The organism is Mesorhizobium sp. P3_A2, assembly GCF_056403115.1.
In genome coordinates, this window is record NZ_JBFUGC010000001.1 from 508,517 (window position 1) to 566,187 (window position 57,671).

A 57,671-nucleotide genomic window follows, 5' to 3' on the forward strand; every position below is an offset into this window, starting at 1 on the left:
TGCAGGTCGGAAAAATTCTCGGCGTACTGGTCGGCGGCAAGCCGGCCGCCGGCGATACCGTCTTTGAACTGGCCTTCTGGCATCGTCAGTTCCCCATGTTTTTGTTTTGGGGAAGGCTAGCACGTTTTATTTTTTTATCAATTGGTCAATTTTCGCCGCAAGCCTATGAAAAGGCTGGACAAAAACATGATTTTTTTACTCATGTTATAGGCTTTCGCTCTGTGCTGCCGGCGAAAGGCCAGAGGCTGGAGCGCCACCATGGATTGACCGGATCTCGTCGGCGACCAGCTGCTGCAGCCGCCACAGATTGCGGTCGCGAATGCCGAATTCCTCGAGGTGGCTGACGGTGTTGTAGAGATATTCCGCACCCGAGCCGACATGGCCGCAGGCCCGGGCCAGCACCCGCGCCACTCGATCCAGCGGCTGCCCGAGTGACGTCCCCCTGCCCGTCACCCCGACCCAGAAGCCAAGCGCCCGCACCACCCCTTGCGCCGTACGCACCGGAACCCATCGGACCGAGCTGACACTCTCATGGTCGTCGATCTCGCGCCGCAACAGTCTTTCGATCTGCTGTGGCTTGTCGCCGTCGGGCAGGCGGTAGATGACGCCGTCGCATCGGCCGCCGCGTTCGAGCGCCATCATCAGCCCCGGCTGCGCCGCCGTGCCGCGCCAGCGCACCATGTCGAGGCAAAAGGAGCGGTGCCAGCCGAACGCGGTGGCGCGCTGGCGTTCGACGGATTCGAAGGCCGGCTTCCAGATCAGCGAGCCATAGGCGAACACCCATAGCGGCCCCGCATCCGCTTCGTCGGACAGCTGCGCGGAAAGGGCCCGGAAATCCTCGTCGGTGAGCTGCGTCCAGCTGCCGTCGGGGCCGGGATCGACCTCCTCGCGATGGCACAGTGACACAAGCTCAGGCGTGAGCGACATCCGGCGCATGAAACGACTACCCCTCATTCCCTAAAGGAAAGTCGAAAACCGCCGCACGTGCAAGCCGTCGGGTGGGACGAAGTGCGGAACGATGTGTCAACGCAACCGTTGAATTTTCTCAGGCTCGCTGTCGGATTCGCGTCGCTGAAATCGTCCTCTGATGGATCGGACGACGATCGATGCATGAAGGTGAGGAGACCGAAAGATGCCGAAAACTCCAATGCCCTTCTTCTGGTACGAGTTGATGACCACCGACCTCGATGCGGCGGAAGCGTTCTACACCGCCGTCGTCGGCTGGCGGGCTGAGCTTTTCGACAAGGCGCCCGGCATGCCGCGCTACATCGTGGTGAACTCCGCCGAGCGTGGCGTCGGCGGGTTGATGACCGTGCCCGAGGACGCCGCCAAGATGGGCATGAAGCCGACCTGGCTAGGCTATATCCACACCAAAGATACGGACGCCTCGACCAAGGCGCTGAGGGCCGCCGGCGGGGCTGTTCATCGCGAACCGGACGACATCCCCGGCGTCGGCCGCTTTTCCGTCGTCGCCGACCCACAGGGCGCCACCTTCATGTTCCTGCAGCCCAATGGTCCCGACCAGCCCGTCCTTCCGGCAACGACGCCCGGCCATGTCGGCTGGCATGAGCTCTATGCATCGGACCGGCAGGCGGCCTTCGATTTCTATTCAAGCCAGTTCGGCTGGACCGATGCCGGCAGCATGGACATCGGCGAGATGGGCATCTACCAGACCTTCTCGGCCGGCCCTGAATCCGGCGGCGGCATCATGAACAAGCCGCAGCAGCTTCCGGTGCCGGTGTGGCTGTTCTATTTCAATGTCGATGCCATCGACGCCGCCGCCAAACGCGTCACCGACAATGGCGGCAAGATCGTCATGGGTCCGATGCCGGTACCGACCGGCCAATGGATCGCCCAGTTCACCGATCCGCAGGGCGCTTATTTCGCGCTGATCGCGCCAGCGCGCTGATCCGGCCAGAGGCGCAACGAAACTGCCCTCATCGCACCGCCGGTGCGATGAGGATGCACATCATTCCGGCGCCAGCACCGCGACCTTGATGCTCTCGTCCTTGGCGCCACTGAGCTGGATGGTGGCTGCACCCGGCGTCAGCTTGAAGCGCACGCTCTTGCGAATGCCGGGACAGGTCTTCACACCGCTGAACGCTGCCGACTTCGTGGCATGGCCGTCTTGAATCACATCGATCCAAGCCTCGCCTGACAGGCTGATCTGGAGTTCACCCTCCGGTGGGACGGTCGCGCTCGCCGTCGCGCCAAACGTTCCGGCTGCCGGCGCACGTTCCGGCGGCACGGTGAAGCTGACCGCGTCGACCGGCTCGAGCGCCAGATCCGCGGCCTCGCCAGCCTCGAGAGCGGCGCCGGACTGCGCGGCGGGAGCTGCCGGAAACAATGCCTGCTCGCGCGCCACCGGCCATTTGAAGGTATCACAGCCGCCGTCTGCGGCCATGGCGAAGCTGGTGCCTGCAAGGATTGCAAACAGGCAGATGACGACTTTTTTCATGGCTAGGGGACCCATTTGGTTTGGAGCGTCTACGCGCAGATATACAACCACAGCGATATTTATGCAACCATAACGAGAACAAATATCGAAGGCGAGACTGGAAGCAATTTCCAGTCACCGATTGTTGATGGCGGGCCCCGGGAAGTGAATGGTCCAACGCAAAATGATCATCTATGGCCGGGCCGAAGGGTTGGGAAAATGGAGTTTAGATGAAGCTTTTTGACGGTCTCGCCAGGTTTCAGCCGCAGGCCCTCGGCGTCCTGCGCATCATCACGGCCCTGCAGTTCATCGAGCATGGCTCGCAAAAACTGTTCAATTTCCCGGTAAGCAGCGGTGAGCCGCACGCCCTCACCGGCCTGACGCTGACGGCAGGCATTCTCGAATTCGCTGGCGGCATCCTGCTGGCGCTCGGTCTCCTCACGCGCCCCGTCGCCTTCCTGCTGGCCGGCGAAATGGCCATCGCCTATTTCATGGCGCACTACCCGCGCGACTTCTTCCCGATCAACAACAACGGCGATGCGGCCATCTCCTTCTGCTTCATCTTCCTCTATCTGGTGTTTGCAGGCGCCGGCGCCTTCGCGCTCGACAACCGCCGCAACGGCTGACCCGCTTCAAGGGCGAGACAAAGGGGGTGAGCCCTCATCCCCGCATCCGTTCGAAATTGGCATCGAACAGCGGCGCCGCTTGCATGCGCGCCGCGTGACGCTTGCCCAAAAGTTCGATCTCAAAGCCGTCGCTCTCGTCGGCGATCTCCTTCGGCACATAGCCGAGGGCGACGGATTTTTTCGGATGATGCGCATAGCCGCCTGATGTCACCCAGCCGCGCACCACGCCGCCGAACCAGATCGGCTCGTCGCCGATGACATCGGCGTCGTCGGCGTCGAGGATGAAGGTGCGCAGCCGGAGCTTGCCGCCTTGCTTGCGCTCGGCGAGAGCGCCGGCCTTGCCGATGAAATCGGTATCCTTGCCATAGGCGACGAAACGGTCGAGCCCGGCCTCCAGCGGCCCGTAGATCGGCCGGTATTCGCGCGCCCATGAGCCGTAGTTTTTCTCCAGCCGAAGCGCGTTGAGCGCGCGCGAGCCGAACAGGCCGACGTCGAACTCTTCTCCCGCCACCATCAGCGCCTGGAAGGCGGCGCGCTGGTATTCCGGCGCCACCCAGATCTCGTAGCCGAGATCACCGGTGTAGCTGACACGGCCGACCAGGCACGGCGCCATGCCGATATCCATTTTCGCCACCGCCATGAACGGAAGCCCCGCATTGGACACATCGGCACGACTGACTTTCGCCAGCACCTCCCTTGCCTTCGGCCCGGCGATCGCCAGGCCGGTCAGCTTCTGGCCGAGCGCCTCGACGCGCACCGAACCGTCTTGCGGCAAATGCGCCTCGAACCAGCGCATATGATACTGCTCGGCGACGCCGGAGCCGGCGATGAACCACTCGCCGTCACCGATGTTGGCCAACGTAAAATCGCCGATCAGTCTGCCGTCATCCTTCAGCATCGGCGCCAGCGTCATGCGGCCAGGCTTGGGCAGCTTGCAGGCAAAAATCCGGTCGAGCCAAGCGGCTGCCCCCTCGCCTGTCACCTTGTATTTGGCAAAGTTCGAAATCTCCGCCAGGCCGACGCCTTCACGAACCGTCGCGACTTCCTTCGCGACATGGGTGAAATCGCTCGAGCGCCGCCACGAAAACTCGTCCCTGACGCCTTCCGGCGCATACCAGAGCGGCACCTCGAGCCCGTAGGACACGCCCCATTGCGCGCCCTTGGCCGACAGCAGATCGTAGATCGGCGTGGTCTTCAGCCCTCGTCCGGCGGGCAGTTCCTCATTGGGGAAACGGATCGAGAAGCGCCGCGAATAATTCTCGCGCACCTTGGCGTTGGTGTAGGCCATCGTTGCCCAGTCGCCATAGCGCGCGACATCCATGGCCCAGATGTCGGCGCCGGGATCGCCATCGATCATCCAGTTGGACAGCGCCAGCCCGACGCCGCCGCCCTGGCTGAAGCCTGCCATGACGCCGCAGGCCACCCAGAACCCCGGCAGCCCACGCACCGGCCCGACCAGTGGATTGCCGTCCGGCGCGAAGGTGAAAGGGCCGTTGATGATCTGCTTGATGCCGGTTCTCTCGAAGGCCGGGAAATGGCGGAATCCGACTTCGAGTGACGGCGCGATGCGGTCGATGTCGGGCTCCAGCAATTCATGACCGAAGTTCCACGGTGTGGAGAACTCGGACCACACTTTGTTGGCCTTCTCATAAGTACCCATCAGCATGCCGCCGCGCTCCTGGCGCAGATAGAGCTCGCCGTCGAAGTCGACGGCATGGATGATCTCCGTCCCTGTCTTGGCGTTCCACGCGGCGACCTCCGGCATATCCTCGGTGATCAGGTACATGTGCTCCATCGCCAGCACCGGCAGTTCGAGCCCGACCATGCGGCCGACCTCGCGCGCCCACAGGCCGCCGGCATTGACGACATGCTCGGTCACCACCTCGCCCTTGTTGGTGAAGACGCGCCATAGCCCGTCGGGCCGCCGCACAATGTCCTCCACCTTGGTGAAGCGTTCGACCTCGGCGCCGAGCTTGCGCGCGGCCTTGGCGTAGGCGTGGGTCACGCCGGAGGGATCGAGATGGCCATCCTCCTTGTTGCGGACAGCGCCGACGAACTGTTTCGGGTCGAGCAGCGGCATCAGTTCGGCCGCCTCGTTGGCCGAGATTTCTTCAAGGTCGATGCCGAGATAGCGCCCCTTGGCGACGACGCCGCGCAGCCAGTCGAGCCGCGCCTCGGTCGCCGCCAGAAGCACGCCGCCGGTCAGATGCACGCCCGTCGCCTGTCCCGAAAGCTCCTCGATCTCCTTGTAGAGCGAGATCGTGTATTTCTGCAACTTGGCGACGTTCGGATCGCCATTGATGGTGTGCATGCCGCCGGCCGCATGCCAGGTCGAGCCGGACGTCAGTTCGTCGCGCTCCAGAAGCACGACATCGGTCCAGCCATGGCGCGCCAGATGGAACAGAACCGAGCATCCGACGACGCCACCGCCAATGACCACCACCTTTGCATGCGATTTCATGGATTCTTCTCTGATATCAGGGAGTTGGATAGGTATGATAAACCAGGATGGGAAGCATCACGGCTCGCCCTGCCCGATCGCTTCCTTGCGCCTGGCCACATATGCCTCCAGCGCCTCGCGCACGGCGATGTCCATCACCGGCTCGACATAATCCTCCAGCGCCTTCTTCCACAGCCGCGTCGCCCGCGCCGTTGCGTCGAGGCCGCCGGCTTCCTGCCATGCCTCGTAATTCTGCCAGTTGGACAGCATCGGCTGGTAGAAGGCGGTGGCATAGCGCTCCAGCGTGTGCGGCTCGCCAAAGAAGTGACCCCCGGTCGGCACCGCGCCCAGCGCTTCGACCGCCAGTTCCGCCTCGTCGACGACGATTGGGCGCAGAAACTCCATCATGTGCTGGATCATCTCGACATCGATGATGAGCTTCTCGAACGATGCCGTCAGCCCGCCCTCTTGCCAGCCGGCGGCGTGGTAAACGAGGTTGCCGTGGCCGAGCACCGCACCCCACAGCGCCATCAGCGTCTCATAGGCGCCCTGCGCATCGGCGGCATTGGAGGCCGAACCCGGCGTCGTTCGGTAGGGGAGATTGTAGCGCCGCGCCAACTGCCCGGAGGCGATGTTCGCCTTGGTGTTCTCCGGCGTACCGAAGGCCGGCGCACCCGACTTCATGTCGACATTGGAGGTGAAGGCGCCGTACATGACCGGCGCGCCGGGGCGCACCAGTTGCGTCAGCACCACGCCGAACAGTGCCTCGGCATTCTGCTGCGCCAATGCGCCGGCGAGCGTCACCGGGCTCATCGCGCCCATCAGCGTGAACGGCGTCACCGCCACAGACTGGCCGAATTCGGCCATGGTCATCAGCCCCTCGGCCATCATCTCGTCGAAGCGGCGCGGCGAGTTTACCGAGATGATGGTGGCGATACCGGGGTCGTGGCACATCTCGTCCAGCGTCAGCCCGCGCGCGATCGCCATCATCTCGATGCCGTCCAGTGCCCGGCCCCTGCCGATCGCCGAGACATGAAAGGATTTGTCGGTCAGCGTCAGATTGGTGAAATAGGTGTCCATATGCCTGGTATTGGCCGGCAGCTCGACCGGCGCACAGACCTGGTTGCCAAGCATGTGGATGCAATTGAAATGCTGCGCCAGCCGGGTGAGATCGGCATAGTCGCGCAAATTGCCGGCGCGGCGGCCGCGCTCCATGTCGTGCACATTGGGTGGCCCGGCGACCAAGGTGAAATTGATCGTGTTGCCACCGAGATGGATGGCGTTGGCCGGATTGCGCGGTGTCAGCCGGTAGCTGGACTGCGTGGTCTTCAGCGCCTCGGCAACCAGGCCCCTGTCGATGCGGACATTCGCCGTCGCATGATCGACCGTGGCGCCGGCCTTCTCGAACAGCGACAGCGCCCGCGGGCTCATCACCTCGATCCCGAAATTCTCCAGAATGTGCATCGAGGCCTGATGGATCGCCTCTATCTGGTCGGCCGACAGCATTGCCATCGGCGGATAGGGATTGGTTACACGCCGCAGCGGCAGTTGCGGGATGGCCGACGGCCCCCTGTTGCTGGTCCGCTCGGCGCCGCGCTTGCGTCTTGGTTCATTCATGCCGGCATCAGAGCGCCGGTATCCGAATATGGCTGTCAGAAATCCGCCCTTCGCGGGCGTGATTTTAGCCAAGGCGGCATTTTTGAATTTGAATGAAGACAAAAACGACGCAAGAGGTCGAAATAATGGCACCAGCTCTCACCAGCGCAGCCGAGCCGGCAACCGTTAAGAAACGCCGCAAGATTCCCTTTATGATTTCGGCCTATTCGTCTTCCCATGCGTAGGTCGAGTTTTAGTAAAATTGTAGCGGTTGGTGTGCTGCTGGCGTTGTCGGCCTGCGCGACGCCGCCAAACCATATCAACAATGTCTGTGCCGTCTTCGACCAGAATGACGGCTGGTTCGACAACTGGCAGGCGGCGGCCGAGCGGGCATCGCAGAAATACAGCATCCCCGTCCCCGTGCTGATGGCGACGGTGCGCAAGGAGTCCGGCTTCAAGAGCAATGCCCGGCCGCCGCGCACCAAGCTGCTCGGCTTCATTCCGTGGAAGCATGTCTCCTCGGCCACCGGTTTCTCGCAGGCGCTCGACGGCACCTGGTCGCAATACCAGAGCGAAACCGGCAGCTGGGGGGCGCGGCGGACAAAGTTTGCCGATGCCGTCGATTTCGTCGGTTGGTATCACTCAAAAACCGCCGACACGTTCGGTGTCGCCCGCAACGACACCTACAATCTCTATCTCGCCTACTATCTCGGCTGGACCGCCTATGGCCGCGGCAACCGCGGCGATGCCGGCGTGCAGGGCTATGCGCGGGCGACAGACAAGATGGCCCGCGACTATGATGCGCAGCTACGGCAATGCGAAAACTAGCACCTTCCTGGTCTAGTGCCGCCTTGTCGTATCTTTCGGCTTTTTAACACCGGTTTCGGACGCCTCGTCGACTACTTTGAGGCGACGAGTTCGCATCCCAGCCTGGCCCTGCTCCACGGCCTCGCCGATCTCGTCCGCTGCCGCGGTCGACGATTTGCCACGCGGCCGTTTGGGCTCTGTTCCTGTCGAACCCGGCCCAGCGATATGCGGTGCGTCTTCCGGCACACCCTCATGCGCGGCGTGCTCCTTGTCGAACTTGATCACCGGCTCCATCTTGGCCAGCACATCGTCCGACAGCCAGCACAGGCTCATATGGCCGTCGCCGAGATGCTTCACCGGCGGCACCTTGGTCTCGCACAGATTGTCCGGCACCAGTTTCTTGTAGCCGCAGCGCGTCTGGAACGGACAGCCCGATGGCGGGTTCATCGCCGACGGGATGTCGCCTTCCAGCACGATGTGCTTCTTGACCACACTGGTATCGGCGATCGGGATCGCCGACAGCAGCGCCTCGGTATAGGGGTGGTAGGGCGGCGCGAAGATCTGGTCGGTCGTGCCTTGCTCGACGATATAGCCGAGATACATGACGACGACGCGGTCGGCGATGTAGCGCACGACGGACAGGTCGTGGCTGATGAACAGCATCGTCGTCTTGTTCTTGCGCTGGATGTCCATCAGCAGCTCGGTCACCGCCGCCTGCACCGAGACGTCGAGCGCCGAGACCGGCTCATCGGCCACCACCACCTTGGCGTCGCCGGCAAAGGCGCGCGCCACGCCGATGCGCTGCTTCTGGCCGCCTGACAGCTGACGCGGCTTGCGGGTCTCGAAGGCGCGCGGCAGCTTCACCAGGTCGAGCAGTTCCAGCATGCGCTTGCGCCGCTCGGCGACGTTGTTGCCGACATTGAATTTTTCCAGCGTGCGGATGATCTGCGAGCCGACGGAGTGGCTGGGATTGAGCGTATCGAACGGGTTCTGGAACACCATCTGGATCGACGACACAGTATCGACGCTACGCTTCTCGATGCTGGTTGACTGGATCTCCTTGTTGCCGAGCGTCACCGTGCCGGAACTTGCCGTTTCCAGGCCGAGCAGCACCTTGGCCAGCGTCGACTTTCCGCAGCCGGACTCGCCGACAATGGCGACAGTCTCGGATTCGCGCGCCACGAACGAGATCGTCTCATTGGCCTTGACGACGCGGCCTTCGCTGGAGCCGAACACTTCGCTGCCGCCGACCTTGTAGTATTTCCTGAGGTCCTCGATCTTGAGCACCGGGGCACCGGGAACGACCTTCTCATTGACCTTCTTGGCGCCGGGCGGCAGTGCTTCCCAGTCGATCTCGTTGAAGCGCACGCAGCGCGAGAAATGGCCTTCATGGCCGGCGACTTCGATCATAGGGATTTCGGCGGCGTTGCAGACGCCCTCGACGAAATGGTGGCAGCGCGGACCGAAGTTGCAGCCCTTCGGCCGCTCATGCGGCAGCGGCAATTGCCCGGGAATGGAGATCAGCGGCCGCGAATTCTTGTCGGCGCCCGGCAGCGGGATCGAGCGGAACAGCCCTTGCGTATAGGGATGACGCATCCGGTCGAACACGTCCTTGATCTTGCCGGTCTCCACCGCTTCGCCCGAATACATCACAGTGATGCGGTCGCAGGTTTCCAGGATCAGGCCGAGATTGTGCGACACGAAGATCATCGACGTGCCGAACTTTTCGCCCAGTCCCTTGACCAGGTCGACAATGCCGGCCTCCACCGTCACATCGAGCGCCGTCGTCGGCTCGTCGAGAAGAAGCAGCGCCGGCTTCGACAACAGCGCCATGGCGATGACGATGCGCTGCTGCTGGCCGCCGGAGAGCTGGTGCGGATAGGAGCGCATCATGCGCTCGGGATCGGGCAGCTTCACCGCCCGCACCATGTCCAGCGCGCGGGTATAGGCCTCTTCCTTCGACACCTTGTCGTGGATTAGCGGCACTTCCATCAATTGCTGGCCGACCTTCATCGCCGGATTGAGGCTGGCCATCGGCTCCTGGTAGATCATGGCGATCTTGTTGCCGCGGATGGCGCGCAACTCCTCGTCGGAGAGCTCGCCCATGTCCTTGCCCTGGAACTTGATCTTGCCGCCGACGATCTTACCGATGTTGGAGAGGTCGCGCATGATACCGAGCGACACCGTCGACTTGCCGCAGCCGGATTCGCCGACGATGCCCATCGCTTCGCCGGGCATCACCGTGCAGGAGAAATCCATGACGGCAGGGATCTCGCCCTTGCGGGTGAAGAAGGAGATCGACAGGTTCTCGATCTCGATGATCGGTTCTCCGGGATTTCGAACTGCCTCATTCATGGGTCGCTCCAATCCTATTTTCATGCGTCGGGCCGAACCCGCAGATCAGTCTTTCATCGATTGTTCGCGCAGCGAGTCGGCGAGCAGGTTCAGCCCCAGCACGAACGACATCAGCGCGATCGTCGGCGGCAACGCCGGGTGGATGAAGGAGCGCAGCAGGCGGCTGGCGTCCTTGATCGCGGTGCCCCAGTCTGGGCTCTCCGGCGCCAGGCCAAGGCCGAAGTACCCCAGCGTGCCGAGCAGGATCGTGGTGTAGCCGATGCGCAGGCAGGCATCGACGATCAGCGGTCCGCGCGCATTGGGCAGGATTTCCCACAGCATGATGTACCAGGGCGATTCACCGCGCGTCTGCGCTGCCGCCACATAGTCGCGCGTCTTGATGTCCATCACCAGGCCGCGCACGATGCGGAACACGCCGGGGCTGGAGGCGAACACTACCGCCACGAAGATGTTGAGCTGGTTGGGATCGATGTGGATGACCTTGAACGGATCGGCATCGAACACCAGACCGGCATAGACCCAGCCGCCGATGACCAGGGTCAGTCCCATGAGAATGTAAAGTCGATCCGGCCGGTTCTTGTAGCGGGTCCAGAACAGCACGGAAAAGAAGATGATCGGGAACAGGAAGAACAGCCCGGCCATGGCGTAGGGGATGGGCGTGTCCATGATGCCCGGCGTCACCAGCAGGTAGAACAGGAGGATCACCGGGAAAGCCAGCACCAGATTGGCCAGGAACGACAGCACGGTGTCGATCCTGCCGCCGTAATAGCCGGCGGGCAGGCCGAGCGTGATGCCGACCATCAGCGCGAACCCGGTCGCCGCCGGTGCGATGATCAGCACGATCTGGCTGCCATAGACCATGCGCGAGAAGACATCGCGGGCGAGCTTGTCGCCGCCGAAATAGTAGATGAGCTTGGATACCGGCTCGATCCCGCCCGGCAGCGCGTCCTTCATGATCGGCACCTGGGAAAGCGGATCGAAGGGCGCGACGGTCGCCGCGAAGATCGCGGTGAACAGCCAGAACAGGCAGATGCCGACACCGACAATGCCGACGCCGCTGTCGAACAGCTGGCCGTAAAGGCCGAGCCTTTTCTTGTAGGTGAAGCTCGCCCCCATCACCAAGGCCAGCCCCAGCCAGACCGGCCAGAAGCGCGCAATCACGCCGAGCACGATGTTGAAGGCGCCGATATATTCGACCTGCATCTGCCCAGACCCCTATTGAACTCTGATACGCGGATTGAGGAACGCGTAGCCGACATCCGAGATGAGCTGCGTGATCAGCACGATGAACACCGAGACCAGCGAGCAGCCGAGCAAAAGGTCGATGTCATTGTTGCCGGCAGCCTCGACGAGCGTGTAGCCAAAGCCCTGATAGCGGAACATCACCTCGACGATGACGACGCCGGTGAGCAGCCAGGGGAATTGCAGCATGATGACGGTGAAGGGCGCAATCAGCGCATTGCGCAGCGCGTGCTTGACCACCACGCTGCCGAAGGAGAGGCCTTTCAGGCGAGCGGTGCGGATATATTGCTGCGTCATCACCTCGACCATCGAGGCGCGCGTCATGCGGGCGATATAGCCGATGCCGTAGATCGCCAGCGTCATCACCGGCAGGGTGAAATTGTAGAAGGTGATGCCTTGGCTGGCCGAGGCGGCCGACCCGTTCAGCCAGCCGAGCCAGGAGGCGAAGATGACGGTGAAGATGACGCCCGACACATATTCGGGCGTCGCCGTCGAGGCGATCGAGGCGACGGACAGCGTCCGGTCGGTTCGCGATCCCTCGCGCATGCCGGCCAAAATGCCGATCAAAAGCGAAATCGGCACCATCACCGCCAGCACGCAGAGCATCAGTATGCCGGTGGCGCCGAGGGCCGGGAAAAGCTTTGACGCAACATTGGTCTTGAACTTGGTCGAGCAGCCGAAATCGCCCTCCAGGACGCCGGAGAATTTCGGCTCCAGCGGGTCATTGCAGAAGGAAAAACGCTGCGCCGGCTTGCCGGTCGCCGGATCGGTCACCGGCTGCTTGGGCAGGATGCCCAGCCACTGGCCGTAGCGCGCGAAGAAGTTCTGCCGGTAGCCGTGCTCGACAAGCCAGCTTTCGAGCTGCTCGGCCGAAGTGTGCATTTCAGTCTGGCTGATCGCCAGCTTCTTCAAATTCGGCTCGAGATTGATCAGGAAGAAGACGATCATCGTCAGGCACAGCATCGTCAATGCCATGGTGCCCAGGCGCCTGATTACGAAAGAAAGCATGGCGGTCCCCTGCCGGTCTGGTTGGGGTTGGAGCCAGCTTGGAAAACCAGCTTTGCCGTTGCCGGCAGAGTTGGCCCTCAAACCGGCCCTCGAATTCGATCAACCCTGTTTTATTGCATGGTCCTTGCTGAAGAGTCCGCAACTTTTTGCTGCGCCGGCTTCAGGTCCTGGACCCATGCGAGGAGTGATGGGAGGAGGCGAACCGCCCCCTCCCGATCGGTCCGATCAGGCCTCGTCGAGCCAAATCTTGCCGTAGTCGCGCTCGTAGGTCGGGTGCATCTTGTAGTTCTGCACCGCCTTGACCGAGTGACTGTAGAGCTTGCGCCAGTAGGGCTGGATGATGATGCCGGAATCCTGCAGGATCTGCTCGATATCCTTCATCATTTCCTTGCGCTTGGTGGCGTCAGCGACCGAAAGCGCGGCGTTGAGCTTGGCATCCCAATCCGGATTGGAATAGGCGCACTCGTTCCATGCTTCGCCGGTACGGTAGGCGATGGCCAGCACCTGGACGCCGAGGGGCCGCATGTTCCAGTTGGTCATGGACAGCGGATACTTGGTCCAGTCGTTCCAGAACGTCGAGCCCGGCAGCACCGTGCGCTTCACCTTGATGCCGGCGTCGCGAAGCTGGGCGGCGATGGCGTCACCCGTGTTCTTGTGCCAGTCCTCGTCGACGGTGATCAGCTCATGCTCGAAATCGGCCTGGCCGGCTTCGGCCATCAAAGCCTTCGCCTTGGCCGGATCGCGGGCGATCTTCGGCAGTTCGAAATATTCCGGATGGATCGTGCAGACATGGTGGTTCTCGGCGACGGTGCCGGCATTGCCGTAACCGAGCTGGAGGACCACTGCGTTGTCGACGCCGAGCTGCAGGGCCTGACGAACCTTCTGGTTGTCGTATGGCTTGTTGCTGACGTTGGTGCGGCACACGATGGTTGCCGCGGTCACGACTTCCGATTTTACCAGGTCAAGGCCGTCGAGGATCGACACATAGTCCGCCGAAGTCTCGAAATTGGTGTGAACTTCGCCAGCCTCGAAGGCGCTGACCATGGCCGCCGGATCGGTGCCGTAGTCGATGAATTCGATGCCGTCGAGGAACACCTCGCCGTCCCACCACTTGTTGTCTTCACGGCGCTTGTAGACCACCTTCTGGCCGACATCGTAGGACACCAGCTCGAATGGGCCGGTGCCGATCGGGCAGGCTTTGAAGTCGCCACCCTTTTCGTCGAAGCTCTTGTGAACGATCAGGCCGGGATAGTCGCACATGTTGGGGATCAGCGCGATGTCGGGCTTGGTGAGCTTCAGCTTGACGGTCATGTCGTCGACCTTCGTCACTGCGCTTTCGTCAAGCTTGTCGTCCTTGACCAGCGTGCCGAGACGGCCGGGCATGGAATTGCCTTCGGCCTTCTTGTCGGCCCAACGACGAATGTTGAAGATCACGTCATCGGCGGTAAAGGCATCGCCGTTGTTCCAGGTCACGCCCTTGCGCACATGCAGCGTGTATTCGGTGGCATCGTCGTTGACGTCCCAGCTCTCCAGCAGATAGGGGCGGAACGTGTATTCGGTGGTGTACTTGACCAGCGGCTCGAGCGCCTGGCGTTCGGCATTGGCGATTTCCGACCAGTCGGACTTGCGCGGATCCTTGGGATCCTTGATCCATTGGGCGACCTTCAGGATGCCGCCTTTCTTGCCCTGCACTTCTTCTGCCTTGGCGGGCGTCGGGTCTACCAGGCCGAGCATGCCATAGGCCATCGCCGTGGACGCGCCGAAGACGCTGGCCAGAGCGAGGAACTCGCGGCGATCGACCCTACCTGCCTTGGCTTCTTCGGCCATGGCCAGGATGTGGTCGGGAACGCGATCACCATTACTCTTGTAAATTGTCATGACTTAACTCCCATTGTTGGCTTTCCGCCTTTTAACATTCCGCATCCGGGCCGTGATGTCAAAGACGGCATGGATTGGGAACATGTTAGCGAATGTGCAACTTTGAAAGGGGAGCGGTTCGCGCGATAACGACAGTCTTGACGCAAATTTGCTACTGCCCAACGGATTCCTCAGGAATCTCGTTTCGTCGATTAAACTGAGACAGTTACTCGAGCTTCGCCAATGCCAGCGGTGGGCCAAAGTCCGGCCGAAGGATCAATATTCCTTCTCGTAGAAGATGCCGCCCTTGGCTTCGCCGCCATCGTTGGCCTCGCCGCGCAGCTTGACGCCGCGCCCGACATTGAGGTCGATTGTCGCCTTGCCCGATCCGGGCTTGTCGCCCTTCTGGATCGTCACATAGGTACGGTCGTTGAGGTATTTGCCCGCCGAGACGGCGGTGCCGCCCTGATCGTCGGTGGTTACGTCCAGATCGTCGACACCGATTGCACTGCGCAGATTTTCGAGCAGCGAGGTCGAACCGCCGACGCCAGCCAGTTGTCCGGCCGCCTCGGCGAGCTGGGCGATCTGCAGCGGCGACAGGTTCGACATCGAGCGGCCGAAAATCAATTGCGCCAGCACCTCATCCTCGGGCAGTACCGGCACCGAGGAGAAGGTGAATTTCGGATTGGTCGCCTCGCCCGACACCACGATGGTGACGGTGGCGCTGGTCGTCGTCGATGTCGCGGTCAGATTGAGGTAGGGCACCAGCGAGCCGGAAAAGCCGACCGTGCCCTCGGTGAAGGTCAGCCGCTTGCCGAGGATCGACAGCCGCCCGCGCTGCAGAGTGAAGGTGCCGACGGCTTGCGGCGACGCCGCAGGGCCGGTCAACCTCAGCGACCCGCCGAGCTCGGCGTCGACGCCCCTGCCCTGGATGAAGATCTGGTTCGGCGCGTTGACGGTGACGTCGAGGACAAGCCCGCTGCCGCCCCCGCCACTGGCAGTGGCCGGGCGCAAGGCCTTGTCTTGCGCCCGCACGCTGGCGGGCGCGTTCTTGTGCTTGACACCGAGTGCCGTCAGCGAGCCCGGCAGTTTCTCCGGAACCGTGATGACGGTCTTGGCGAGGTTGACGGTGCCCGAAATCACCGGCGCCGAGGTGAGCGGCCCCTTGATGGTGAGATCGCCGCCGAGATTGGCGGTGACCACCCTGCCGTCGGTGTAGCGGCCGTCGACCAGCTTGATCGACAGATCTGCCGGGAAACCTTGCGCCGGATTGATGCCGACCGTGCCACTGGCCGACAGGCTGCCGCGCGTCGACAGCGTGCCGGTCAGACGATTGATCCGGGCGACGCCATTGCCGATCGAAACGTCGGCGGCGATGTCATTGACGGCAAGGCCCGAGCGCGCGTCGACCAGGCGGGCGCCGGACGTACTGACCGTGCCGCCGATTACGGGCGACGTCGCCGGGCCGCGCACCTGGACATTGACGTTGGCCGTGCCGCTCAGCGACAGGCCTTGCGCGGCAAGCTTGGCGGCAAGGAAGGAAAACGGCACCTTGCCGTTGAAGTCGAGCACCAGCGCCGGCGTGCCCACTGTGGTGACAGTGCCACCGCCCTTGAGGCCGAGCCCGGCGCCATCGCTGATGTCGGCGTTGAAGGTGAGTTTCTTGCCGGCGAAGGTGCCCGACGAAGAGATGTTCATGCCGCCAAGGCCGGCACTGCGCGTCTGCGACGTCTGCACCCCGCCGGCGTTGATGTCGAAGGCAACGGCCGGATTGGCCGGCGCGCCCGTCACCTTCACGGTCCCTGAGATCGACCCGGCGGCATCGAGGCCCGGCGAAAAACTGTTGGCCAGCGATGCTGGCACCTTGGCCAGTGCTGCATTGATGTCGAGTGCCTGCCCGACCTTGCCGGTCACCGTCGCCGTGCCGCCGCCGAGATTGAGCACCAGCCTGTCCAATGTCGTCGTGCCATTGGCGATGCTGACGGTCGAGGCCTGCGCGATGGCGGCCTTGATACCCTGCACCGTGGCCTGCCCCGAAGCGAGTTCGATGGTTGTGATGCCGCCAGCGACCTTCACCCGGCCCGCGGCTTTCGCCGGGATACCCTTGACGGTAGCGCCGCCGGAAAAGCCGGTCCAGTCGCCGTCGCGCTTGAGGTCGACATCGATACCACTGATAGCGGTGCCTCCCGAGATGACGCTGTCGGCGCGGATTTTGCCGGAAATGACCGGCGTGGCGAGATAGTTGGCGACCAGCGCATCGATCGACACCGTCTTTGCCTGCAGGTCGCCGCGCGTGATCGACGCCGTCGACGCCTTGACGGCGACGTTGGCGCCGTCGCCGCTCTTGGAGAAGGCGATGGTGCCGTGCACGTCGCCTTCGGCCTTTTCCAGCGCCAGCGCTGCCAGCGGCCCGATGTCGGGCAGGTCGAGCGCGATGGTGCCGACCGGCACGAAAGCCTCGTCGAGCGCTAGGTCGCCGGAAATCCTGTTCTTGCCGAGCGACAGCAGCAAGCCATTGATGGCGCTCTTGCCGTCGGCTGTCGCCAGCACCGCGCTGCCTTGCAGCGCTTGTCCGGCGACATTGCCGGTCAGTTGCACATTGGCCGCCGGATTGGCGGCATCGGCCTTGCCGGTGGCGGTCAACTTCAGCCCGGTGATTTCACGCTCCGCAACCAGCAGCCGGCCGCTGTTGACCGTCAGCGACAGGTCCGGCGCCATGACAGGCCCTTGCGCGTTGAGCGCAAAGCCAACCGCGCCCTTGGCATCCTTCGACAGCAGCGAGATGTCCGATAGAGCACCCTTGATGTCGGCGCCGAGCTTGTTGTCGGCGAGGCTGGCCTGGCCGTCGGCGGTCAGCGCGCCCGATACCAGCTTGATCGGACTGGCGCTGACATTGCCTTGCGTATCGCGCTTGAGTGTAGCGCTGAACTGCGTCCGCTCGGCCAGCACGCCGCGCGCCGCTGCCGGCAATGCCGCCGACAGGGCGTCAGCCTTGAGGTTGAGGTCGATGGCGCCGTCGGCCAGCGAGACGCGGCCATTGAAGGCGCTTTCCAGCGCTGCGCCCTGCACCGAACCGCTGTCGATGGTGATGGCATCCGCCGCCAGGCTGCCGGCAACCTTGGCGGTGATCTTGCCGGCAATCAGCGGTGCGATGGTTGGATTGTCCAGACCGATCTTTTCCGCCGTCACCGTGCCCGAGATCGGACCGGTTCGGCTTTTCACATCGAACGCATCGGAATGCAGCGCCAGCGCGATGCCTTCAACCTTGGTGAAATTCGTCGCCACCGACGGCAACACCGCCGAGATGTCGAGCTTTGCTTGCGCAGCCTGCCCCGCCGCCTTCACCGACAGCGCCTGCAGTTCGAGCTTGATTGGGCTCTCAGTGCTGCCAAGCGTCAGCGGCAGGCTCGGACCGGACGAAGTCAGGTCGAGCGCAAAATCGCTGGCGCCGTTCGGGTTGATGGTCCCGGCCGCCTTGCCGGAGATTTTCTCGCCAGACAGCGTTGCCTGATCCAGTACGACGCCACCTGCCGTGGAATAACTGCCGGCCGCATCGAGATCGAGCGGCCCGAGCCCGGCCTGGCGGGTCTGGTTGGTCTCGGCACCAGCCAGCCTTGCATTGAAGCGGATATCCGGATTGGCCGACGCTCCGGTGATTTTCGCCGTGCCGTCCAGCGTGCCCGCAGCATCGAGGCCTGGCGAAAAATCATTGGCAAGTGTAGCCGGCAGTGCCGAGAAGGTCGCCGCCAGATCGAGCGTCTGGCCTGCCGTGCCGGAGAGCGTCACCGAGCCACCGCCGAGATCGACCACCAGCCTTTGAATGCTGGTGACGCCGTCGGCAATCGTCAGGCTGGACGGCTCAGCGATCGCCGCCTTGATGCCGCGCACCGTTGCTTCGCCGGACGCGATCTCGACGCTTGTCGTGCCGCCGGCGATCTTCGCCCGCCCCGCCGCTGTCGCCGGGATGCCAGCGATGGTCGCGCCACCGGTAAAATTGGTCCAGTCGCCGTCGCGCTTCAGCTCGACGCCGATGGCGCTGACGAAGGTCGTTCCCGACGTCACGCTGTCGGCCTTGATCGTACCGGAGATCGCCGGGCTGTCGAGATAGTTGGCGATCAGCGCGCTGACGGTGATCGCCTTGGCCGCCACATCACCGCGCGCAACCGACACGCTGGCCGCATTGATGGTGACGGTGGGCGCCCCGCCGTCCTTGGCGAAGACCACGGTGCCGCCGATGTCGCCGGCCGCATTCTGCCCGGCCAGCGACGCCAGCGGCGCGATGTCGGGCGCGGCGATGGTCAGCGTGCCCAGCGGAAGGAAATGATCGTCCAGCGCGAGGTCGCCCGACACCTTGTTGTCGCCCAGCGCCACGCTGAGCCCGTTGATGGAGCGCTTGCCTTCGCTGGTCACCAGCGCCGCCTTGATGGCGAGCGGCTGCTCGTCGACCGAGCCGGTCAGCGAGACTTGCGCCGCCGGGCTTGCGATATCCGCCTTGCCCGAGGCGGTCAGCTTGATGTCTTTGACTGTACGCCCCGACGCCGTCAGGCTGGCGCTGTCAGCAGAAACCGAAAAATCCGGCGCGTTGCGCGCGCCGCTTGCCGTCAGCGCGAAATCGACGCCGCCAGCGACCGGCACGCCAACCAGTGGCGACAACACCGAGACGTCGCCGAGCTTGCCCTTGATGTCGGCCTGGATGTCGCTGCCTTGCGCGCTGGCGGTACCGCTGGCGCTGAGCGAGCCGGAGGTGAGTTCGATCGAATTGGCGGCGAAAGACCCCTGCGGATCGCGGGTGGCGGTCGCCGAGAACTTGACCCGTTCGCCGAGCAGTGAGCTGATCTGCGGCGGCAGCGCCGTCGATACCGCATCGGCATTCATCTTGAGCGTCATGGCGAGATCGGCCAGCGAAACCTTGGCCGTCAGCCCGGCATTGAGGGCGTCGCTGCGCAGCGTGCCCTCATCGAGCGAGATTTCCTCCTTGCTGATCGTGCCGGCCAGAGAGGCCGTCAGCTTGCCGGTGATCAGCGGCGCCAGCGTCGCCACGTCGGTCTTCAGCCCGGCCGCCGTCAGCGACACGCTGACCGGGCCGCTGCGGTTCTCGATGTCGAAGCCATCGGAATGGATCTGCGCATCCAGATTGTTCACCTGGGAGCCGCCCGCCACCACCGAGACGAGTGAAGCGCCGGCGTCGATCATCGGCGCCTTGCCGTCGCCCAACGCGCGCGCCGTGACATTGTTTATGGCCACCATGATCGGTTGCGCCGGGGTGCCGACATTGACCGTGACAGGCTCGCCCTTGGAAGCGAGTTCGACCGAAAGGTCGCTGGCGCCCTTCGGGTCGACCATGCCTGAGGCGGTGCCGTGGACAGCGCCGCTCTCGATCGTGGCGCGCTCGATGTCGACGCCGCCGGCCGTGGTCGCGGTGCCGGCGAGGTCGAAACTGGTCTTGCCGGCAAACAGCGATCTGAACTGTTCCGGCAGAAAACCTTCGAACGAACCGTCGCCCTTGGCCTCGATCCGGTTGCCCTTGTCGGTGAGTTGATGACGGCCGGTAAGCTGGGTGACGATCTGGCCGTCGACCATGAAAGTGCCGACGCCGCTCCAGTTGGCCAGCGGCCCGGTGCCGGAGACAACGATGTTGACTGGCGGCGCGCCCGGCAGCTTGAGCAGATTGGCAATGATGCCGCCGGCCGGTTCGGATGCCTTGAGATCGAGGTCGAGCTTGTTGTCGGCGGGCGCGAAGTGGATGTTGGCGTCGACATTACCCTGCTTGCCGTCATGGCGGGTGACATTGAGTACCGTCTCAACCGCAAGCGGCGATGCATCGACTTTGGCCGATCCCTTGGCCGCGAGTTCGGCAATGCCGCTGCCGGCAAGTTGCTGGCCAAGCGCGATCTCGGGCAGATCGATCGCTCTGATATCGAGCGAAACCGGCAGGCCGGTCGACCCGTTCTTGGCAGGCTCGGTGCTGGCCACCGGCAGCCGCGCCAGTTCGATGCGCTCGGCAGCGATACGGTCGGCGCTGAAGTTCTTCGACAGCAGCGCCAGCGGGGACCAGTCGACGGCCACCTTGCGCGCCACCAGCCATGCGCCCTCGCGGTCTTCCAGCACGACGTGGTCCACCGTCAGCGCGCCCGACCAGACGCCGTCAATGCCGCTGACGGTGACCTTGCTGTCCCCTGATGAGGCAATGTTCGAGATGATGCCGGCAAGGTTTTCGCGGCCACGCTCGGTCTTGGTCAGCACGACAAGCGCGCCGACGGCCGCCGCCAGCACGATCAGCAGCGTGTAGGAAAAGAGGCGAAGGATGCGTCTCAAAATCTTCATCGTCAGAACGCCTGTCCGATGCCGGCATAGATGCCGAAACGCGGGTCACCACGGTCGCGGTTGAGCGGCAGGGCGGCGTCGATGCGCAGCGGCCCGAACGGCGTAATGTAGCGCAGGCCGACGCCGGCGCCGACCTTGACGTCGGAAAAGTCGGGCGTCGATTTGGTCGAGACGGTGCCGGCATCGACGAACGGCACGATGCCGATCGTGTCGGTGAGCGCGATGCGCATCTCGACCGATGTCTCGAAGAAGGACAGTCCGCCGATCGGTTGATTGTCGATGTCCCTCGGACCGATGCCCTGATAGGAATAGCCGCGCACCGAACCGCCGCCGCCGGAATAGAAGCGCCGGTCGGCCGGAACGTGTTCGAGACTGGTGCCGACAATCGAACCCAGCGCAACACGTTCGGCGAGCACGAATTTCGAAGCCGTATCGAGCGACTGATAGGCCGACCCCTCGCCCTTCAGCTTGAGGAAGGCAGCGCCGCTCATAATGTCGTAGCTCGGCTCGGCGTAGGCCAGCACCCTGAAGCCGCTGGTCGGGTTGAGGCGGTTGTCCCTGTTATCATAGACATATTGCAACGGGATGCTTGCAATCAGGTATTTGTGCTTGCCGAAGGTGTCGGTGACCCTGGAATAGTCGAGCGCGATTTCGGCCGAAACCGTCTGCTTCTTGTCGATGTCATAGGACAGGCCGGTGCTGCCCTTGATCGAAAAATGGTCATAGGCGTCGGGATGTTCGAGCACGGTCTTGACGCTGGCGATGAATTTCGAGGCCGGCCCGACCACGCCCGGCTTCTCGAACATGATGCCGGCATTGTAGTTGAGTTCGCTGAGATCATTGCTGCCGATGCCGCTGATCTTGCCGTCGATGCGCAGCTTTTCGGCCCGGCCGAAAAGGTTGCGATGGCCCCAATAGCCTTCGAGACCGAGCCCTTCAGTGTTGGAGACGGTGCCGCCGACGCCGAAATAGCGCGGCTTGCGCTCACTTACCTGGACGCCGATCGGGATGTTGCCGTCGGCGTCTAGCTTCTCGGCTTCCTTCAGCGTGACGCTGTTGAACACTTCGAGCCCGAGCAAACGGTCGCGGGCATCGTCGATCTCGTCAGGCGAATATTGCCGGCCGCGTTTCAGGCCGGTCATGTATTCGGTGAACTCGCGATCGACCTTCTCGGTGCCCTCGACGGTGGTGTCGCCATAGCCGGCTACCGGTCCGGCTGCCACCGTCAGCGTCACGTCGAGCGTCGAGGTGTTATGCTCGGCAACGATCTGCCGATCGGTGATCCGGGCCAGCGGCCGGCCCTCCTGCTTCAGGGCCCGCACGATCAGCGCCTCGGCCTTGAGCACGGCGCCCGAACCGGCATCGCCGCCGGCGATCAAGCCGAAATCGGCGCTCGCCAGCCCGGCGGCATCGCCTTCCAGCCGGATGTTGCCGAGCGTGAATTTAGGCCCGCTGGCGATGCTGATCACGACCGGAATCGGCTGCGGACCCGTAAATTCGGCATCCGGCGGCAAATCGTCGAGCGCCTTGCCCTGGATGGTGATGGTCACGACACCTTCATAGCGGGCATCTGAATACAGGGCGGCGACCAGCTGCTCGCGGTCGCTGCGCGCCTTGGCCAGCAAGCCGAGTGAGCCGGATACCGGACGCTCCTCGTCGGCTTTCAGTGTCGAGGCGTTTTCGAGCTTCTTGACCAGGTCCTGGTCGGCATCTAGCGCCTCGATGCTGACGGAATAGCGCAGCGGGTCCACGATATCGGCGTCCTCGTTATCAGACGAGCCCCACAATTTGATGCCGAAGATCTCGAAGGCCGCCGCCGACCCTGATTCGGCGGCGAGCACGGTCGAGCATGCCAACGCGAAAAGCAGCGCGCGCGAAAGCGCACGCCGTGGCGTGCGTCCCTTCGACATCTGCGCTTCATACGCCGGCATTAAGACAACCTAGGTTACAAAACTAAAATTGGAATGAAGTTCTGAAGTGCTCGTAAAGGGGCCACAATCCAATTGTCTGAAATAGGCAGGGCTTGGAATTCACACCTTTTGCGTTTTCGCAAGAAAGCGTGATCCCCTGTCCTGTTGAGCTACTACCGGTCATTGACCGGAAAGGAAACCGTTGGCAGGCGGCACCTGCCGCGTCCTCGTGTTGACAAGCCCGACTGAAGCTTGAACATGCCTTGGACGTAAGCAGTGTCTGGAGGGTGTTATGGCAATGCGCGCGGCTCGTGGCCTGTCTATCCTGATCCTTCTCTTTTTCGCCTGGGGGGCTGTCGCGCAAGCGGCCGAAGCCCGCCGGGTGGTGACCTCAAACAATTCCGATTACTTCGGTTTCGATCTCAGATCGGACCAGAATGTCAGCCTCGATCAGTGCAAGACCACATGCCTCGGCGACCCCGCCTGCCGCGCCTTCACCTACAACAACAAGGCCAAGTGGTGCTTTCTCAAATCCGACTATAACCAGCTGAAACCGTTCAGCGGCGCGGTCGCGGGCAAGGTCGTCAATGTCGATGGCGACCCCGATATCGGCGCTCCGCCGGAACTCACCTTCTTCCCCAATTGGATGGCCGATCAAGCCCAGCAATACCGCAACAAGCTGACCGATCCGGCCTATGACAAGCCGACCGACGGGCTGGAAGCGCTGCGCGCCGCGGCAGAACAGGCGGCGTTGACCGGCGACCATGGCCAGGCCATGAACAAATACGAGGCCGCGGTTTCGGTCCTGCCTGATGACGGTCAGCTCTGGCTCGGTCTGGCGCGCGAAACGCTTGCCATACAGCCGGCTAGCGGCAGCTCGGAATCCTATAATCTGCCCGTCAAAGGCACCTCCGCCGCCATCAACGCCTACAAATTGCTGCGCACCACCAAGACCCGCGCCGAAGTGCTGGCACTGCTGGGCAACGGCCTCGATCGCCGCGATCTCTACCGTCCGGCCCTGCAGGCCTATGAGGCGAGCCTCGCGCTGGTCAGTTCGCCGGCCGTCAAGGCCGAATATGAGGACCTCAAGGCCCGCAAGGGCTTCCGCGTCATCGATCACTCGGTCGACGCCGACACCAGCGCGCCGCGCATTTGCGCCCAGTTTTCCGAGGGACTGGTCAAGACCGGCGTCGATTACGCCCAGTTCGTCACCGTGGACAACCAGCCGCCCAAGGGCGTCGAAGCCAAGGATAAGCAGATCTGCGTCGAAGGCCTGGAACATGGCCAGCATTACGAAGTGACCTTCCGCGCCGGCCTGCCGGCGGCGATCGGCGAAGTCACCGCCGCCCCGGTCGTGCTGTCGATCTATGTCCAGGATCGCGCGCCGTCCGCCCGCTTCACCGGCGACAGCTTCGTGCTGCCGGCCGGCGCCCGCCGCGGCATCCCGGTCGTCACCGTCAACATGACTGCCGCGCAGATGAAGCTCTACCGCATCGGCGATCGTTCGCTGGCGCAGCTTCTGTCCGGCTACCAGTTCCTGAAGCAGCTCGACGGCTACGACATCTCCAGCATTTCCGACCAGATGGGCGAGCCGGTCTGGCAGGGCCAGCTCGACATCGCCAACGACCTCAACAAGGACGTCACGACCTCGTTCCCGGTCGACGAGGCCTTGCCGCAGCGCAAGCCCGGCGTCTACGTGCTGACCGCGCAACCGGTCAACGGAAATGGCGACGACGACGATTACAATTCGCTTGCCACGCAGTGGTTCGTCGTCTCCGACATCGGTCTGTCGACCTATACCGGCCAGGACGGGTTGAATGTATTTGCCCGCTCGCTCGGCACCGCCAAGCCGATCGCCGGCGCCGAACTGACGCTCCTGGCCAGGAACAATGAAATCCTCGGCACCGCGACGTCGGACGCCGAAGGCCACGCTGTCTTCAACCCCGGCCTGACCCGCGGCGACGGCGGCATGGTGCCGGCCGTGCTGATGGCCAAGCAGGGCGACAACGACTTCGTCTTTCTCGATATGGGCCGCGCCGGCTTTGATCTTTCCGATCGCGGCGTCTCCGGACGTGCCGCACCTGGCGCGCTCGATGTCTATGCCTGGACCGAACGCGGCATCTACCGCGCCGGCGAGGATGTGCATGTCGCAGCCCTTGCCCGCGATGGCGCCTCCAAGGCGGTCGAGAACCTGCCGCTGACCTTCATCTTCACCCGTCCCGACGGCGTCGAGAACCGCCGCATTGTCGCCGACGGCGTCTCCGCCGGCGGCTATGCCGTCGACCTGCCGCTCGAAGCCAACGCCATGCGCGGCACGTGGACGGTGTCGATCTACACCGATCCCAAGCAGGCCGCCGTCTCCAGCCAGATGTTCCTGGTCGAAGACTTCGTGCCAGATCGCATCGAGTTCGACATGAAGTCCGACAAGCAGGAGATCGCTCAAGGCGAAACAGCCAACATCAACATTGACGGCCGCTTCCTCTATGGCGCACCGGCTGCTGGCCTCGCGCTCGAAGGCGAACTAACGCTGTCGACGGCGCGCGATTGGGACCGTTTCGCCGGCTATTCGTTCGGCCTCGCCGACGAGCAGTCGGCCGAGCCTTCGGTCACCCCGTTCACCGGTCTTCCGGTGGTCGGCGACGACGGCAAGGCGACCTTCCCGGTCACGGTCGATCAGTTGCCCGCCACGACCAAGCTGGTCGACGCCAAGATTACGGTGCGCATGCGCGAAACCGGCGGTCGCGCCATCGAGCGCTCGCTCAACATCGGCATCCGCCCGCAAGGCCACATGATCGGCATCCGTCCGGATTTCGAGGACAATGAAGTGCCGCAGGGTGGCACCGCCAAATTCAGCCTGATCGCGGTCGATCCCGACGGCAAGCGCGAAACGCTGAAAGGCGCGCAGTGGTCGCTGGTCAAGGTCGAACGCAATTACCAGTGGTACCGCAGCAACAACTCCTGGAACTACGAGCCGGTCACCTTCACCAAATCGATCGCCAACGGCCAGGTCGATCTCAACGCCGATGCCGAGGCGACCGTGACGATGCCGGTCGACTGGGGCCAGTACCGGCTCGAGATCGAGACCGCCGATCCCGAGGGCCCGGCGACCAGCTATGAGTTCGACGCCGGCTGGTATGTCAGCTCGACCTCCACCGAAACGCCCGATGGGCTCGAAATTGCCCTCGACAAGCACAGTTATGCCGCCGGCGAAGTGGCCAAGCTGAAAGTGTCGCCGCATTTTGCCGGCGAACTGCTGGTCACCATCGGCGCCGACAAGCTGCTCAAGACCGTCACGGCAACCGTGCCGGCCGGCGGCAGTACGGTTGACATCCCGGTCGGCGACGATTGGGGCGCCGGCGCCTACATCACCGCAACCCTGTTCCGGCCAGGCGATGCGCAGGAAACGCGCATGCCGGCCCGCGCCATCGGCGTGAAATGGCTGACGGTCGATCCGGGCTCGAAAAAGCTCGCCGTCACCTTGACGCCGCCCAACAAGACCATGCCGCGCCAGCAGCTGTCGATCCCGGTCGCGGTGGCCGGCGTTGCACCCGGCAGCAATGCCTATGTCACGGTCGCGGCTGTCGATGTCGGCATTTTGAACCTTACCAACTACAAGGCGCCGGATCCGGAGGACTGGTATTTTGGCCAGCGCATGCTGGGGCTTGAAGTCAGAGACATCTATGGCCGTCTCATCGACGGTTCGCTCGGCACCACCGGCAAGCTCAGGACCGGCGGCGACGGCGCCGCCATGCAGACGCAAGGCAGCCCGCCGACCGAAAAGCTGGTCGCCTTCTTCTCCGGCCCGGTCCAGCTCGATGCCGACGGCAAGGCAAGGATCGACTTCGACATCCCGCAGTTCAACGGCACCGTGCGCGTCATGGCTGTCGCCTGGACCAAGGACGCCGTCGGCCATGCCTCGACCGACGTCATTGTCCGCGATCCGGTGGTGATCACCGCCGGCCTGCCGCGCTTCCTGGCGCCGGGCGATGCCGCCGTCCTGCGGCTCGACGTTGCCGACACGGACGGCCCGGAAGGAGACTATGCCCTGTCGATCGACACCACAGGCGACCTCTCGACCGGCGACAAGCCGCTGCCTGAAAAGCTGACGCTGGCCAAAGGCAAGCGCCAGACGCTGACCGTGCCGCTGATTGCACAGACGGCGGGCAACGCCTCGATCACCATCAAGCTCGCCCATGGCGATGGAACCGCCGTGGAACAGACGCTCTACGTCCCGGTACGCCCGGCGCAATTGCCGGTCACCACCCGGCTGGTCGTCGACCTCAAGAGCAATGGCGGTTCGCTGCGCGTCGATAAGGAACTGCTCGCGGCAAGCCTGCTCGACGGTGCCTCGGTCAGCGTTGGCGTTTCGCAGGCAGCTGCCTTCGACGTGCCGTCGCTGCTGATGACGCTCGACCGCTACCCCTATGGTTGCGCCGAGCAGACCACCAGCCGCGCTATGCCCCTGCTCTACGTCAACGATCTGGCGTCCTCCATCGGCATGGCAAGCGACCCCGATCTGCACGACCGCGTCCAGGCCGCCATCTACAAGGTGCTGAGCTACCAGGCTTCGGCCGGCAGCTTCGGCCTGTGGGGTCCGGGCTCCGGCGACCTGTGGCTCGACTCCTATGTCACCGACTTCCTGACCCGGGCGCGCGAGCAGAACTACGACGTTCCGGCCCTGGCGATGAGCCAGGCGCTGAGCAATCTGCAGAACTCGGTCGGCTATGACCAGGACGTCCAGGACCGCGGCAGCGAGATCGCCTACGCGCTCTACGTTCTGGCCCGCAACAAGAAGGCCTCGGTCGGCGATCTGCGCTACTACGCCGACACCAAGCTCGAAGCCTTCTTGAGCCCGATGGCCGTCGCCCAGCTGGCAGCGAGCCTGGCGCTCTACGGCGACGCGCAACGTTCGGAAGCGACCTTCCAGACGGCGCTGCAGCTGGCCAAGTCGACCACCGACTACGACTACTACCGGTCCGACTATGGCTCGCGGTTGCGTGACGGTGCCGCGATCCTGGCGCTCGCCGCCGAATCGAAGCCGGTGCCGACCATTGTGCCGGAGCTGATCAAGCTGGTGGCAAGGGAACGCGCCGATGCCCGCTGGACGAGCACGCAGGACGAGTCCTGGATGCTTCTGGCGGCTCGTGCGCTGAAGTCGGGCAACGACTCGATCAAGCTGTCGGTCAACGGCGCACCACATGCCGGCGGTTATTCCACGCAAGTCAGCGGCAGCGATATCGCCGACAGCCCGCTGACCATCGCCAACACCGGCTCGACGCCGTTGCAGGCGGTCGTCACCACGGTCGCCTCGCCGGTCGAGCCCTTGCCGGCGGGCGGTGACGGCTTCACAATCGACCGCACCTACTACAAGCTCGATGGCACCGAGGCCAACGTCACCGAGGCAACGCAGAACGAACGCTATGTGGTCGTGCTCAAGATCTACGAGCAGAACCGCTGGCCGTCGCGGCTACTGATCACCGATTTGTTGCCGGCCGGCTTCGAAATCGACAATCCGGGCCTGGTCTCCAGCGCCCAGCTGTCGAACTTCACCTGGCTGGCGCAGACCGACGCCGCCCATCTCGAATTCCGCGACGACCGTTTCGTCGCGGCGTTCAACCCCAATGACGGCGACGGCGACCGCAACATCATGCTGGCCTATGTCGTGCGTGCGGTGACGCCGGGCACCTATGCCCATCCGGCAGCCACGGTGGAGGACATGTACCGGCCGCAATATTCGGCCCGCACCGCCACCGGCATGATGGAGATCAAGGCGCCGTAAGGCGCCTTGGCGGACGTAGCGATGGCGCTGCCCCTCATTCGCCTTCCGGCACCTTCTCCCCGTAGAGTGACGGGGAGAAGGGGACTACTGCGATCGTCGGCACCCCTTCTGCAACGTTGGAAACTGGCGAAAACCTTTGCGCAGGCCCCTTTCTCCCCGTCTCTACACGGGGAGAAATGTCCGGCAGGACAATGAGGGGCGGCGCCATGCTTTCGAGAAAATTTCTCCGCCGCACCGCAATAACCGCAGCTACCTGCGCCGGGATCCTTTCGGTTGCAGCCGCCACCCTTTGGCAGGTCGACCGCGCCTACCCACCACCTCTGCCCGAAAAACTCACCGTCTCCACCGAAGTCCAGGACCGCGACGGCCAGCTGTTGCGCGCCTTTGCCACCCCGGACGGCTACTGGCGGCTCGACACACACCTCGACCAGGTCGACAAGCAGTTCGTCGACATGCTGGTCACCTATGAAGACAAACGCTTCTGGGACCATGACGGCGTCGACGTGCTGGCGTTGGCCCGCGCCGCCGGCCAGCTTGTCACCAACGGCCATATCGTCTCGGGCGGCTCGACGCTGTCGATGCAACTCGCCAGGCTGATCGAGCCACGCGAAAGCCGCAGCCTCGGCTCTAAGCTCAAGCAGATGCTGCGCGCCATCCAGATCGAGCGGCGGCTGTCCAAGCAAGAGATCCTCGAACGCTACCTGACCTTGGCGCCCTACGGCGGCAATCTCGAAGGCGTGCGCGCGGCCTCGCTCGCCTATTTCGGCAAGGAGCCGAAGCGGCTGACCGTCTCGGAAGCAGCCCTGCTGGTCGCGCTGCCGCAATTGCCGGAAAAGCGCCGCCCCGACCGCAATCTCGATATCGCGCATGCCGCCCGTGACCGCGTGCTGACCCGCATGGTTTCCTCCGGCCTGCTCGGCGAGCGCGAGGCAGCGCGTGCGGCACTTGACGATGTCTCGGGCCTGCGCCGCAAATTGCCGGCGCTGGCGCCGCATGCCGCCTATGCGATGCTGCCCAAGGCCGTCCCCGGCAAGCCGCTGCAGCTGACGATCCGCAAGAGCGTCCAGCAAGGGCTGGAACAGGTGGCGCGCGATGCCGCCATCAAGCTCGGCCCTCGCCTCTCCGTCGCCATGGTGATGGCGGACGCCCGCACCGGCGACATTCTGGGAGAAGTCGGCTCGGCCGATTTCTTCGAGGCCAGCCGTTCTGGCTGGATCGACATGACCAAGATCGTGCGCTCGCCCGGTTCGACGCTGAAGCCGTTCATCTATGGCCTCGCCTTCGAGCAGGGGCTGGTGGCGCAGGAAATGCTGATCGAGGACAGCCCGGTCGATTTCGGCGGCTACCGGCCGAAGAATTTCGACATGGGCTACCAGGGCGATGTCTCGATCCGCCAGGCGCTGCAGCTGTCGCTCAACGTGCCGGCGATCCGTGTGCTCGACTCTGTCGGCCCGGCACGGCTGATGGCGCGCTTCCGCCAGGCCGGCGTCAGCCCGGTGCTGCCGGTCAACGAGGCGCCGGGCCTGGCCATCGGCCTTGGCGGTGTCGGCGTGACGCTGCGCGATCTCGTCCAGCTCTATACCGGGCTCGCCAATGGCGGCAAGGCGAACACGCTGCATGACGGCACCGAGCCGGCCAATGCCGAACGCACCACCGCCACCATTCTCGACGCCCAGGCGAACTGGCAGATCACGGACATATTGTCGGGCGTAAAACCGCCCGAGGGCGCCTTGCAGCGCGGCATCGCCTACAAGACCGGCACGTCCTACGGCTATCGCGATGCCTGGTCGGTCGGCTTCGACGGCCGCTACGTGCTGGGCGTCTGGGTCGGCCGCGCCGATGCGGGTGCTGTGCCCGGCCTCTCCGGCTATGTCTCGGCCGCCCCCATCCTGTTCGAAGGCTTTGTCCGCTCGGGCCTCGCCGCCGTGCCGCTGCCCAGCCAACCGGCCGGCGTCGTCAAGGCCAAACGCGAAGATCTGCCGGTGACACTGGCCCGTTTCGGCGCCGGCGCCGACGGGCTGGTGCAGGCAGGCCCGACCGAGCCGGCGCCGACCATCATCTTTCCGCCCAACGGCGCCCGCGTCGATCTCGCCACCAATTCCGCCGAGGCCTCGCCGCTGGTGCTGAAGCTGCAAGGCGGCCGCGCGCCATTCCGCTGGCTTGCCAACGGCAAGCCGCTGGTCGGCATCGACCGCCGCCGCACCGCGACCTGGCTGCCCGACGGCGCCGGCTATTCGACCCTCACCGTCATCGATGCCGTGGGCCGCGCGGCCAGCGTGAAGGTGTTCGTTGAATAGATGGCGCCAGGCGATTCAAAGGATTGGACTTTGCGTCCTCATGCCTTTCGTCTTCGCTCTCCCCGCCGCCGCCGATCCCCTGCCCGCCGGCTTTGTCCGCCTGGTCGATGTCGACCCCTCGATCCGCCAGGACATCCGCTACGCCGGCCTGGAAAACTTCCTGCATCGCAAGGCCGACGGCTATGACGCGCCGGTCTGCATCCTCACAAGGCAGGCGGCGCAAGCGCTGTCTGGCGTGCAGAAAGCGCTCGCCACCGATGGCCTGACGCTGGTCGTCTTCGACTGCTACCGCCCGGCCCGCGCCGTCGCCGACATGGGCAATTGGACAAGAGAAGGTGGCCCGTCCGACCCGCAATGGTATCCCAAGGTCAAGCGCGGCGACCTCATCGCCAAGGGCTATATCGGCGAACTGTCCACCCATTCACGCGGCTCGACCGTCGATGTCGCCATTGCCCGCAGCGATGGCAAAAGCACATCATCCGCTGCCTGCGGTGCTACGGGTGCCGGCACACTGGATTTCGGCACCAGCTTCGACTGTTTCGATCCGGCGAGCGAAACCGCCCATCGCCCGCTCGCGGCCGATGCGGCGGCCAACCGCAAAAAGCTACTCGATGCCATGCGCTCCGGCGGCTTCAAGAATTATACGCGCGAATGGTGGCACTACACGCTGGCAAACGAGCCGTTTCCGAAGCAGCGCTTCGACTTCCCCGTCACTGCGAATTGAAACCACCCGGTGCTACGGCGAATCTCAGCCGCGGCGGCCTTGCTCCAGCGCGGCCCGCCTCTAAATACCGCCGGACCGGCCTGGAGTCAGCCTAGGCTAATATGAGGAAAATGTTTCCTCTCAGCGCGCAATATCGGCGAAAAATTGCTTCGAAGGGCCAAAAAAGGCAACGTTGAATGCATCTAATTTCTATCAATTCGATAGAGTTCAGCCGTCATCAACGGAGGCGGAAATGACCAAACCTCATTTCAGGAAACTGCTCGGCGCACTGGTCGCCACATCGATCCAGTTCGGCACGCTCGGTTTCGCGTTTGCCGATACCACCATTCTCAACGTGTCCTACGATCCGACACGCGAACTCTACAAGGCCTATGACGAGGCCTTCGCCGCCCATTGGAAGGCCGAGACCGGCGAAACGGTCACTATCCAGCAATCGCATGGCGGCTCCGGCGCCCAGGCCCGCGCCGTTATCGACGGCCTCGACGCCGATGTGGTGACGCTGGCGCTCGAAGGCGACATCAATGCCATCGTCACCAAGTCGAAGAAGATCAATCCCGACTGGCGCAAGAAGTTCGAGAACAATTCGGCGCCCTACACCTCGACCATCATCTTTCTGGTCCGCAAGGGCAACCCAAAGGGCATTCATGACTGGAGCGATCTGGTCAAGGACGGCGTCCAGGTGATCACGCCCAACCCGAAGACGTCGGGCGGCGCACGCTGGAACTACCTCGCCGCCTGGGCCTACGCCAATGCCAATGATGGCGGCGACGAGGCCAAGAACAAGGAATTCGTCGGCAAGCTCTACGCCAATGCTCCGGTGCTCGACACCGGCGCGCGCGGCTCGACCGTCACCTTCGCGCAAAAGGGCATTGGCGACGTGCTGATCGGCTGGGAAAACGACGCCTATCTGGCACTCAATGAATTCGGCGCCGACAATTTCGAGATTGTCTATCCGCCGACCTCGATCCTGGCCGAGCCGCCGGTGGCGATCGTCGACGCCAATGTCGACGCCAAGGGCACCCGCAAGGTTGCCGAAGCCTATCTCGGCTGGCTCTATTCCAAGGAAGCCCAGACGATCATTGCCAAGAACCACTATCGTCCGGCCAAGCCCGAGCTGGTGGATCCGGCGGATATTCCGAAGACGCCTGAAATCAAGCTGATCTCCATCGACGATCCGCTTTTCGGCGGCTGGAAGAAGGCACAGCCTTATCATTTTGGCGACGGTGGTATATTCGACCAGATCTACAAGCCGGCCCAGTGAGCTAAAATCTAGATCAGGACGACATGACCATAGCACCCGCCAAGGCGGGGTGGCGGTTCAGACAGCCGAGCGTCATTCCGGGTTTCGGACTGACGCTTGGCTTCTCGCTTGCCTACCTCACGCTTATCATCCTCATTCCCCTGTCGGGCCTCATCTGGCGTTCGGCAGCCCTCGGCTGGACCGATTTCTGGGCGATCGCCACGGACCGCCGCACCCTCAACGCGCTCGAAATCAGCTTCGGCGCCGCCTTCATCGCGGCGGCTGTCAACGTCGTCTTCGGCACGCTCGTCGCCTGGGTTCTGGTGCGCTACCGCTTCCCCGGCCGCCGCATCGTCGATGCGATGGTCGACCTGCCCTTCGCGCTGCCGACAGCAGTGGCCGGTATCGCGCTGACCACGCTCTATGCGCCCAATGGCTGGATCGGCCATCTCCTGGGGCCGCTTGGCATCAAGGTCGCCTATACCCCGCTCGGCATCGTCGTGGCATTGGTCTTCATCGGCCTGCCCTTCGTCGTGCGCACGGTGCAGCCGATCATGGAGGAGATCGACAAGGAAGTGGAGGAGGCAGCCGCCACGCTTGGCGCCAACCGCTTCCAGATCATCACCCGCATCCTGTTTCCGGGACTGGCGCCGGCAATCATCACCGGCTTTTCACTGGCCTTCGCCCGCGGCGTTGGCGAATACGGCTCGGTCATCTTTATCGCCGGCAACCTGCCCTACAAGTCGGAGATCGCGCCGCTTCTGATCGTCATCCGGCTGGAGGAGTACAACTATCCGGCGGCGACCGCGATCGCCGCGATCATGCTGTTGCTGTCGTTCCTGATGCTGCTGGTCATCAACCTGGCGCAGTCATGGAGTCGTAAGCGCTATGGCTGATCCCGAAATCAAATCCTACGAGCCGCATCACGAGAGCCAGTCAGCTGCAGTGACCGAAAGCCTGCCGGTGCGGCTGCTGCTGATGGCGGTGGCCTTCGCCTTCCTCGTCATCTTCGTGCTCCTGCCGCTGATCATCGTCTTTCACGAGGCGCTGGCCAAAGGCCTCGGCGCCTATACGGAATCGCTGTCCAATCCCGATACGCGTTCGGCGATCCGACTGACCCTGCTGGTGGCGGCGATCGCCGTGCCGCTCAACGTCGTCTTCGGCATCTCCGCCGCCTGGGCGATCGCCAAGTTCGAGTTCAAGGGCAAGGCGTTCCTGACCACGCTGATCGACCTGCCCTTCTCCGTCTCGCCCGTCATCTCAGGCCTGGTCTACGTGCTTTTGTTCGGCGCTCAGGGGCTGCTCGGCGAATGGCTGAAGGCGCATGGCATCCAGATCCTGTTCGCCGTGCCCGGCATCGTGTTGGCCACCGTCTTCGTCACCTTCCCTTTCGTCGCACGCGAACTGATCCCGCTGATGCAGGAACAGGGCAATGGCGATGAGGAGGCGGCGCTCTCGCTCGGCGCCAATGGCTGGCAGACTTTCTGGTATGTGACGCTGCCCAACGTCAAATGGGGATTGCTCTACGGCGTGCTTCTGTGCAACGCCCGCTCGATGGGCGAATTCGGCGCGGTCTCGGTCGTCTCCGGTCACATACGCGGGCTGACCAACACCATGCCGCTGCATGTCGAAATCCTCTACAACGAGTACAACGCCGTCGGCGCCTTTGCCGTCGCTTCGCTGCTTGCCGGCCTGGCTTTGGTGACGCTGGTCTTGAAAACACTTCTCGAGATGCGCTACGGCGCCGAGATCGCCGCGACGCGCGGACACTGACTAATGGATGTCGCCCAAAAGTGGGAACCGGTTTTGGGATAACGACATGCATCAAATTATTGAGGGATTTTCATGGAAGTTCGCGTTGCCAACGTGCGCAAGGAGTTTGACCGGTTCCCGGCCCTCCATGACGTATCGCTTGACATCAAGTCAGGTGAGCTGATCGCGCTGCTGGGGCCGTCGGGTTCCGGCAAGACGACACTGCTCAGATTGATTGCCGGGCTTGAACGGCCGACGCTCGGAAAGATCTTCTTCGGCGACGACGACGCCTCGCAGAAGTCGATCCAGGAGCGCAATGTCGGCTTCGTCTTCCAGCACTATGCGCTGTTCCGGCACATGACGGTCGCCGACAATATCGGCTTTGGCTTGAAGGTCCGGCATGGGCCGTCGCGGCCGCCGGCGGCGGAAATCCGCCGCCGCGCCTCAGAATTGCTCGACCTCGTCCAGCTTTCCGGGCTGGAAAAGCGCTATCCCGCTCAGCTCTCCGGCGGCCAGCGCCAGCGCGTGGCGCTTGCCCGCGCCATGGCGATCGAGCCCAAGGTGCTGTTGCTCGACGAGCCGTTCGGAGCACTTGACGCGCAGGTGCGCAGGGAACTGCGCCGCTGGCTGCGCGAGATCCACGACCGTACCGGCCACACTACCGTCTTCGTCACCCACGACCAGGAAGAGGCGCTCGAGCTTGCCGACCGCGTCGTGGTGATGAGCCAGGGCCGCATCGAGCAGGTCGGCTCCGCCGACGAGATCTACGACACGCCGAACTCACCCTTCGTCTACTCCTTCATCGGTGAATCAAGCACGCTTCCCGTAAAGGTCGAGGACGGCCAGGTCTGGATCGCCGACCGACCGATCGGGCTGTCCGCGCCGCATGCGCCGAGTGGCGAGGCAGTCCTCTACTTCCGCCCGCACGATGTCGAACTGCTCGACGGCTGCAGCGGCTGCATTGCCGGCACCGTCGCCGCCAGCCGCCGCGTCGCCGGCACCAGGCGCGTCGAACTCGAAATTGGCGGCGAACGCCAGCGGGTCGAAATCGAACTCCCGGTCGACCATCCGGCGGCGCAGAAGAGCCGGGTGGCGTTCAGACCGCGGCGCTGGAAGCTTTTCCCGGCGGCATAGTCCTCGACGTCTAATCCTCGATCAGTTGCTACCCCAGCCAGTTCTCGACCTTAAGGCCCTTAATCCGGCTGAACTCGCCGGTATTGGCTGTTACCAGCGTGATCCCCAGCGCACAGGCGTGGGAAGCAATGAAAAGGTCATTGTGGCCGATCGGCTGGCCCCGGGCCTCCAGTTCGGCCCGAAGTGCGCCGTATTCGCTATCCACCGGCACATCGAGCGGCAGCACAGGTAACTCGGCCAGCAATTCCTCGACCTTGGCGAGCAGCTTGGCCGATCCCTTGCGGGCGCAACCATAACGCAGCTCCGAGGCAACGACGATGCTGGTGCACAGGGCGCCGTCTCCCTCGCGAGCCGCCGCACCGGCGGCTTTGCCAGCCGGATTTCGGATCATGTCGCTGATGATGTTGGTGTCGAGCATGAACCGCATCAGAAGATGTCCTCGGGCCTGACGGGCACATCATGGATCTCGGGAAAGTCGTCTTCAGGACCAAGCGGCGGCTCTTTCGCCCATTGGGCGAGCAGTGCCGTGAGGCCGAGTTTGCGGACCGGCTCGATGATCAGACGGTCGCCGTCGCGGCTGATCAGGACTTTTTCGCCGGGAAGCTCGAACTCGACGGGAATGCGCACCGCCTGGCTGCGGTTGTTGCGAAAGAGCTTCGCTTCCCTCGGCGGCGTTGAATGGCGGTGTTGCGGCATGGCTGCGCGTCCTTGTATATGCCATATGTATATGCCAAAACGGCAAGATGCAATCATTCTGCGACGCATTGGAAGGAAATCCTACCAACCGGCTGTTTCAGCAATACTTTTTCTCACCGCTGGATGGCAGGCAGCGTCCCCGTGTCTGGTCGCGCTGGACATGGTCCCATTATGTTGGCGCGTTATATCGGTGCATTCGAACCGGCATTCCCAAGGAGCCCCTTTTTCATGAAGCGATTTTTCCTCAGCGTCGCCACTGCCACCGGTCTGTTCCTCGCCGCCTCGCAGGCCTGGTCGGCCGACAAATTGCTCAACGCTTCCTATGATGTCGGGCGCGAGCTGTTCGTTCAGGTGAACAAGGCTTTCATCGCCGGTCATCCCGGCGTCACCGTCGACCAGTCGCATGCCGGTACTTCTGCCCAGGCGCGCGCCATTGCCGAAGGTCTTGGCGCTGACGTCGTCACCTTCAACCAGGTCACCGACATCGACTTCCTGGTCAAGAAGGGCCTCGTCTCCGCCGACTGGCAGAAGGATTTCCCCGACAACGCCTCGCCTTTCTATTCGCTGCCTTCGTTTCTCGTCCGCGCGGGCAACCCCAAGCACATCAAGGACTGGAACGACCTCGTGCGCGACGACGTGCAGGTGATCTTCCCCAACCCGAAAACCTCGGGCAATGCGCGCTACACCTATCTGGCGGCGACCGCCTACGCCAAGGAGGCGTTCAAGGGCGACGACGCCAAGGTGAAGGAGTTCGTCACCAAGCTGTTCAACAATGTGCCGATTTTCGATACGGGCGGCCGCGCCGCCACCACGACCTTCGTCCAGCGCGAGATCGGCGACGTGCTGATCACCTTCGAGTCGGAAACGCGCGGCATCCGCAAGGAGTATGGCGACGACAAGTTCGAGCAGGTCACGCCAACTGTCAGCCTGCTCGCCGAATTCCCGGTGGCCATCGTTGACAAGGTCGCCGACGAGCACGGCACGCGCGATCTGGCTAAATCCTATCTCGACTTCCTCTACACGCCGGAGGGCCAGAATATTGCGGCTGAAAATGGCCTGAGGATCCGCAATGCTGAAGTCGCGGCCAAATACAAGGCTGACTTCCCCGATGTCCGCCTGCTGACGGTGGAAGACGTCTTCGGCGGCTGGGACAAGGTGCAGAAGGAACACTTCGCCGCCGGCGGCCTGCTCGACCAGACCTATGGCAGCCGCTGACATCGGCAGCATCCGACCGAAAAACTGAACAGAAAAAGCCGGCTCTTTGCCGGCTTTTTCTTTTTCGCGCGCCTAGAGACTGCTACCCGGCAGAATCCGGCGGCATATGTGAAAAACGTTACAAAGAATCAACGCCTATGTGCCTAACCTCTCAACCGGGCGGCTTGTTCTACGCGAAACCGGGTTGTTCAGGCGAAACGTCATGATTTGCACACAAACAACCGCCAGATGCGGGTGGTTGGGGTTTTCATGAACTGAATCGGGCATGCTTACCAAAAAAGGCAAATACGGCCTCAAGGCCCTCGTGCATCTTTCCGGCCTGCCGGTCGGCCAGCTTGCATTCGTCAACGACATTGCGGTCGCCAACAACATCCCGAAGAAATTCCTGGATGCCATTCTGGGCGAGTTGCGCAATGCCGGTTTCGTCCTCAGCCGCAAGGGCAAGGAAGGCGGCTATCGCCTCGCCCGGCCTGCCTCCGAGATCAAGATCGGCCACGTCGTACGCGTGCTTGACGGGCCGCTGGCGCCCATCCCTTGCGCCAGCCGCACCCAGTACCAGCGCTGCGAGGATTGCGACGAGGCGACCTGCCAGGTCCGGCACATGATGCTGGAGGTGCGGCAGGCAATCGCCGAGGTGCTGGACAACAGAAGCCTCGCCGCCATGCGCGATGCCGACAATGACGATTTTCCGGTCGAACTGACGTCGCAGATATAGATAAGTTCGAACCCTGAATGGTGATCACCGTGTCCTGCCGGCGCCGATTGCGCGCCTGTGGCAGACGCAGTAAAGCGATTTTCGGACGCGCAAGAACAGGTGGACACCGATCGGATGAGGCTGCCGTGGTTGGGAAAATCCCGGAAAGCCGACCGGACACCGTCGTCCGCCGTCATTTACCATACTGAAATCATCGCCGATCTCCTGGTGCCCGAGCGGGCCGAGCATGTGCGCTTCTTCAGCCGCAAGCTGGTTCGCCCCGGCAAGTTGCGTACCTTCAACAACAGGGATTTTCGCGAGCTGGTGCTGGCCGCCTTCTATCTCGGCGTCGCGGCATTGCTGCCGGTCAGCTGGTGGGCAGCGATCTGCAGCCGCGTATCGGGGCTGCGCCTCAAGCGCCATATCCGCAAGGACTTCGTGCGCTACGCCGCCGCGACGCGCGCGGTGCTCGGCAACGGCATCGATGCGCAAAAGCAGTTCAGGGCCTTGCTCTACGCCAACCACCGCAGGCGATTGCTGCTTGCCGCGCATCTCGTCGGCCGCCGCTGGTCACCCGATATCCGGCTTGAGGGCCTGGAGGGCCTGCAAGCGGCGCTTAAGCGCGGCCACGGCGCCATCATCTGGTGCGATCAATTCACTGCCCAGACCATCATCGGCAAGCGCGCTCTCTATGAAGCCGGCATCGAGGCGCACCAGCTCAGCGTCAGCGCTCACGGCATCTCCGACTCGACCTTCGGCCTGCGCTTCCTGAATCCACCGATGGTCCGGGTCGAGAATCGTTTCCTGAAAAGCCGGATCGTCTTCGATCGCAGCGACGCCTACCAGGTCACCGGCCGGATCCAGAAGATCCTTGGCAACAACGGCGTCGTGCTGGTGACCAACACCGTGCATGCCGGTTCGACATTCACCGAAGTCGGGATCGGCGAGAGCGGCTGGACCCACCTCGCCTCGGCACCGACGAATTTCGCCGCCAGAGGCAAGGCGGCGCTGTTTTCCATGTCGACCTTCGAGACCGATCCGTTCCGCCAGTACCGCGCCGTCCTGAGTCCCGAACTGGTGCCGACCCCGGCGGGAACCGCTGAGCCCACGACAAGGACCGGCGGCGCCAAGAACATGGCATTGCAGGCCGAGTACGTCCTGCTCAAGCGCGACCGCTTGCTGGAGGCGCTGAAACTCTACCCCGAGCAAATGATGATCTGGTCCGGCGCCGACCGGTTCACCGAACGGCCGGAAAACGCCTTGCCCGATGAGGGTGGTTCATGATTTTGCGCCGGCCAGCAGGCTGCCAACGGCGCTAACGATGTCGGCCACCGGAAGCGTGGCGTCGACCGTTTGTGCCTGCTCGTCGGCGCCAGGCGGCTCAAGGATGGCGAACTGGCTATCGACCAGGCTTGCCGGCATGAAATGCCCCTTGCGGGTGGCGACGCGCCGCTTGGCGGTGGCTCGATCGATCTCCAGATAGACGAACACGATATCCCGGCAGAAGCCGCGCAGGCGATCGCGATAGCTGCGCTTCAGCGCCGAGCAGGTGGCGACCACGCCCTGGCCGCTGCCGGCAAGGTCCGCGATCCGCTCGCCAATGGCATCGAGCCAACCTTCGCGAAGCTGATCGGTGAGCGGCTCGCCGCTCGCCATGCGCGCGACGTTTTCGGGTGGGTGCAGCCTGTCGCCTTCGACAAAGACGGCCCCTTCCGCTGCTGCCAGCGCCTTGCCGACGGCCGACTTGCCGCAGCCGGCGACGCCCATCACCACGATGGCCCGAGGCACCGGGTCGGGAGCGCCCGTTGGCGCCTGTGCCGTCTTTTCGTCCACGGTCAGCGGCTTGCCGGCGCGCGGCCGTAGAGCAGGAGCATGGCGACGATGACGACGCCATAGATGATCTGCCGGCCGGCCTCGGGCATCTGCATGACCGACAGGATGGACTGCAGGAGCGTGATCAGGATCACGCCGGCGACGGTGCCGAGATAGGAGCCGCGACCACCGAGGATCGAGGTGCCGCCAAGCACCACGGCGGCGATCGACGGCAGCAGATAGGCGTCACCCATCGACTGCGCCGCCTTGGAGGCATAGCCCGCCAGAAGCACGCCGCCGAAGGCGGACAGCCCGCCCGATATGGCGAAGGCGATCATCACCACGCGCCTTGTGTCGATGCCGGAGAGATAGGCGGCACGCTCGCGGTTGCCGATGCCGTAGACGCTGCGGCCGAAGCTGGTGCGGGTCAGCACGAGCACCATCGCAGCGCCGATCAGCGCCCAGATGATGACGGCGTTGGGCACGCCCGGAATGGCAAAACCTGTCGCAAGATAACGCATGGCGCCGGTGGCCGAATCCTGTGGCGAGAAGCCACCGGTATAGACGACCATCAGTCCTTGCGCGACGGCGTTGGTGGCGAGTGTGATGATCATCGAGGGGATGCGCAGATAGGCGACGCCGATGCCGTTGACGATGCCGATCAGCACGCCGCAAAAGATGCCGAACGGAATGGCCAGCGCCACACCGATCGGGCCATAGGCCGCGGCCGCGGCCGCCATCATGGCGCCGACGGCCACCGACCACGGCACCGACAGATCGATCTGGCCGAGCAGGATGACCAGCATCATGCCGGTGGCGATAACACCAAGGAACGACGCCACCTTGAGCTGCTGCAACAGATATTCCGGTGACAGGAAGCTTCTGGAATAGAGGCTGCCGAGAAACAGCAACAGCACGATGCAGGCAAAGGCGGTGAGCACCGCCGGATCGGCGCGGCGGATGAATTTCGGCATGCGCCCGGCGATGCCGCCGATAGTCGTCTCGCTCACAGGAACCACTCCAGCCGGTTGCGGACCCGAAACAGGGCGAAGGCGCCGACGCTGACCGCGATCAGCAGGATAACGCCCTGGAACAGCGGCTGCCAGAGCGGGTCGAAATCGAAGACGAACAGCAGGTCGCCGATGGTGCGGAAGGCGAGCGCGCCGAAGATGGCGCCGATGGCGCTGCCCTTGCCGCCGAACAGCGAAACGCCGCCCAGCACGACGGCGGCGATCGAGAACAGCGTGTAGGCGTTGCCGCTGGCATAGGCCGCGTCGCCCGTATAGGTGAAGAAGGTCAGGAACAGCCCGCCGATCGCCGCCAGCAGGCCGGCAAGCGCGTAGGCGGCGAACTTGCCGCGCCGGATCGGCACACCTGACATGTAGGCCGCCGTCTCAGATGAGCCTGCGGCGTAAGCGGCACGGCCAAGCACCGAACGGCTGAACGGCACCCAGACGATCAGCACCACGGCGAAGAGCGCGACCAGGCTTGCCGGCACCACGCCGAAGAGGCGCCCGGTGAGCGCGTCGGCCAGATCCTCATTGACCGATCCGCCCGGGAACGGCCTGAGCAGCAGTGCGATGCCGAAATAGACGGCACCCGTGGCGATGGTGGCCACGATCGGCTGCAGTCGGCCGTAGATGACGATGGCGCCATTGATCGCGCCGCACAACAGCCCGGTGCCGAGCACGGCGATGACGCCGAAGGCGGTCTCGAGGCCGGTGCCGATGACCAGCCAGGAGGCGAGGCAATTGGTCAGCGTGAAGATCATGCCGACGGAAAGGTCGATGCCGGCGGTGATCACCACCAGCGTCTGCGCCATGGCGACGAAGGCGAGCAACACGCCCTTGTTGGAGGCCGTCTGCACGACATTGGCGGTAAATCCCGCCGGATGGTTCGCGGTGTAGATCGCGAACATGAGGATGAAGATGGCGAACGCCAGCAGCGTTCCGCGTTGTTCGGCAAGCCAGTAGCGCCAATCCTTCACGCGTCCGCTCCGTGCCTGGGGGTGGCGTCGCCGCCATGGATGTTGAGCGCGCTGGCGATCAGCGCCCGTTCGGTGAGCTCGGCGCCGACCAGCTCTCGCTTGACCGCGCCGTCATAGAGCACCAGCACCCGGTCGCAGCAGCCGATCAGCTCGTCATAGTCGGTCGAGTAGAACAGGATCGCGGCACCCGCGTCTGCAAGCTTGCGCATCAGTTGATACAGCTCCTGCTTGGTGCCGACATCGATGCCGCGCGTCGGGTCGTTGAGCAGGATGATGCGCGGCTGGCGCATCAGCCATTTGGCGATGACGACCTTCTGCTGGTTGCCGCCCGACAGCGCGCCGACCGGAATGTCGAGGCCCGCCGTCTTGATCGCCAGCAGCCCCACCATGTCGTCGATCAGCCGCTGCTCGGCGGCGCGGTCGATGATTCCGCCTTTGGACAGCCGGTCGAGAGCCGCGAAGGAGAGGTTTTCGCGCACCGTCATCGGCAGCATCAACCCTTCCGTCTTGCGATCCTCGGGGATCAGCGCCATGCCGATCCGGTCGTCGCGCGCCGCCGCCGGACTGGCGATCGTCACCGGCTTGCCATCGATCAGGATCTCTCCGGAGCGACCGCGCAGCACGCCGAAGAAGGCAAGCAGCAACTCGCGCTGGCCCTGGCCGTCGAGGCCCCCGAGACCCACCACCTCGCCGGCCGCGACGGTCAGCGAGACATTGTCCAGCCGGTCTGTCCACGACAGGTTGCGCGCTTCGAGCACCGGGACAGCAGTAGCCGGCAGGCGCACTGGCTTGGGCGGAAAAATATGACTGTATTCTCGCCCGATCATCAGCTCGACGACCTCATTGTCGCTCTTGGAGCCGGCGACATAGCTGGCGACATTGCGGCCGTTGCGAAACACCGTGCACTGGTCAGCGAGCTCCGCGATCTCGTTCATCCGGTGCGAGATGTAGAGCAGTGCCAGCCCTTCCCCACGCAACCGCTTCAGCACAGCGAAGATCTTGGCGACATCGGCGGCAGCCAGCGCTGACGTTGCCTCGTCGAGGATCAGGATGCGCGGCTTCCTGGCCAATGCCTTGGCGATCTCGACCATCTGCCGTCTTGAAAGGGGAAGATCCTTGACCAGCGCCAGCGGATGGATGTCGGCCGCACCCGCGCGTGCCAGCGCCTCTTCGGCGATGCGGCGCTGCGCCTTGCGGTCGATCATGCCGAATCGTGTCGGCGGATCGGAAATGACGATGTTGTCGGCGACGCTGAGTTCGGGGACCAGCGACAGTTCCTGGAAGATGCAGACGATCCCGGCCTGGTTGGCCGCGGCCGGCGAGGCAAAGCTGACCTCACGCCCGTCCAGCGTCATGGACCCCTCGTCGGGCGCCACCACACCGGCCATGACCTTGATCAGCGTCGATTTGCCGGCGCCGTTTTCGCCGAGGATGGCGTGGATGCTGCCTGATGTGACCGAAAGTTCGGCCTTCTCCAGCGCACGCACGCCGCCATAGCGCTTGGAAATGCCTTCCATGCGAAAGAGTGGAACCGCACCGTCCATCAGCCCTCCGGGGCAGTTTTATGGATTGAGATGGCAAGTGGTTCGGCGCCGCGGAGCATCCCGCGGCGCCGAATGTGCAGCCTATTGGTCCGCCTTGGTCTGCCCCATGATTTCCTGCGCGGTGAAATTGATGCCGCAGGTCGGGAAGGAATTGCCGACGAAGAAATTATCGGACTGGTCAGGGAAGTAGTCCTGGCCCTCCTTGAAGTTCGGATCCTCGACGATGGCGAGCGGCAGCTTGACCGATTGCGGTACGACCTGACCCTCAAGTGCGGCGATCGCCGTCTTGATGGCGACCGCGACCTGGGCAGGGCCGGTGCCGGCCGAGGAGCATTTCAGGCCGTCCGCCGCATGCGCCGCGCAGAATTTGCGGAAGCCGTTCTCGGTTTCGCCGCCGAACGGCACGAATGCATGCTTGGCGTCGATCATCGCCTGAACGATGCCGGTGTCGCCGCCCTGGCCGGTGATGCCGACGAACGGACCATTGGTGGCGATCGCGTCAGCCGTGACCTTCTGCGCTGTCGGATCATCCCACTTGCCGGCGACTTCGGTGACGTCCCATTTCTTGCCCGAGGCGTCGAAGACCTCATGAATGCCGTTGTGGCGGTCGGTATCGACCGAAGTGCCGGCAACGCCGCGCACTTCAAGTATCTTGCCGCCATCCGGTATATGGTCGACCAGCCATTTGCCCCACAGCGCGCCAAGACCCTTCTGGTCCACGTTGACGTTGATGGCGTCCTTGGTGTCGAGGATGTTGTCGAAGGCGACCAGCACGACGCCGGCTTCCTTGGCGCGCTTGATGACCGGCCCGAAGGCGGTCGGATTCTGCGCGTTGACGACGATGGCGTCAAAACCGGAATCGATGAAGTTGTTGATCGCCGAGATTTGCGCCGGCACATCCTCGCCGGTCGATACGACCTTGAATTCCTTCAACTTTGCCGCGACGTCCTTCTGCGCAGCATAGGCCTTGGCCGTCTGGATCATCTGGATGCGCCAGGTGTTGGCGATATAGCCGTTGGCGAGCGCGATGCGGTATGGGCCTTCCTTCTTGGGGAATTTGAAGAACTGAGTATCGGCCGCCCACGGCGCGAAGCACTCGGGCTCGGCCGCTGGTCCCTTGACGACTTCAGGGTCGGCCATCGCCGACGAATTCAACATGACGAATGCAGTGGCGGCAACGATGCCGCCAACGAATGACTTGATCATCGATATTCCTCCCGTTTGCAGTTCTGCTTGATGCTGTTTGTCGTGGTGATTTCCACGCCTGGCGAAGGCCCTCCAGCCTTGCCGGCGACACGTCTCAAGGGCCCGAAGCCGGCCCGATCCCCTCCCCCTCGCCGCTTCACGGGCGAGAACCAAACCCTAGCATATTATACATAATAAACAAGCGTGAGCTGTTGCTTATGTATAATAAACAAGCGTAGCTCCTCAGTCACAGCGCCTGCCTGATAAAAATGGTAGCGCTACCATGACGTTGTGTAAAGCACCATTTGCTGGGGTCGCCAATGCGTGTTCAGCGTGCCGTGCTCTCGCGGGGCTTGAGCTCGAAACCGAGATCGACAACCCGCTGCTCAGGCCTTCGCCCGGCGATCGCCGCCAGCGCCATGGCAACAGACCGACGTCCGATTTCGTAGCGAGGGGTGCGGATGCTGGTGAGCGGCGGGAACGCCGCCTGCATCATCTCGAGGTCGTTGAAGCCGACAATGCCGATTGTCTTCGGCACGTCGAGTGCGGCGCTATGGCATTCGAACAAAACGCCGAGCGCGATATCGTCATTGTTGCAGAAGACGCCGTCGAGCGCCGGCATCTTGGCCAGCGCATCGCGAAGCAGCTCGCGACCGAGCGTCACGCTGGACAACAGCGGCGTGGTGGTGATCAGCCGCGGGTCGAACAGGCCGGCCTTCTCCATTGCCGCGCGATAGCCGGCAAGGCGCCGCTGCGAGCGCGGGTCCATGCGTGCGCCGATGAAGCCGATCCGCCGGTAGCCCGCCTCGATCAGATGCTCGGTCGCTGTCCTGCCGCCGTCGAAATGCGAGAAGCCGACCAGCATGTCGACCGGATCGGGCCCGGTCTCCATCACCTGCACCACCGGGCAGCCTGCATTCTCCAGCAGTTTTCGCGACGTCGGCGTCTGGTCGATGCCGGCCACGATCAGCGCCGCCGGACGCTGCGGTGCGAACACCTGCAGCAGACGCTCCTCCTCGAGGCCGGAATAATGGGTGTTGCCGAGCTGGACGCGGAACGGGCCGTCCGACAGGCTGTCATAGATGCCGCGCACCACTTCGGCGAAGACGTTGTTGGTGAGCGACGGCACCAGCACGCCGAACACATCGGCACGCGCCGAGGCCAGCGCCCGCGCATTGGGATCCGGCACATAGCCGAGCTCGTCGACGGCGGCCTGGATCTGGCGGCGCAAATCCTGGCTGACGCGGTCGGGTTCGCGAAGCGCCCGCGACACGGTGATGGCGCCGACGCCCGCCTTGCGCGCGACATCGGCGATCGTCGGGCGGCCGCCGCCGCGGCGCGAGCGCGGCTTGGTCACGGTCCTGCCCTCTGCGCCGCGCGCGATTGCGACCTCGTCGTCTCTGTCGCCATGTTTGTCCGGCTTCCCCACTACGCCATGCCAGCTTGGCGTCGCGCAGCAACTGACGATTGTCAAGCCAACGGCGGGTTGCGGCTTCGCCGGCTGAAGTCCCTCAGGCCGTAACCATGGCCGGGCGCCTGGCCCGCCACATCAGCAGAAGGATGGCCGCCACGTTGACCAGGTTCCACGCGATCCCGTTGAGGAAGGCCGCGGCGTAGGAGCCGGTCAGGTCGTAGATCCATCCCGACATCCAGCCACCGATCGCCATGCCGAATATGGTCGCCATCATGACGATGCCGATACGCTGACCGGCCTCCTTGGCGGGCAGGTATTCGCGCACGATGATGGCATAGCAAGGCACGATGCCGCCTTGTGACAGGCCGAACACCAGCGACACGACATAGAGCGAGGCGAGCCCGTCGAACGGGATGTAGAACAGCAGCGACAGGCATTGCAGCACGGAACCGATAAGCAGCGTTTTCACGCCGCCGATGCGGTCGGCGACAAAGCCGGAGGCGAGCCGGCTGACAACGCCCGCGGCCATCATGATCGACAGCATGTCGGCGCCATGCGCGATGCCGTAGCCGAGATCCATGCAATAGGCGACGATATGCACCTGCGGCATCGACATCGCCACGCAGCAGCCGAGACCGGCGATGACCAGCAGCATTTGCAGTGCCGCCGGCGAGATTGAAATCGGCTGTACAGGCCGGCTTCCCGGCGAGCCGGCCGCTGCCGCGTCCGGAGCGCCGCGCCGCAGCAACAGCACCAGCGGTATCATGGTGACCAGACAAAAGACGCCGATGGCGGCATAGGTGAAGCGCCAGCCTTCCGCCTTGATCAGCGTCGGCATGATGGTTGGCCAGAGCGCTCCGGCGAGGTAGTTGCCCGCGGCCGCCGCCGTGACGGCGACGCCGCGTCGACGGTTGAACCAGTGCGAAATGTCGGCGATCAACGGTCCGAAGATCACCGATGAGCCAAGGCCGATCAGCACCCCCTGGGCAAGGGTAAATTGCAGGATCGACGTCGACGCCGCCGCGAGCAGGAGTCCGGCGGCGAGTGCCACCGAGGAGATCAGCGCCGGGACCCAATAGCCCATGCGATCGATGGCGCGGCCGACCAGCACGTTGCCGGCGGCAAAGCCCACCATGGTTGCGGTGTAAGGCATCGATGCCGCCGCGCGGTCAACGCCGAACTCGGCCTGCACGGCCGGCAGCACCACGACGACGGCCCACATTCCGACTGCGCCGATCGTCGCCAGCAGGATCGAGATGGCGAGACGCATCCAGGCATAGGAGCTGTCGATGCCAGGGTTGCTCGCCGGGTTGGCGACGATGGGGGTCAAGGCGTTTCCTGTCCGCGGTTCCGGGAAGTCGACCACCGCCACTATCGGCGCATTCGCGGCGACGGGCAGCGCCACAGGGCCCCGATCCGTGGCTCCAGCAGCCAGGCGATTTTTTCGGGAACCGGCAACGCTCTGCCTGAGTTTTGCGACAGGAAGGAGTTTGCCATGACCGCGAAGAAAAAATGGTCAGCCGAGGTGACCGAGCATAGCGATGCGATGGACCTTGAGGAGCACATCTTCGAAGCCGACGACGCCAAAAAGATCGCGGCTTCGCTCAAACGCTCGGCCGAGCACAGCGACCGGCGCAAGGCCGAGCCGTTCCAGTCGGCGATGTCGATGCTGAATTTCTACATCAACCGCGCCGGCAAGAACCTCCCGCAGGCCCGCCGGAAAGTGCTTGAGGATGCCAAGAACGAACTGCGCATCGCCTTCGGTCGGCCGGAGCAGGACTAGTCTCACAATTGGCTCCGCCAAATTCGCTTGAACTGGACCTAGTGACAGGTCCTCTTTCCCTCCAGTTTGCCAGCCTCGGCATTGCGTTTCCCCAAGCCTGCAAAGTGGCGGCATGACGGTCAAGATCGGCATCAATCCCATTACCTGGAGCAATGACGATGTTCCCGAACTCGGCGGCGACACGCCGCTCGAGACCTGCCTGTCGGAAACCAGGCAGGCCGGCTATCGCGGCACCGAACTCGGCGGCAAATTTCCCAGGCGAAGCGACGAGCTTGGAGCGATCCTGTCGTCCTATCGGCTGGAGCTCGTCTCCGGCTGGTATGACGGCCGCATTCTCGACCGCACGGTCGACGAGGAATTCGCCGCCATCACGCCGCATCTGACCTTGCTGCGCGACCTCGGCGCCAGGGTTGTCGTCTATGCCGACACGTCGCGCGGCCGTCATGACGGTATCTTTGCCCCGATCTCGCAGCGCCCGCGTCTGGCCGACGATGAATGGGCCGCCTATGGCGAGAAGCTGACTGAGCTCGCCGACCGTATGGCCGCCTTCGGCGTCGGCATGGCTTTCCATCATCACATGGGCACCATCGTCGAGACCGACGACGAGGTCGACAGGCTGATGGCTGCGACCGGCAAAAGCGTCGGCCTGCTGTTCGACACCGGCCATTGCCTGTTTTCGGGCGGTAACCCGGTCTCTCTCCTGAACCGGCATCTCGACCGCATCGTGCATTTCCATTGCAAGGATGTCCGCGCGGCCGTGCTGGAAAAAGCGCGGCGCCAGGACATGAGTTTCATGGCTGCGGTGATGGAGGGGATTTTCACCGTGCCCGGCGACGGTTCCGTCGATTTCCTGTCGCTGCTGCAGCCACTCGCCAAACGCGGCTACGAAGGCTGGATCGTCGTCGAGGCCGAACAGGATCCGGCCAAGGCGCATCCCTTGACCTATGCCACGAAGGGTTACGCTTCGCTTCTCACCACGGCCCGCAAGGCCGGGTTTGAGGTAGCAACACGAGAAATGGCCTGACCACCGCCGGGGGCTGGTGGTTGGCCGGTTGGGCGCGCGCCTCGGTAGGGGTAGCGACGCGAAAGCGCCCGGCGATCCGCGCCGCCGTCCTCCCCTGGCGGCGCGGATCGCGCAATTCTCGGCACCGGTTTGGGGAGGTCGGATTTTCGACCCGGAGTTTCCGGCCGCAGAGTTTCCAGCTTGAGGCTGGCGGCAAGCCGTGCCTTGATGCAGGTGGAGGAGCGATATGGCATTCGAGGCGGCACTCGGTATGGAACGGCTTTGCACCATCCGTGAGATTGCGCAAAAGGCGGAACTCGGCGCCGCAACCGTGCATCGCGCGCTGAAGAACAGCCGCGAGGTCCATCCCGAAACCAGGCGGCTGGTGCTCGACACCGTCTGCCTTCTCAACGAAGAAAAGATCGCCCGCGCAGCCAGGTTCGTCGGAGACTAGAGCATGATGCCGAAAAGTGTGAAGCGGTTTTCGGACGACATCATGCTCCATCTCTTAGATTCAGAGCCAGAGGATTTCAGGTCTGTTCGACCTGAAATCATCTGGCTCTAGGCTTGGCCGACCACATGCGCCTTTCCCTCGACATCATGTCGGTCGACCGCGCCTCGGACGAGCCGATGCACCGGCAGATCTACGGCGCCTTGCGGCGCTTCATCCTCGACGGACAGATCCAGCAGAACACGCTTTTGCCCTCGACCCGCTCTCTGGCCGAGGATTTGAAAGTCGGCCGCAACACCGTGATCGCCGCCTACGACCAGTTGCTTGCCGAAGGCTTCATCGAGGCGCGCGCGGGATCCGGCACCTGGGTGGCGCCGATCCAGCAAAAGCGCCCGCCGGCCTCGCTGCGGGCCGGCCTCGCCGCTCCACAGAAACTCTCACGGCGCGGCCAGACCATCGTCAACGGCCCGCAGCCGCCGCGCAACGCCGGCGTCATCAACTTCCACCCCGGCGTGCCGGAAACGGCGTCCTTCCCCTTCACCATCTGGTCGAGCCTTCTGGTGCGCAATGCGCGCAGCCGCGACGAGAACCTGCTCGGCTATCTCTCCTTTGCCGGCCATCCCGGTCTGCGCCAGGCCATCGCCTCGACCATCAGCCTGTCGCGCGGCATCAACTGCACCGCCGACCAGGTCATCATCGTCACCGGCGCGCAGGCCGCACTCGACCTCGCCTCGCGCGTGCTGATGGACGAAGGCGACCATGTCTGGATGGAGGAGCCCGGCTATCTCGGCGCCAAGAGCGCCTTCCTCGCCAGCGGCGCCCAGCTCGCGCCGTTGAAGGTCGACAGGCAGGGCTGGCACCTGTCCGATCCCGACCTGCCGCCGCCACGGCTGATCTATGTGACGCCGTCCTGCCAATGGCCGTTCGGTACCATCATGCGCATCGAGGAGAGGCTGCAGCTGATCGACATCGCCGAGCGCCACGGCGCCTGGATCGTCGAGGACGATTATGACGGCGAGTACCGTTTTCGTGGCCGGCCCGTGCCGGCTTTGCGCGGCCTCGATCATGCCGACCGCGTCGTCTATATCGGCTCCTTCGGCAAGACGCTGATCCCGGCGCTGCGCATCGGCTACCTCATCGTCCCGCGCGAATTGTCCGTGCCCTTCGACCGCGCCGTCTCCATCACCGGCCAGTTCGCGCCGCTGATCCTGCAGGCGACGGTCAATGATTTCATCACGCAGGGATATTTCGCCACGCATCTGAAGCGCATGCGCCGGCTCTATGCGCGCCGGCAGGCCAATTTCGTCAAGCTGTGCCAAGAGCATCTGTCCGAATGGCTAGCCGTGACCGAGAACGATTCCGGCATGCAGCTGCTGGCCAGTTTCACCAGGCCCTACAAGGACAGCGACGTCGTCGCCGCGGCGGTCAAGGAAGGGCTCGACGTGCAAGGCATCTCGATCAACTATCATTCGAGCGAGCCAGAGCACGGCCTGCTGCTCGGCTATGCCGCGATGGATGAACGCCAAATCCTGCGCGCGGTGCTGGCGCTGCGTGCCGCCTTCATGCGCCTGGACCGGCAATAGGCCGGTCCAGAGCGGCGCGCTTCAGTTCACGCTGTCGAATTTCTGCAGGTCCACTGGTGCGGCCTTGCGCACCTCGACATCGTCCAGCGAGGCGTTTTCCAGTGCCACGCGAGCCGCCGCGTCGATGTTGTGGATCATGTCGGCGATCTCGGCATCGCCATGCGCGGGGTTCATCGCCACCATCACCGTACGGTTGAGGATGTCAAGCGACCCCTTGCCGAGATCGTCGGCATAGGTGAGCCGCAGGCCCTTGTTTTCCGGCAGCGTGTAGGGATTGAGCGCCGGGTGATGCGCACCCTCATGCATCAGCACCTGGTCCCACTGGGTAAAATTGTGGCGGCCGGTCTTGCCGGCAATGACGCTCGGAATGGTCTTGGAAAAGGTTTGCGCCGACTGTTCGCTCGGCAGCAGATACATCACCTGCGCCGCGCAGTCGTCGTCGGGGCTGTTCATCGGCGATGGCGTCAGGCCGAGATTGCCGAGATGGCGCGTGCCGGCCAGCACCTTCTTCTTCTCCGCCCGCATCGCCTCGATGATGCCGTCGAGACGGTCGAGCTGGACATTGAGCATGGCTCCCATCAGTTCCGAGGCCCGCGCGCCGATGCCGGCGAACGGCTTGATGCTGTCATTGCGGCCCTGCCAGTAGAAGTGACAGGGGTCGATGGCGCAGCGCGCCCGCTCCGCTACCTTCGGATCGCTGGTGGCGATGCCGCCGCCCTCGCCCGAGGTCATGTTCTTGAAGTAGTTGAAGGAGTAGGCGCCGGCATGCCCGATCGAGCCGAGCTTCCTGCCCTCATAGCTGCCGCCAATGCCCTGGCAGACATCTTCCAGCACCTTGAGGCCGCGTTTCTTGGCGATGTCCATGATCGCGTTCATGTTGCAGGCCGCGCCCCACATATGCACCGGGATGACCGCCCTGGTGCGCGGGCCGATGGCATCGCGCAAGGCTGCCGGATCGATGGTCAGGCTCTCGTCGATATCGACAATGACCGGAATGGCGCCAACCGACAGCACGGCGGTGGCCGTCGCCATGTAGGTGTGGGCCGGCACCAGCACTTCGTCGCCCGGCCCGATGCCGAGACCGATCAGGCCGGCAGCGAGGCCATAGGTACCGCTGGCGGCCAGCGCGAAATGCTCGACGCCGAGATGCCTTGCATAGCGGGCCTCGAAGCGGTTGCATTCGCTGTTGTCGCCATAACGGAACAGCGCGCCGGAGCGGATGACCCTGGCAATGGCTTCGATCTCTTCCTCGCCGGCAGTGTACATGGCAGCTCTCCACATCGCTTGATGGTGTGAAAGCTCTACGCTCGCCGGCGCTGTTTGAAAGAACCACTCCGCCGCGATCGGACCAAGCCATCCCGGCTACGCGAGGACGGGGGTAGACGCCGAATATGGGCATAGCGAATGAAATCGGCATTCCACAATGCAGGCCAGCGGAAAAATCGTACCCATCCGAATTCGTTGAAGTGGCCCTGTTGGAAAGCCGGCTTTGGGCGTTCCATCGCGTCCAGTTGGGCAAACGGTCGGTTCCATGCTGCACGGGACACACTTTGGAAGACCCTCGCAACCGGCGCGCCGGCAAGACGGTAGCCGTTCATGACTGCCCCGATGAATGCCCAAAGGCGACAGCTTGTGCTGCATGAAGACGATGTCGGCATGTGCCATGGCGCCAACAGCGCCTTCCTCGAACTGACCGGGCTGGGCGCCTGCAGCTCCGGCGCGGTGATGGTGCCGTGCCCGTGGTTCCCCGAGATGGCCGAAGCGGCAACCGCGAACCCTGCCCTCGATCTCGGCGTCCACCTGACGCTGAACAGCGAAAAGCAGCACTACAAATGGCGGCCGTTGACCTCGCCGTCGCGCGCGGCCGGCCTGACCGACGAGTTCGGCTATTTCTGGCCCGACGTGGCAACCACCCGCCGCAAGGCGGCACCGCAAGCGGTCGAAACCGAGCTGCGCGCCCAGATCGACACCGCCTATCGCGCCGGCATCGACGTCACCCATCTCGACGCCCATATGGGCGCGGCCCTGTCGCCCGAGTTCTGCGACGTCTACATCAGGCTCGGGCTGGAATACCGACTGCCGGTGCTGCTGACCAAGACACTGTCGGCCTATTCGCCCAACGACAATCTGGTCGGCGTCACCGAGGAGGGTTTCCAGCGCGGCGTCGCCGAGGCCCGCGCCAAGGGTTTTGTCATCTTCGACGCCGCCATCCAGACGACATGGGGCCGCCCGCGTTCGAAGCCGATAGAGCCTGCCTACAAGGCGCTGATCGAAGGCGTGCGTGAAGGCCTGACCTTCTTCTGCCTGCATTTCAACGCACCGGGCGAGCTCGAGCTGATCGAGCCGCGCTCCGCCTATATCCGCACCGAGGAATATGAGCTGTTCCGCGACCAGGGTTTTCGCGACTGGCTCGGCGCGCAGGACATCGACATCATCGGCATGAAGCCGTTGCGCGAGGAGCTTCGTGCAAGGCTTGGAAGATCGACACCGGCAAAGGCCCGCAAAGCGGCCACCCGGTCGGCGCTATAAGCCGATCCTTTCGGCCTGCGGCGCAAAGAGGGAATTGGAACTGCAACGACAATGGGAGAATGACATGAAGACTGTTCTGAAACTGGCGCTCGGCGCGCTTGTCTCGATGAGTATGCTGGCGGGCGTCGCGCATGCCGCTGGCCTCAAGGACCCCAAGGATGTCCGCATCACCTTCGTGGTGCATGGTTCGGCCTCCGATCCCTACTGGTCGGTGGTCAAGCGCGGCGTCGACGATGCGGCCGCACTCACCGGCGCCAAGGTCGAATATTACGCACCGCAGGTCTTCGACGTGGTCGAGCAGTCCCGCCTGCTCGATGCGGCCATCGCCACCAATCCCGACGGCATTGCCGTCTCCATTGCCGACGCCAATGCGCTCGGCAAATCGGTCAAGGCGGGTCTCGCCGCCAACATCCCGATGGTGGTTCTCGATTCCGGCGAGAAGGAAGGCGCCGAGCTCGGGACGACCATGTATGTCGGCACCGTCTCCGAATATGATTCCGGCAAGAAGGCCGGTGAGCGGCTGGCCAAGGAAGGCACGCTCAAGGTCGTCTGCATCAACCACGAGGTCGGCAATGTGAGCCTCGACCAGCGCTGCCAGGGTTTGAATGACGGGCTGAAGCCTTCCGGCGGCGGCACTGAAGTCCTGACCGTGTCTCCCGACCCGGCCGACATCCAGCGCCGCACCGAAGCCTATCTGTCGGCGCATCCCGATACCCAGGCCGTGTTTGCGCTCGGCGCCACCGCCGCCAACCCGTTGATCCCGTTCTTCCGCCAGAAGGAACTGTTCGGCAAGATCAAGCTCTACACGTTCGATATCAGCCCCGAAGTTCTGGATTCCGTCGTCGCCGGCGAAATGGGCTTCGGCATGGACGCCCAGCAATATCTGATGGGCTATTTGCCGGTGATCTATCTGGTAGAGCACGCCACGCACGGCTTCTGGCCGCAGAACAACGCCTATACCGGCCCGCTGTTCATCGACTCGCCCGACAAGGCCAAGGCCATCCTGGCGCTCGCCAAGGACGGCATCCGCTAAGGCCTGAACGATCTCTGCAGGGGAAGCCGCAACGGCGCTTTCCCTGCAGTCATCGACATTGCGAAGTGAGCGATTGGGGAGCCTAATGGCAGCCGTGGAAGACAAGGCGATACCTTCAGAAGGGCCGGTCAAGGACCGTTTCGGCATGACGTCGAAGCGCGCCGCCGGCGCCGATGAGCGGCTGGCCAGCACCGGCCGGCTGACGCAATGGCTGCGCCGGCCCGAAGCTGGTGCGGCCGGCGGCCTGATCGCCACCATCATCATCTTCGCCCTGCTGCCGGGAGCATCGAACCTCTATTCGCTGCAGGGGTCGATGACCTTCCTGACGCTGGCGGCCGAACTCGGCATCATCGCCACCGCCGCAGCCCTCCTCATCATTGCCGGCGAGTTCGATCTCTCGGTCGGCTCGATGGTCGGTTTCGCCGGCGTCGTCATCGGGCTGACGGTCAAATATTGGGGCCTGCCGCTGTGGGGCGGCATCGCCTGCGCCTTCGCAGTCGCCATCCTCACCGGCTACGTCAACGGCCTGATCGTGGTGAAGACCCGCCTGCCCTCCTTCATCGTCACGCTGGCCTCGCTCTACATCCTGCGCGGCCTGTCGATCGGCATCACCCGCGCCGTCACCGGCCGCACGCAGATCCCCTACATCCTTGACGGCGCGCCGGACCAGGCTACCGCCGGCCTGTTCAACGGCCATCTCCTGACCGGCTTCTTCCACTGGATGGGCACGCAAGGCTGGATCGCCACCCGCACCGACGGCATTCCCTTCGTCGTCGGCATTCCGATGTCGATCGTCTGGTGGCTCGGCCTGACCGCGCTCGCCGGTTATGTCTTGACCCAGACCAAATACGGCAACTGGATCTTCGCCACCGGCGGCGACCTCAATGCCGCCCGTAATGTCGGCGTGCCGGTCGAACGGGTGAAGATCGCGCTGTTCATCTACACCGCCTGTGCCGCGACCTTGCTTGCCACCATCCAGGTGATGGAGGCCGGCTCCGCCGACACCACGCGCGGCCTGCTGAAAGAATTCGAGGCCATCATCGCAGCCGTCATCGGCGGCGTGCTGCTCACCGGCGGCTACGGCACCGTCTATGGCGTGCTGTTCGGCGCGCTGATCTTCGGCCTGGTGCAGATGGGCATCTTCTACACCGGCATCGACACCGACTGGTTCAAAGTCTTCCTCGGCATCGTCATCCTGATGGCGGTGCTGGTCAACAACTACATCCGCCTCAAGGCGCTTGGACGCGGAGGCGGCAAATGACCCAAGCCATTCAGCCAGCCATGGAACTGCGCGGTGTGTCCGTCAATTTCGGTTCAGTGCGCGCGCTGCAGGACATCGACATCAAGGTCTATCCCGGAGAGGTGCACTGCCTGCTGGGTGACAATGGCGCCGGGAAGTCGACACTGATCAAGGTTCTGTCGGGCGTGCACCGGCCGAGCAAGGGCGAGATTTTTGTCGACGGCAAGCCTGTGACCTTCCGCAGCCCGCGCGACGCGCAGGATCTCGGTGTCGCCACGGTCTTCCAGGACCTTGGCATGATTTCGCTGATGTCGATCACCCGCAATTTCTTCCTCGGCCGCGAGCCGACCAGGAGCCGCCTGCCCTTCTCGCGCTTCGACAAGGAGCGCGCCAACACAATAGCCCGCCAGGCGATGGCCGATATCGGCATCGACGTGCGCGACCCGACGCAGGCCGTCGGCACGCTGTCGGGCGGCGAGCGCCAGTCGGTAGCGATCGCGCGCGCCGTGCATTTCGGCGCCAAAGTGCTGATCCTCGACGAGCCGACTTCGGCGCTCGGCGTGCATCAGGCGGCAATGGTGCTGAAATTCATCATCGAGGCGCGCATGCGCGGGCTGGCGGTGATCTTCATCAGCCACAACATCCACCACGCCTACCCCGTCGGCGACACTTTCACGCTGCTCAACCGCGGCCGCAACCGTGGCACCTACGCCAAGTCGGAGATTTCGCGTGACGAGGTGATTTCGATCATGTCGGGCGGTGAGGATTTGAAGGCGGTCGAGGCGGAGATCGCCGGCCTGCTGGCGCAGATCGGCAATCGACCAACGGCGGCGCCGTGACCTGTTTTAGACTCCATTTGCAGGAATTGATTGTATGAGCAGGATACGGGTCGGTGTCATCGGCGCCGGCATGATTTCGCAGATCGAGCATATTCCCAACCTGTTGCGGCTCGGCGATCTGTTCGAACTGGTCGGCGTCGCCGATCCGTCGAGGATTTCGCGCCAGTATGTCACTGATATCCACGGCGTCACCAATTTCGAAACGCCTGAGCAGCTGTTCGACCAGCGTCTGGACGCCGTCGTTGTCGGCTCGCCCGACCCGCTGCATCACGAGCAGGTGCTGGCCGGACTCCAGCGCGGCCTGCATGTCTTCTGCGAAAAGCCGCTCTGCTACTCGCCGGAGGAGATCACCGAGATCGTTGCCGCACGCGACAAGGCCGGCAAGGTCATGCAGGTAGGCTACATGAAGCGCTTCGATCCGAGCTACCGGCTGGCGCTGGCCTCGCTGCCCGGCACGGCAAAGACGCTGCGGTCCGTCTCGGTTGAGGTCAACGACCCCGATGCCTGGCCCTTCATCGCCCACCAGCGCTATGTCAGAGGCAATGACATTCCCAAGGACCTGATTGCTGCTGCGCAAGGCAAGCAGAAACAACAGGTCGAGCGCGCCATCGGCCAGCCTTTGACCGATCTCGCTTTCCGTGGATTTACCGGCGCTTACAGCTCCGCCTTGATTCACGATGCGAATGCCGTGCACGGCCTGCTCGACGCGCTCGGCGTGCCGGATGGCGAGGTCGTCGGCGCGCAGATTTTCGCCAATGGCGATGGCGGCCAGGGTGCGGTGAAACTGCTCGACGGCCAGGCGCTGTGGACCATGACGCATCTCACCGTGCCGAAGCTCGCCGACTACAAGGAGCGCATCACGCTGTTCTTCGACGATGCCAGCCTCGAGCTCGAATTCCCCTCGCCTTGGCTCAACCATCATCCGACCCGGCTGACGGTCAAGACGTCGGACGGCCATACGCTATCGACCAGGGACCTGCGCGCCGGCTACGGCGAAGCCTTTGTCGAGGAGATGCGCGGCTTCTGGGGCGCGATCGTCAACGGTGACGCGGTGGTCAACCCACCCGAACACGCCGCCCGCGACCAGGCATTGCTGATCGCGCTGACCCGGCAGCACCTGGCCACTTCGCCAGTC

43 protein-coding genes (2 of these 43 running past the window's edge) are annotated in these 57,671 nt (G+C 63.7%); 22 read left to right on the forward strand and 21 right to left on the reverse strand.

The window, feature by feature from the left end:
- Positions 1 to 83: the beginning of an NAD(P)-dependent oxidoreductase gene (locus AC1DXM_RS02450; protein ID WP_477231585.1), read on the reverse strand. It extends 1,273 nt beyond the left edge of the window; the window shows 83 of its 1,356 coding nt (coding positions 1–83); it begins with the start codon at positions 81 to 83; the stop codon falls past the left edge of the window.
- Positions 84 to 204: 121 nt separating this feature from the next.
- On the reverse strand, positions 205 to 936 hold the full coding sequence (locus AC1DXM_RS02455) for a gamma-glutamylcyclotransferase (RefSeq protein ID WP_477231586.1): 732 nt from the start codon (positions 934 to 936) through the stop codon (positions 205 to 207).
- 196 nt (positions 937 to 1,132) lie between these two features.
- Here AC1DXM_RS02455 and AC1DXM_RS02460 point away from each other — a divergent pair, with 196 nt between their 5' ends.
- Positions 1,133 to 1,909 (forward strand): VOC family protein, encoded by a 777-nt coding sequence (locus tag AC1DXM_RS02460; RefSeq protein WP_477231587.1) that lies wholly within the window; start codon positions 1,133 to 1,135, stop codon positions 1,907 to 1,909.
- Between the two features lie 60 nt (positions 1,910 to 1,969).
- Here AC1DXM_RS02460 and AC1DXM_RS02465 read toward each other — a convergent pair whose 3' ends face one another.
- Positions 1,970 to 2,458, reverse strand: coding sequence for a hypothetical protein (locus tag AC1DXM_RS02465; protein WP_477231588.1), 489 nt, complete (start codon positions 2,456 to 2,458; stop codon positions 1,970 to 1,972).
- 209 nt (positions 2,459 to 2,667) lie between these two features.
- On the opposite strand from AC1DXM_RS02465, the gene AC1DXM_RS02470 reads away from it, so the two are divergent.
- The gene (locus tag AC1DXM_RS02470; RefSeq protein WP_477231589.1) at positions 2,668 to 3,063 is read left to right on the forward strand and encodes a DoxX family protein; all 396 of its coding nucleotides are present in this window, start codon (positions 2,668 to 2,670) and stop codon (positions 3,061 to 3,063) included.
- A 34-nt stretch (positions 3,064 to 3,097) separates the two neighbouring features.
- Here the strand turns inward: AC1DXM_RS02470 and AC1DXM_RS02475 are convergent, their stop codons facing one another.
- Both AC1DXM_RS02475 and AC1DXM_RS02480 read right to left on the reverse strand, forming a co-directional pair.
- Positions 3,098 to 5,524, reverse strand: coding sequence for a GcvT family protein (locus tag AC1DXM_RS02475; protein WP_477231590.1), 2,427 nt, complete (start codon positions 5,522 to 5,524; stop codon positions 3,098 to 3,100).
- Between the two features lie 57 nt (positions 5,525 to 5,581).
- A complete protein-coding gene (locus tag AC1DXM_RS02480; protein WP_477231591.1) occupies positions 5,582 to 7,120 on the reverse strand; it encodes a trimethylamine methyltransferase family protein in 1,539 nt (512 codons plus the stop codon).
- Positions 7,121 to 7,336: 216 nt separating this feature from the next.
- On the opposite strand from AC1DXM_RS02480, the gene AC1DXM_RS02485 reads away from it, so the two are divergent.
- The gene (locus AC1DXM_RS02485) at positions 7,337 to 7,927 is read left to right on the forward strand and encodes a transglycosylase SLT domain-containing protein (protein WP_477231592.1); all 591 of its coding nucleotides are present in this window, start codon (positions 7,337 to 7,339) and stop codon (positions 7,925 to 7,927) included.
- A 12-nt stretch (positions 7,928 to 7,939) separates the two neighbouring features.
- On the opposite strand, the gene AC1DXM_RS02490 is transcribed toward AC1DXM_RS02485, so the two are convergent.
- The 6 genes from AC1DXM_RS02490 to AC1DXM_RS02515 all read right to left on the reverse strand — a co-directional run bounded on the left by AC1DXM_RS02490 (position 7,940) and on the right by AC1DXM_RS02515 (position 22,623).
- Positions 7,940 to 10,261, reverse strand: a complete 2,322-nt coding sequence (locus AC1DXM_RS02490; RefSeq protein ID WP_477231593.1) for a dipeptide ABC transporter ATP-binding protein — start codon at positions 10,259 to 10,261, stop codon at positions 7,940 to 7,942.
- 45 nt (positions 10,262 to 10,306) lie between these two features.
- A complete protein-coding gene (locus tag AC1DXM_RS02495; protein WP_477231594.1) occupies positions 10,307 to 11,464 on the reverse strand; it encodes an ABC transporter permease in 1,158 nt (385 codons plus the stop codon).
- 12 nt (positions 11,465 to 11,476) lie between these two features.
- Complete coding sequence (locus AC1DXM_RS02500) at positions 11,477 to 12,511, reverse strand: ABC transporter permease (protein ID WP_477231595.1); 1,035 nt, start codon at positions 12,509 to 12,511, stop codon at positions 11,477 to 11,479.
- A gap of 225 nt (positions 12,512 to 12,736) precedes the next feature.
- Positions 12,737 to 14,389, reverse strand: a complete 1,653-nt coding sequence (locus AC1DXM_RS02505; protein ID WP_477231596.1) for an ABC transporter substrate-binding protein — start codon at positions 14,387 to 14,389, stop codon at positions 12,737 to 12,739.
- A gap of 255 nt (positions 14,390 to 14,644) precedes the next feature.
- Positions 14,645 to 20,692 (reverse strand): translocation/assembly module TamB domain-containing protein, encoded by a 6,048-nt coding sequence (locus AC1DXM_RS02510; protein ID WP_477231597.1) that lies wholly within the window; start codon positions 20,690 to 20,692, stop codon positions 14,645 to 14,647.
- Positions 20,693 to 20,694: 2 nt separating this feature from the next.
- Positions 20,695 to 22,623 (reverse strand): autotransporter assembly complex protein TamA, encoded by a 1,929-nt coding sequence (locus tag AC1DXM_RS02515; protein ID WP_477231598.1) that lies wholly within the window; start codon positions 22,621 to 22,623, stop codon positions 20,695 to 20,697.
- A gap of 271 nt (positions 22,624 to 22,894) precedes the next feature.
- On the opposite strand from AC1DXM_RS02515, the gene AC1DXM_RS02520 reads away from it, so the two are divergent.
- From AC1DXM_RS02520 to AC1DXM_RS02550, 7 genes are all read left to right on the forward strand, one after another.
- Positions 22,895 to 28,381 (forward strand): alpha-2-macroglobulin family protein, encoded by a 5,487-nt coding sequence (locus AC1DXM_RS02520; RefSeq protein ID WP_477231599.1) that lies wholly within the window; start codon positions 22,895 to 22,897, stop codon positions 28,379 to 28,381.
- Between the two features lie 206 nt (positions 28,382 to 28,587).
- Positions 28,588 to 30,678, forward strand: coding sequence for a penicillin-binding protein 1C (pbpC, locus tag AC1DXM_RS02525; RefSeq protein WP_477231600.1), 2,091 nt, complete (start codon positions 28,588 to 28,590; stop codon positions 30,676 to 30,678).
- 40 nt (positions 30,679 to 30,718) lie between these two features.
- Complete coding sequence (locus tag AC1DXM_RS02530; protein ID WP_477231601.1) at positions 30,719 to 31,402, forward strand: M15 family metallopeptidase; 684 nt, start codon at positions 30,719 to 30,721, stop codon at positions 31,400 to 31,402.
- A 232-nt stretch (positions 31,403 to 31,634) separates the two neighbouring features.
- The gene (locus tag AC1DXM_RS02535; protein WP_477231602.1) at positions 31,635 to 32,663 is read left to right on the forward strand and encodes a sulfate ABC transporter substrate-binding protein; all 1,029 of its coding nucleotides are present in this window, start codon (positions 31,635 to 31,637) and stop codon (positions 32,661 to 32,663) included.
- Positions 32,664 to 32,686: 23 nt separating this feature from the next.
- Positions 32,687 to 33,538 (forward strand): sulfate ABC transporter permease subunit CysT, encoded by an 852-nt coding sequence (gene cysT / locus AC1DXM_RS02540; RefSeq protein WP_477231603.1) that lies wholly within the window; start codon positions 32,687 to 32,689, stop codon positions 33,536 to 33,538.
- Positions 33,531 to 34,415: a sulfate ABC transporter permease subunit CysW gene (cysW, locus tag AC1DXM_RS02545; RefSeq protein WP_112560300.1), complete on the forward strand. Its 885-nt coding sequence runs from the start codon at positions 33,531 to 33,533 to the stop codon at positions 34,413 to 34,415. Before cysT ends, cysW begins: the two co-directional genes overlap by 8 nt.
- 72 nt (positions 34,416 to 34,487) lie before the next feature.
- On the forward strand, positions 34,488 to 35,528 hold the full coding sequence (locus AC1DXM_RS02550; protein WP_477231604.1) for a sulfate/molybdate ABC transporter ATP-binding protein: 1,041 nt from the start codon (positions 34,488 to 34,490) through the stop codon (positions 35,526 to 35,528).
- 28 nt (positions 35,529 to 35,556) lie between these two features.
- Here the strand turns inward: AC1DXM_RS02550 and AC1DXM_RS02555 are convergent, their stop codons facing one another.
- Both AC1DXM_RS02555 and AC1DXM_RS02560 read right to left on the reverse strand, forming a co-directional pair.
- On the reverse strand, positions 35,557 to 35,955 hold the full coding sequence (locus tag AC1DXM_RS02555) for a PIN domain-containing protein (RefSeq protein WP_477231605.1): 399 nt from the start codon (positions 35,953 to 35,955) through the stop codon (positions 35,557 to 35,559).
- Entirely contained in the window at positions 35,955 to 36,224 is a 270-nt protein-coding gene (locus AC1DXM_RS02560; protein ID WP_477231606.1) for an antitoxin, read from the reverse strand. Before AC1DXM_RS02560 ends, AC1DXM_RS02555 begins: the two co-directional genes overlap by 1 nt.
- 228 nt (positions 36,225 to 36,452) lie before the next feature.
- Here AC1DXM_RS02560 and AC1DXM_RS02565 point away from each other — a divergent pair, with 228 nt between their 5' ends.
- The 3 genes from AC1DXM_RS02565 to AC1DXM_RS02575 all read left to right on the forward strand — a co-directional run bounded on the left by AC1DXM_RS02565 (position 36,453) and on the right by AC1DXM_RS02575 (position 39,417).
- On the forward strand, positions 36,453 to 37,439 hold the full coding sequence (locus AC1DXM_RS02565; protein ID WP_477231607.1) for a sulfate ABC transporter substrate-binding protein: 987 nt from the start codon (positions 36,453 to 36,455) through the stop codon (positions 37,437 to 37,439).
- Between the two features lie 265 nt (positions 37,440 to 37,704).
- Positions 37,705 to 38,154 carry an RrF2 family transcriptional regulator gene (locus tag AC1DXM_RS02570; RefSeq protein WP_112394487.1) on the forward strand — a complete coding sequence of 150 codons (450 nt, stop codon included), beginning with the start codon at positions 37,705 to 37,707 and terminating at the stop codon, positions 38,152 to 38,154.
- A 114-nt stretch (positions 38,155 to 38,268) separates the two neighbouring features.
- The gene (locus AC1DXM_RS02575; protein WP_477231608.1) at positions 38,269 to 39,417 is read left to right on the forward strand and encodes a hypothetical protein; all 1,149 of its coding nucleotides are present in this window, start codon (positions 38,269 to 38,271) and stop codon (positions 39,415 to 39,417) included.
- On the opposite strand, the gene AC1DXM_RS02580 is transcribed toward AC1DXM_RS02575, so the two are convergent.
- The 7 genes from AC1DXM_RS02580 to AC1DXM_RS02610 all read right to left on the reverse strand — a co-directional run bounded on the left by AC1DXM_RS02580 (position 39,412) and on the right by AC1DXM_RS02610 (position 47,345).
- Positions 39,412 to 39,966 (reverse strand): gluconokinase, encoded by a 555-nt coding sequence (locus AC1DXM_RS02580; protein ID WP_477231609.1) that lies wholly within the window; start codon positions 39,964 to 39,966, stop codon positions 39,412 to 39,414. The two genes, AC1DXM_RS02575 and AC1DXM_RS02580, sit on opposite strands and share 6 nt — an antisense overlap.
- 2 nt (positions 39,967 to 39,968) lie before the next feature.
- Complete coding sequence (locus tag AC1DXM_RS02585; RefSeq protein ID WP_477231610.1) at positions 39,969 to 40,955, reverse strand: ABC transporter permease; 987 nt, start codon at positions 40,953 to 40,955, stop codon at positions 39,969 to 39,971.
- Positions 40,952 to 41,932, reverse strand: coding sequence for an ABC transporter permease (locus AC1DXM_RS02590; protein ID WP_477231611.1), 981 nt, complete (start codon positions 41,930 to 41,932; stop codon positions 40,952 to 40,954). The genes AC1DXM_RS02585 and AC1DXM_RS02590 overlap by 4 nt, the downstream gene beginning before the upstream one ends.
- A complete protein-coding gene (locus AC1DXM_RS02595; RefSeq protein WP_477231612.1) occupies positions 41,929 to 43,476 on the reverse strand; it encodes a sugar ABC transporter ATP-binding protein in 1,548 nt (515 codons plus the stop codon). Before AC1DXM_RS02595 ends, AC1DXM_RS02590 begins: the two co-directional genes overlap by 4 nt.
- A gap of 81 nt (positions 43,477 to 43,557) precedes the next feature.
- Complete coding sequence (locus AC1DXM_RS02600) at positions 43,558 to 44,682, reverse strand: sugar ABC transporter substrate-binding protein (RefSeq protein WP_477231613.1); 1,125 nt, start codon at positions 44,680 to 44,682, stop codon at positions 43,558 to 43,560.
- Between the two features lie 307 nt (positions 44,683 to 44,989).
- Positions 44,990 to 46,018 (reverse strand): HTH-type transcriptional regulator GntR, encoded by a 1,029-nt coding sequence (gene gntR, locus AC1DXM_RS02605; protein ID WP_477231614.1) that lies wholly within the window; start codon positions 46,016 to 46,018, stop codon positions 44,990 to 44,992.
- A 154-nt stretch (positions 46,019 to 46,172) separates the two neighbouring features.
- Positions 46,173 to 47,345 (reverse strand): MFS transporter, encoded by a 1,173-nt coding sequence (locus AC1DXM_RS02610; RefSeq protein WP_477231955.1) that lies wholly within the window; start codon positions 47,343 to 47,345, stop codon positions 46,173 to 46,175.
- Positions 47,346 to 47,570: 225 nt separating this feature from the next.
- Here AC1DXM_RS02610 and AC1DXM_RS02615 point away from each other — a divergent pair, with 225 nt between their 5' ends.
- From AC1DXM_RS02615 to mocR, 4 genes are all read left to right on the forward strand, one after another.
- Entirely contained in the window at positions 47,571 to 47,858 is a 288-nt protein-coding gene (locus AC1DXM_RS02615; RefSeq protein ID WP_477231615.1) for a DUF3175 domain-containing protein, read from the forward strand.
- A gap of 112 nt (positions 47,859 to 47,970) precedes the next feature.
- Positions 47,971 to 48,882 carry a myo-inosose-2 dehydratase gene (gene iolE, locus AC1DXM_RS02620; RefSeq protein ID WP_477231616.1) on the forward strand — a complete coding sequence of 304 codons (912 nt, stop codon included), beginning with the start codon at positions 47,971 to 47,973 and terminating at the stop codon, positions 48,880 to 48,882.
- A 226-nt stretch (positions 48,883 to 49,108) separates the two neighbouring features.
- A complete protein-coding gene (locus AC1DXM_RS02625) occupies positions 49,109 to 49,315 on the forward strand; it encodes a LacI family DNA-binding transcriptional regulator (RefSeq protein ID WP_477231617.1) in 207 nt (68 codons plus the stop codon).
- Between the two features lie 125 nt (positions 49,316 to 49,440).
- Complete coding sequence (gene mocR, locus AC1DXM_RS02630; RefSeq protein WP_477231618.1) at positions 49,441 to 50,895, forward strand: rhizopine catabolism transcriptional regulator MocR; 1,455 nt, start codon at positions 49,441 to 49,443, stop codon at positions 50,893 to 50,895.
- Positions 50,896 to 50,916: 21 nt separating this feature from the next.
- On the opposite strand, the gene AC1DXM_RS02635 is transcribed toward mocR, so the two are convergent.
- The gene (locus AC1DXM_RS02635; RefSeq protein ID WP_477231619.1) at positions 50,917 to 52,161 is read right to left on the reverse strand and encodes a DegT/DnrJ/EryC1/StrS family aminotransferase; all 1,245 of its coding nucleotides are present in this window, start codon (positions 52,159 to 52,161) and stop codon (positions 50,917 to 50,919) included.
- A gap of 330 nt (positions 52,162 to 52,491) precedes the next feature.
- Here AC1DXM_RS02635 and AC1DXM_RS02640 point away from each other — a divergent pair, with 330 nt between their 5' ends.
- From AC1DXM_RS02640 to AC1DXM_RS02660, 5 genes are all read left to right on the forward strand, one after another.
- The gene (locus AC1DXM_RS02640) at positions 52,492 to 53,424 is read left to right on the forward strand and encodes a polysaccharide deacetylase family protein (protein WP_477231620.1); all 933 of its coding nucleotides are present in this window, start codon (positions 52,492 to 52,494) and stop codon (positions 53,422 to 53,424) included.
- A gap of 64 nt (positions 53,425 to 53,488) precedes the next feature.
- Positions 53,489 to 54,457, forward strand: a complete 969-nt coding sequence (locus AC1DXM_RS02645; RefSeq protein WP_477231621.1) for a rhizopine catabolism ABC transporter substrate-binding protein — start codon at positions 53,489 to 53,491, stop codon at positions 54,455 to 54,457.
- Positions 54,458 to 54,602: 145 nt separating this feature from the next.
- The gene (locus AC1DXM_RS02650) at positions 54,603 to 55,718 is read left to right on the forward strand and encodes an ABC transporter permease (protein WP_477231956.1); all 1,116 of its coding nucleotides are present in this window, start codon (positions 54,603 to 54,605) and stop codon (positions 55,716 to 55,718) included.
- Positions 55,715 to 56,536, forward strand: a complete 822-nt coding sequence (locus AC1DXM_RS02655; RefSeq protein WP_477231622.1) for an ATP-binding cassette domain-containing protein — start codon at positions 55,715 to 55,717, stop codon at positions 56,534 to 56,536. Before AC1DXM_RS02650 ends, AC1DXM_RS02655 begins: the two co-directional genes overlap by 4 nt.
- 34 nt (positions 56,537 to 56,570) lie before the next feature.
- Positions 56,571 to 57,671, forward strand: the 5' portion of a protein-coding gene (locus AC1DXM_RS02660; RefSeq protein ID WP_477231623.1) for a Gfo/Idh/MocA family protein. The gene runs 6 nt beyond the window's last position; only the first 1,101 of its 1,107 coding nucleotides appear in the window; its start codon is at positions 56,571 to 56,573; the stop codon falls past the right edge of the window.

Coding starts and splice junctions, on each gene's coding strand:
- AC1DXM_RS02530 (WP_477231601.1), top strand. CDS start 30,719: ATGCCTTTCGTCTTCGCTCTCCCCGCCGCCGCCGATCCCCTGCCCGCC.
- AC1DXM_RS02640 (WP_477231620.1), top strand. CDS start 52,492: ATGACTGCCCCGATGAATGCCCAAAGGCGACAGCTTGTGCTGCATGAA.
- AC1DXM_RS02510 (WP_477231597.1), bottom strand. CDS start 20,692: ATGAAGATTTTGAGACGCATCCTTCGCCTCTTTTCCTACACGCTGCTG.
- AC1DXM_RS02625 (WP_477231617.1), top strand. CDS start 49,109: ATGGCATTCGAGGCGGCACTCGGTATGGAACGGCTTTGCACCATCCGT.
- AC1DXM_RS02600 (WP_477231613.1), bottom strand. CDS start 44,682: ATGATCAAGTCATTCGTTGGCGGCATCGTTGCCGCCACTGCATTCGTC.
- AC1DXM_RS02570 (WP_112394487.1), top strand. CDS start 37,705: ATGCTTACCAAAAAAGGCAAATACGGCCTCAAGGCCCTCGTGCATCTT.
- AC1DXM_RS02495 (WP_477231594.1), bottom strand. CDS start 11,464: ATGCAGGTCGAATATATCGGCGCCTTCAACATCGTGCTCGGCGTGATT.
- AC1DXM_RS02575 (WP_477231608.1), top strand. CDS start 38,269: ATGAGGCTGCCGTGGTTGGGAAAATCCCGGAAAGCCGACCGGACACCG.
- AC1DXM_RS02470 (WP_477231589.1), top strand. CDS start 2,668: ATGAAGCTTTTTGACGGTCTCGCCAGGTTTCAGCCGCAGGCCCTCGGC.
- AC1DXM_RS02560 (WP_477231606.1), bottom strand. CDS start 36,224: ATGCCGCAACACCGCCATTCAACGCCGCCGAGGGAAGCGAAGCTCTTT.
- AC1DXM_RS02610 (WP_477231955.1), bottom strand. CDS start 47,345: ATGCGTCTCGCCATCTCGATCCTGCTGGCGACGATCGGCGCAGTCGGA.
- AC1DXM_RS02465 (WP_477231588.1), bottom strand. CDS start 2,458: ATGAAAAAAGTCGTCATCTGCCTGTTTGCAATCCTTGCAGGCACCAGC.
- AC1DXM_RS02505 (WP_477231596.1), bottom strand. CDS start 14,389: ATGACAATTTACAAGAGTAATGGTGATCGCGTTCCCGACCACATCCTG.
- cysW (WP_112560300.1), top strand. CDS start 33,531: ATGGCTGATCCCGAAATCAAATCCTACGAGCCGCATCACGAGAGCCAG.
- AC1DXM_RS02480 (WP_477231591.1), bottom strand. CDS start 7,120: ATGAATGAACCAAGACGCAAGCGCGGCGCCGAGCGGACCAGCAACAGG.
- mocR (WP_477231618.1), top strand. CDS start 49,441: ATGCGCCTTTCCCTCGACATCATGTCGGTCGACCGCGCCTCGGACGAG.
- iolE (WP_477231616.1), top strand. CDS start 47,971: ATGACGGTCAAGATCGGCATCAATCCCATTACCTGGAGCAATGACGAT.
- pbpC (WP_477231600.1), top strand. CDS start 28,588: ATGCTTTCGAGAAAATTTCTCCGCCGCACCGCAATAACCGCAGCTACC.
- AC1DXM_RS02500 (WP_477231595.1), bottom strand. CDS start 12,511: ATGCTTTCTTTCGTAATCAGGCGCCTGGGCACCATGGCATTGACGATG.
- cysT (WP_477231603.1), top strand. CDS start 32,687: ATGACCATAGCACCCGCCAAGGCGGGGTGGCGGTTCAGACAGCCGAGC.
- AC1DXM_RS02645 (WP_477231621.1), top strand. CDS start 53,489: ATGAAGACTGTTCTGAAACTGGCGCTCGGCGCGCTTGTCTCGATGAGT.
- AC1DXM_RS02550 (WP_477231604.1), top strand. CDS start 34,488: ATGGAAGTTCGCGTTGCCAACGTGCGCAAGGAGTTTGACCGGTTCCCG.
- AC1DXM_RS02460 (WP_477231587.1), top strand. CDS start 1,133: ATGCCGAAAACTCCAATGCCCTTCTTCTGGTACGAGTTGATGACCACC.
- AC1DXM_RS02475 (WP_477231590.1), bottom strand. CDS start 5,524: ATGAAATCGCATGCAAAGGTGGTGGTCATTGGCGGTGGCGTCGTCGGA.
- AC1DXM_RS02455 (WP_477231586.1), bottom strand. CDS start 936: ATGCGCCGGATGTCGCTCACGCCTGAGCTTGTGTCACTGTGCCATCGC.
- AC1DXM_RS02650 (WP_477231956.1), top strand. CDS start 54,603: ATGACGTCGAAGCGCGCCGCCGGCGCCGATGAGCGGCTGGCCAGCACC.
- AC1DXM_RS02635 (WP_477231619.1), bottom strand. CDS start 52,161: ATGTACACTGCCGGCGAGGAAGAGATCGAAGCCATTGCCAGGGTCATC.
- AC1DXM_RS02555 (WP_477231605.1), bottom strand. CDS start 35,955: ATGCGGTTCATGCTCGACACCAACATCATCAGCGACATGATCCGAAAT.
- AC1DXM_RS02490 (WP_477231593.1), bottom strand. CDS start 10,261: ATGAATGAGGCAGTTCGAAATCCCGGAGAACCGATCATCGAGATCGAG.
- AC1DXM_RS02515 (WP_477231598.1), bottom strand. CDS start 22,623: ATGCCGGCGTATGAAGCGCAGATGTCGAAGGGACGCACGCCACGGCGT.
- AC1DXM_RS02535 (WP_477231602.1), top strand. CDS start 31,635: ATGACCAAACCTCATTTCAGGAAACTGCTCGGCGCACTGGTCGCCACA.
- AC1DXM_RS02520 (WP_477231599.1), top strand. CDS start 22,895: ATGGCAATGCGCGCGGCTCGTGGCCTGTCTATCCTGATCCTTCTCTTT.
- AC1DXM_RS02595 (WP_477231612.1), bottom strand. CDS start 43,476: ATGGACGGTGCGGTTCCACTCTTTCGCATGGAAGGCATTTCCAAGCGC.
- AC1DXM_RS02565 (WP_477231607.1), top strand. CDS start 36,453: ATGAAGCGATTTTTCCTCAGCGTCGCCACTGCCACCGGTCTGTTCCTC.
- AC1DXM_RS02485 (WP_477231592.1), top strand. CDS start 7,337: ATGCGTAGGTCGAGTTTTAGTAAAATTGTAGCGGTTGGTGTGCTGCTG.
- AC1DXM_RS02615 (WP_477231615.1), top strand. CDS start 47,571: ATGACCGCGAAGAAAAAATGGTCAGCCGAGGTGACCGAGCATAGCGAT.
- AC1DXM_RS02655 (WP_477231622.1), top strand. CDS start 55,715: ATGACCCAAGCCATTCAGCCAGCCATGGAACTGCGCGGTGTGTCCGTC.